Annotated in this window: 57 protein-coding genes and 1 pseudogene (1 of these 58 only partly in view); 33 read left to right on the forward strand and 25 right to left on the reverse strand. The window is 68.5% G+C overall.

Annotated elements, in window-relative coordinates:
- Both dnaJ and CA951_RS35750 read left to right on the forward strand, forming a co-directional pair.
- Positions 1–273: the end of a molecular chaperone DnaJ gene (gene dnaJ / locus CA951_RS35745; protein ID WP_087561377.1), read on the forward strand. 918 nt of this gene lie to the left of the window's left edge; the window shows 273 of its 1,191 coding nt (coding positions 919–1,191); the start codon falls outside the window, past its left edge; it ends in the stop codon at positions 271–273.
- The gene (locus tag CA951_RS35750; RefSeq protein WP_072937428.1) at positions 273–680 is read left to right on the forward strand and encodes a heat shock protein transcriptional repressor HspR; all 408 of its coding nucleotides are present in this window, start codon (positions 273–275) and stop codon (positions 678–680) included. Before dnaJ ends, CA951_RS35750 begins: the two co-directional genes overlap by 1 nt.
- A 105-nt stretch (positions 681–785) precedes the next feature.
- On the opposite strand, the gene CA951_RS43650 is transcribed toward CA951_RS35750, so the two are convergent.
- Together CA951_RS43650 and CA951_RS35755 are read right to left on the reverse strand one after the other, a co-directional pair.
- Positions 786–932 carry a hypothetical protein gene (locus CA951_RS43650; protein ID WP_167372165.1) on the reverse strand — a complete coding sequence of 49 codons (147 nt, stop codon included), beginning with the start codon at positions 930–932 and terminating at the stop codon, positions 786–788.
- Between the two features lie 47 nt (positions 933–979).
- A complete protein-coding gene (locus CA951_RS35755) occupies positions 980–1,456 on the reverse strand; it encodes a hypothetical protein (protein ID WP_087561378.1) in 477 nt (158 codons plus the stop codon).
- Positions 1,457–1,719: 263 nt separating this feature from the next.
- Here CA951_RS35755 and CA951_RS35765 point away from each other — a divergent pair, with 263 nt between their 5' ends.
- Together CA951_RS35765 and CA951_RS35770 are read left to right on the forward strand one after the other, a co-directional pair.
- A complete protein-coding gene (locus CA951_RS35765; protein ID WP_072937397.1) occupies positions 1,720–2,355 on the forward strand; it encodes a response regulator transcription factor in 636 nt (211 codons plus the stop codon).
- A 1-nt stretch (position 2,356) separates the two neighbouring features.
- Positions 2,357–3,544 carry a sensor histidine kinase gene (locus tag CA951_RS35770; protein WP_087561380.1) on the forward strand — a complete coding sequence of 396 codons (1,188 nt, stop codon included), beginning with the start codon at positions 2,357–2,359 and terminating at the stop codon, positions 3,542–3,544.
- Between the two features lie 15 nt (positions 3,545–3,559).
- On the opposite strand, the gene CA951_RS35775 is transcribed toward CA951_RS35770, so the two are convergent.
- The 4 genes from CA951_RS35775 to CA951_RS35790 are packed head-to-tail and all read right to left on the reverse strand — an operon-like array spanning position 3,560 to position 6,286.
- Complete coding sequence (locus CA951_RS35775; RefSeq protein WP_087561381.1) at positions 3,560–4,123, reverse strand: type 1 glutamine amidotransferase domain-containing protein; 564 nt, start codon at positions 4,121–4,123, stop codon at positions 3,560–3,562.
- A gap of 25 nt (positions 4,124–4,148) precedes the next feature.
- On the reverse strand, positions 4,149–5,330 hold the full coding sequence (locus CA951_RS35780) for a zinc-dependent alcohol dehydrogenase (protein ID WP_087561382.1): 1,182 nt from the start codon (positions 5,328–5,330) through the stop codon (positions 4,149–4,151).
- A complete protein-coding gene (locus CA951_RS35785) occupies positions 5,327–5,734 on the reverse strand; it encodes a ChaB family protein (RefSeq protein ID WP_087561383.1) in 408 nt (135 codons plus the stop codon). The genes CA951_RS35780 and CA951_RS35785 overlap by 4 nt, the downstream gene beginning before the upstream one ends.
- 57 nt (positions 5,735–5,791) lie before the next feature.
- A complete protein-coding gene (locus CA951_RS35790; RefSeq protein WP_087561384.1) occupies positions 5,792–6,286 on the reverse strand; it encodes a CinA family protein in 495 nt (164 codons plus the stop codon).
- A 174-nt stretch (positions 6,287–6,460) separates the two neighbouring features.
- Between CA951_RS35790 and CA951_RS35795 the strand changes: the two genes are divergently transcribed.
- Positions 6,461–8,038: an AMP-binding protein gene (locus tag CA951_RS35795; protein WP_087561385.1), complete on the forward strand. Its 1,578-nt coding sequence runs from the start codon at positions 6,461–6,463 to the stop codon at positions 8,036–8,038.
- 111 nt (positions 8,039–8,149) lie between these two features.
- Positions 8,150–9,316: an FAD-binding oxidoreductase gene (locus tag CA951_RS35800; protein WP_087561386.1), complete on the forward strand. Its 1,167-nt coding sequence runs from the start codon at positions 8,150–8,152 to the stop codon at positions 9,314–9,316.
- Positions 9,317–9,325: 9 nt separating this feature from the next.
- Here the strand turns inward: CA951_RS35800 and CA951_RS35805 are convergent, their stop codons facing one another.
- Together CA951_RS35805 and CA951_RS35810 are read right to left on the reverse strand one after the other, a co-directional pair.
- The gene (locus CA951_RS35805; RefSeq protein ID WP_087561387.1) at positions 9,326–10,078 is read right to left on the reverse strand and encodes an FAD-binding oxidoreductase; all 753 of its coding nucleotides are present in this window, start codon (positions 10,076–10,078) and stop codon (positions 9,326–9,328) included.
- 60 nt (positions 10,079–10,138) lie between these two features.
- Complete coding sequence (locus tag CA951_RS35810) at positions 10,139–11,359, reverse strand: globin domain-containing protein (protein WP_087561388.1); 1,221 nt, start codon at positions 11,357–11,359, stop codon at positions 10,139–10,141.
- Positions 11,360–11,508: 149 nt separating this feature from the next.
- Here CA951_RS35810 and CA951_RS35815 point away from each other — a divergent pair, with 149 nt between their 5' ends.
- The 6 genes from CA951_RS35815 to pyrE all read left to right on the forward strand — a co-directional run bounded on the left by CA951_RS35815 (position 11,509) and on the right by pyrE (position 18,846).
- Entirely contained in the window at positions 11,509–12,591 is a 1,083-nt protein-coding gene (locus CA951_RS35815) for an alpha/beta hydrolase family protein (protein WP_179220432.1), read from the forward strand.
- Between the two features lie 165 nt (positions 12,592–12,756).
- A complete protein-coding gene (gene clpB / locus CA951_RS35820; RefSeq protein WP_087561389.1) occupies positions 12,757–15,309 on the forward strand; it encodes an ATP-dependent chaperone ClpB in 2,553 nt (850 codons plus the stop codon).
- Positions 15,310–15,453: 144 nt separating this feature from the next.
- Positions 15,454–16,422 carry a hypothetical protein gene (locus tag CA951_RS35825; RefSeq protein ID WP_087561390.1) on the forward strand — a complete coding sequence of 323 codons (969 nt, stop codon included), beginning with the start codon at positions 15,454–15,456 and terminating at the stop codon, positions 16,420–16,422.
- Between the two features lie 111 nt (positions 16,423–16,533).
- Positions 16,534–17,433, forward strand: a complete 900-nt coding sequence (locus tag CA951_RS35830; RefSeq protein ID WP_087561391.1) for a hypothetical protein — start codon at positions 16,534–16,536, stop codon at positions 17,431–17,433.
- A gap of 67 nt (positions 17,434–17,500) precedes the next feature.
- Positions 17,501–18,295, forward strand: coding sequence for an SDR family oxidoreductase (locus CA951_RS35835; RefSeq protein ID WP_087561392.1), 795 nt, complete (start codon positions 17,501–17,503; stop codon positions 18,293–18,295).
- Between the two features lie 20 nt (positions 18,296–18,315).
- Positions 18,316–18,846, forward strand: coding sequence for an orotate phosphoribosyltransferase (gene pyrE / locus CA951_RS35840; protein WP_015889338.1), 531 nt, complete (start codon positions 18,316–18,318; stop codon positions 18,844–18,846).
- A 54-nt stretch (positions 18,847–18,900) separates the two neighbouring features.
- Here pyrE and CA951_RS35845 read toward each other — a convergent pair whose 3' ends face one another.
- The 4 genes from CA951_RS35845 to CA951_RS35860 all read right to left on the reverse strand — a co-directional run bounded on the left by CA951_RS35845 (position 18,901) and on the right by CA951_RS35860 (position 22,727).
- Complete coding sequence (locus CA951_RS35845) at positions 18,901–20,163, reverse strand: MFS transporter (RefSeq protein ID WP_087561393.1); 1,263 nt, start codon at positions 20,161–20,163, stop codon at positions 18,901–18,903.
- A 32-nt stretch (positions 20,164–20,195) separates the two neighbouring features.
- Positions 20,196–20,636, reverse strand: a complete 441-nt coding sequence (locus CA951_RS35850) for a MarR family winged helix-turn-helix transcriptional regulator (protein WP_087561394.1) — start codon at positions 20,634–20,636, stop codon at positions 20,196–20,198.
- Between the two features lie 91 nt (positions 20,637–20,727).
- Positions 20,728–21,183 (reverse strand): SRPBCC family protein, encoded by a 456-nt coding sequence (locus tag CA951_RS35855; protein ID WP_087561395.1) that lies wholly within the window; start codon positions 21,181–21,183, stop codon positions 20,728–20,730.
- Positions 21,180–22,727, reverse strand: coding sequence for an NAD(P)/FAD-dependent oxidoreductase (locus tag CA951_RS35860; protein ID WP_087561396.1), 1,548 nt, complete (start codon positions 22,725–22,727; stop codon positions 21,180–21,182). Before CA951_RS35860 ends, CA951_RS35855 begins: the two co-directional genes overlap by 4 nt.
- Positions 22,728–22,877: 150 nt before the next feature.
- On the opposite strand from CA951_RS35860, the gene CA951_RS35865 reads away from it, so the two are divergent.
- The 3 genes from CA951_RS35865 to CA951_RS35875 are packed head-to-tail and all read left to right on the forward strand — an operon-like array spanning position 22,878 to position 24,413.
- Positions 22,878–23,249, forward strand: a complete 372-nt coding sequence (locus CA951_RS35865) for a helix-turn-helix transcriptional regulator (RefSeq protein ID WP_087561397.1) — start codon at positions 22,878–22,880, stop codon at positions 23,247–23,249.
- The gene (locus tag CA951_RS35870; RefSeq protein WP_087561398.1) at positions 23,246–23,890 is read left to right on the forward strand and encodes an SRPBCC family protein; all 645 of its coding nucleotides are present in this window, start codon (positions 23,246–23,248) and stop codon (positions 23,888–23,890) included. Before CA951_RS35865 ends, CA951_RS35870 begins: the two co-directional genes overlap by 4 nt.
- A 16-nt stretch (positions 23,891–23,906) precedes the next feature.
- Positions 23,907–24,413, forward strand: coding sequence for a DUF1992 domain-containing protein (locus CA951_RS35875; protein WP_087561399.1), 507 nt, complete (start codon positions 23,907–23,909; stop codon positions 24,411–24,413).
- 4 nt (positions 24,414–24,417) lie between these two features.
- Here the strand turns inward: CA951_RS35875 and CA951_RS35880 are convergent, their stop codons facing one another.
- Positions 24,418–25,686 (reverse strand): benzoate/H(+) symporter BenE family transporter, encoded by a 1,269-nt coding sequence (locus tag CA951_RS35880; protein WP_087561400.1) that lies wholly within the window; start codon positions 25,684–25,686, stop codon positions 24,418–24,420.
- A gap of 243 nt (positions 25,687–25,929) precedes the next feature.
- Between CA951_RS35880 and CA951_RS35885 the strand changes: the two genes are divergently transcribed.
- Complete coding sequence (locus tag CA951_RS35885; RefSeq protein WP_087561401.1) at positions 25,930–26,226, forward strand: hypothetical protein; 297 nt, start codon at positions 25,930–25,932, stop codon at positions 26,224–26,226.
- 1 nt (position 26,227) lies between these two features.
- On the opposite strand, the gene CA951_RS35890 is transcribed toward CA951_RS35885, so the two are convergent.
- On the reverse strand, positions 26,228–26,869 hold the full coding sequence (locus tag CA951_RS35890; protein ID WP_087561402.1) for a ScbR family autoregulator-binding transcription factor: 642 nt from the start codon (positions 26,867–26,869) through the stop codon (positions 26,228–26,230).
- A 102-nt stretch (positions 26,870–26,971) separates the two neighbouring features.
- On the opposite strand from CA951_RS35890, the gene CA951_RS35895 reads away from it, so the two are divergent.
- Positions 26,972–27,700 carry a lysoplasmalogenase gene (locus CA951_RS35895; RefSeq protein WP_087561403.1) on the forward strand — a complete coding sequence of 243 codons (729 nt, stop codon included), beginning with the start codon at positions 26,972–26,974 and terminating at the stop codon, positions 27,698–27,700.
- On the opposite strand, the gene CA951_RS35900 is transcribed toward CA951_RS35895, so the two are convergent.
- The gene (locus tag CA951_RS35900; RefSeq protein WP_087561404.1) at positions 27,684–28,130 is read right to left on the reverse strand and encodes a hypothetical protein; all 447 of its coding nucleotides are present in this window, start codon (positions 28,128–28,130) and stop codon (positions 27,684–27,686) included. The genes CA951_RS35895 and CA951_RS35900 overlap by 17 nt on opposite strands.
- A gap of 114 nt (positions 28,131–28,244) precedes the next feature.
- Between CA951_RS35900 and CA951_RS35905 the strand changes: the two genes are divergently transcribed.
- The 4 genes from CA951_RS35905 (at position 28,245) to CA951_RS35920 (ending at position 32,123) form a co-directional block, all read left to right on the forward strand.
- A complete protein-coding gene (locus CA951_RS35905) occupies positions 28,245–28,850 on the forward strand; it encodes a hypothetical protein (protein ID WP_087561405.1) in 606 nt (201 codons plus the stop codon).
- Positions 28,851–28,854: 4 nt separating this feature from the next.
- Positions 28,855–29,547 carry a TrmH family RNA methyltransferase gene (locus CA951_RS35910; protein WP_087561406.1) on the forward strand — a complete coding sequence of 231 codons (693 nt, stop codon included), beginning with the start codon at positions 28,855–28,857 and terminating at the stop codon, positions 29,545–29,547.
- A 34-nt stretch (positions 29,548–29,581) separates the two neighbouring features.
- Positions 29,582–30,700 carry a glycoside hydrolase family 76 protein gene (locus CA951_RS35915; RefSeq protein WP_087561407.1) on the forward strand — a complete coding sequence of 373 codons (1,119 nt, stop codon included), beginning with the start codon at positions 29,582–29,584 and terminating at the stop codon, positions 30,698–30,700.
- Positions 30,701–30,767: 67 nt separating this feature from the next.
- Positions 30,768–32,123: an LLM class flavin-dependent oxidoreductase gene (locus CA951_RS35920; RefSeq protein WP_087561408.1), complete on the forward strand. Its 1,356-nt coding sequence runs from the start codon at positions 30,768–30,770 to the stop codon at positions 32,121–32,123.
- A 241-nt stretch (positions 32,124–32,364) separates the two neighbouring features.
- On the opposite strand, the gene CA951_RS35930 is transcribed toward CA951_RS35920, so the two are convergent.
- Complete coding sequence (locus CA951_RS35930) at positions 32,365–33,030, reverse strand: DedA family protein (RefSeq protein ID WP_087561410.1); 666 nt, start codon at positions 33,028–33,030, stop codon at positions 32,365–32,367.
- 25 nt (positions 33,031–33,055) lie between these two features.
- Complete coding sequence (locus tag CA951_RS35935) at positions 33,056–33,787, reverse strand: VTT domain-containing protein (protein ID WP_373414876.1); 732 nt, start codon at positions 33,785–33,787, stop codon at positions 33,056–33,058.
- Positions 33,788–34,014: 227 nt separating this feature from the next.
- On the opposite strand from CA951_RS35935, the gene fbaA reads away from it, so the two are divergent.
- Positions 34,015–35,049 carry a class II fructose-bisphosphate aldolase gene (gene fbaA, locus CA951_RS35940; RefSeq protein ID WP_087561412.1) on the forward strand — a complete coding sequence of 345 codons (1,035 nt, stop codon included), beginning with the start codon at positions 34,015–34,017 and terminating at the stop codon, positions 35,047–35,049.
- 59 nt (positions 35,050–35,108) lie between these two features.
- Here fbaA and CA951_RS35945 read toward each other — a convergent pair whose 3' ends face one another.
- A complete protein-coding gene (locus tag CA951_RS35945; protein ID WP_087561413.1) occupies positions 35,109–36,218 on the reverse strand; it encodes a transcriptional regulator in 1,110 nt (369 codons plus the stop codon).
- Positions 36,219–36,356: 138 nt separating this feature from the next.
- Here CA951_RS35945 and CA951_RS35950 point away from each other — a divergent pair, with 138 nt between their 5' ends.
- The 4 genes from CA951_RS35950 to CA951_RS35965 all read left to right on the forward strand — a co-directional run bounded on the left by CA951_RS35950 (position 36,357) and on the right by CA951_RS35965 (position 39,379).
- Positions 36,357–36,773 (forward strand): DUF3151 domain-containing protein, encoded by a 417-nt coding sequence (locus CA951_RS35950; protein WP_087561414.1) that lies wholly within the window; start codon positions 36,357–36,359, stop codon positions 36,771–36,773.
- A 64-nt stretch (positions 36,774–36,837) separates the two neighbouring features.
- Positions 36,838–37,905: an aromatic acid exporter family protein gene (locus CA951_RS35955; protein ID WP_087561415.1), complete on the forward strand. Its 1,068-nt coding sequence runs from the start codon at positions 36,838–36,840 to the stop codon at positions 37,903–37,905.
- A 72-nt stretch (positions 37,906–37,977) separates the two neighbouring features.
- Positions 37,978–38,904, forward strand: a complete 927-nt coding sequence (locus CA951_RS35960) for a cation diffusion facilitator family transporter (RefSeq protein ID WP_087561416.1) — start codon at positions 37,978–37,980, stop codon at positions 38,902–38,904.
- A gap of 67 nt (positions 38,905–38,971) precedes the next feature.
- Positions 38,972–39,379 carry a hypothetical protein gene (locus tag CA951_RS35965; protein WP_087561417.1) on the forward strand — a complete coding sequence of 136 codons (408 nt, stop codon included), beginning with the start codon at positions 38,972–38,974 and terminating at the stop codon, positions 39,377–39,379.
- 3 nt (positions 39,380–39,382) lie between these two features.
- Here CA951_RS35965 and CA951_RS35970 read toward each other — a convergent pair whose 3' ends face one another.
- Entirely contained in the window at positions 39,383–39,844 is a 462-nt protein-coding gene (locus CA951_RS35970; RefSeq protein ID WP_087561418.1) for a pyridoxamine 5'-phosphate oxidase family protein, read from the reverse strand.
- A 63-nt stretch (positions 39,845–39,907) separates the two neighbouring features.
- On the opposite strand from CA951_RS35970, the gene CA951_RS35975 reads away from it, so the two are divergent.
- Positions 39,908–40,864: a YafY family protein gene (locus CA951_RS35975; RefSeq protein WP_087561419.1), complete on the forward strand. Its 957-nt coding sequence runs from the start codon at positions 39,908–39,910 to the stop codon at positions 40,862–40,864.
- A gap of 3 nt (positions 40,865–40,867) precedes the next feature.
- Here the strand turns inward: CA951_RS35975 and CA951_RS35980 are convergent.
- A pseudogene (locus CA951_RS35980) lies at positions 40,868–42,035 on the reverse strand (acetyl-CoA C-acyltransferase).
- A gap of 160 nt (positions 42,036–42,195) precedes the next feature.
- On the opposite strand from CA951_RS35980, the gene CA951_RS35985 reads away from it, so the two are divergent.
- Genes CA951_RS35985 through CA951_RS36000 form a run of 4 tightly spaced genes read left to right on the forward strand, consistent with a single transcriptional unit; the run spans position 42,196 to position 44,386 of the window.
- Positions 42,196–42,795 carry a sulfite oxidase-like oxidoreductase gene (locus tag CA951_RS35985; protein WP_087561420.1) on the forward strand — a complete coding sequence of 200 codons (600 nt, stop codon included), beginning with the start codon at positions 42,196–42,198 and terminating at the stop codon, positions 42,793–42,795.
- A complete protein-coding gene (locus tag CA951_RS35990; RefSeq protein ID WP_087561421.1) occupies positions 42,785–43,558 on the forward strand; it encodes a ferredoxin reductase in 774 nt (257 codons plus the stop codon). The genes CA951_RS35985 and CA951_RS35990 overlap by 11 nt, the downstream gene beginning before the upstream one ends.
- A gap of 19 nt (positions 43,559–43,577) precedes the next feature.
- A complete protein-coding gene (locus CA951_RS35995) occupies positions 43,578–43,850 on the forward strand; it encodes a DUF6510 family protein (RefSeq protein WP_087561422.1) in 273 nt (90 codons plus the stop codon).
- Between the two features lie 41 nt (positions 43,851–43,891).
- On the forward strand, positions 43,892–44,386 hold the full coding sequence (locus CA951_RS36000; protein ID WP_087561423.1) for a helix-turn-helix domain-containing protein: 495 nt from the start codon (positions 43,892–43,894) through the stop codon (positions 44,384–44,386).
- Positions 44,387–44,425: 39 nt separating this feature from the next.
- On the opposite strand, the gene CA951_RS36005 is transcribed toward CA951_RS36000, so the two are convergent.
- Entirely contained in the window at positions 44,426–45,199 is a 774-nt protein-coding gene (locus CA951_RS36005; protein ID WP_087561424.1) for a site-2 protease family protein, read from the reverse strand.
- Positions 45,196–45,849: a hypothetical protein gene (locus tag CA951_RS36010; RefSeq protein WP_256974223.1), complete on the reverse strand. Its 654-nt coding sequence runs from the start codon at positions 45,847–45,849 to the stop codon at positions 45,196–45,198. Before CA951_RS36010 ends, CA951_RS36005 begins: the two co-directional genes overlap by 4 nt.
- A gap of 218 nt (positions 45,850–46,067) precedes the next feature.
- Between CA951_RS36010 and CA951_RS36015 the strand changes: the two genes are divergently transcribed.
- On the forward strand, positions 46,068–47,357 hold the full coding sequence (locus tag CA951_RS36015; RefSeq protein ID WP_087561426.1) for an adenylosuccinate synthase: 1,290 nt from the start codon (positions 46,068–46,070) through the stop codon (positions 47,355–47,357).
- A 458-nt stretch (positions 47,358–47,815) separates the two neighbouring features.
- Here the strand turns inward: CA951_RS36015 and CA951_RS36025 are convergent, their stop codons facing one another.
- On the reverse strand, positions 47,816–48,352 hold the full coding sequence (locus CA951_RS36025; protein WP_087561428.1) for a methylated-DNA--[protein]-cysteine S-methyltransferase: 537 nt from the start codon (positions 48,350–48,352) through the stop codon (positions 47,816–47,818).
- A 64-nt stretch (positions 48,353–48,416) separates the two neighbouring features.
- The gene (locus tag CA951_RS36030) at positions 48,417–48,629 is read right to left on the reverse strand and encodes a hypothetical protein (protein ID WP_087561429.1); all 213 of its coding nucleotides are present in this window, start codon (positions 48,627–48,629) and stop codon (positions 48,417–48,419) included.
- Between the two features lie 62 nt (positions 48,630–48,691).
- On the opposite strand from CA951_RS36030, the gene CA951_RS36035 reads away from it, so the two are divergent.
- Positions 48,692–50,176, forward strand: a complete 1,485-nt coding sequence (locus tag CA951_RS36035; RefSeq protein ID WP_087561430.1) for a PLP-dependent aminotransferase family protein — start codon at positions 48,692–48,694, stop codon at positions 50,174–50,176.
- A 50-nt stretch (positions 50,177–50,226) separates the two neighbouring features.
- Here CA951_RS36035 and CA951_RS36040 read toward each other — a convergent pair.
- On the reverse strand, positions 50,227–50,696 hold a 470-nt coding region (locus CA951_RS36040), incomplete at its 5' end, for a CoA transferase (protein ID WP_143543152.1).

The raw sequence follows: 50,696 nt of genomic DNA on the forward strand, positions 1-50,696 counted from the left end.
GGTGAGCTCGTGCTCGGAACCACCGTCTCCGTCCCCACCCTGGAGGGCCGGGTCGGTGTGAAGATTCCGGCGGGCACGGCCGACGGCCGGATCCTGCGCGTACGCGGTCGGGGAGTCCCCAAGCGTGCCGGTGGCGCCGGTGACCTGCTGGTCACGGTCAAGGTCGCGGTTCCGCAGAAGCTCGACGACCCGGCCACCGAAGCACTGAAGACCTATCTGGAAGCAGAGAAGGCCAGCGGATTCGATCCGAGGGCCGGGTGGGCTGGTGCCTGATGAGCGACACGACCGGGGATCCACGCGAAACCGCCGTTGATCCGGATGCCCAGATATTCGTGATCTCGGTGGCCGCGGAACTCGCGGGCATGCACGCCCAGACGTTGCGCAACTACGACCGGCTCGGACTGGTCACCCCGCACCGCACGTCCGGTGGTGGGCGACGCTACTCGCCGCGGGATGTGGCTTTGCTCCGCGAGGTGCAGCGCCTCTCCCAGGACGAGGGTGTCAATCTGGCCGGGATCAAGCGGATCATCGAACTCACCAACCAGGTGGAGGCTCTGCAGCACCGGGTTCGCGAGCTGGCGGAGGAGATCTCGAAGGTCCACGCCGGTTACCGGCGCGACCTGGTGCCGATCCCGCGGAGCAACGCACTCGTTGTGTGGAAGCCACGGCACCAGCGCTGACCGGGCGTTCCGCCGTGTGAACCGGGACCGGTGTCGCACTGATCCTGTCGGAGTGGATCAGTGCGACACCGCATTCCCCGCCCTCCAGCCCCCCAGCCCCCCGGCTTATCGGTCGCGGCTGCCCCAGCGGGGCCCGCGGCGGGTGTGTGAGCGTGGAATGTCCATCTGCTCGAGTCGTGCCTTGATCTCCTCGGTGCTCCACAGTGCCTTGGAGACGGTGGGGGTGGGGGTGGGGGTGACGTGCATGATCATGGTCTCGGTCTTTCGGGGAGTGTTCGGTGGATGGTTGTGGTCGTCGATCAGGGCTGGCCGTACAGGTGGTAGCCGGCGTTCATGTTCGGGTAGCCCGAGTCGATCCAGCTGCTGATGCCGTAGCCGTGGCCGAAGTTGCCGTCGATGCGGGTCCCGTCCACGTCGGTCGTGTTGTTGTAGTTGTCGGCGCGGAACACGGCCTGGGCACCACCGGGCAGTGAGTAGGTGGTGTCCACCTCGACGCCGTTCGGGTCGTTGGAATACGCCTTCACGATCTGGCTGCTGTGCGGGGCGAGGTAGTCCGACGGCGCCTGAATCCACTGCCCGTACGGGTTCGACGATCCTGCGAGGACCATCGGCAGGTCGGTGTCGTTGCTGATCGTCATCGCGATCGTCGGTCCCGACGTCGGCATCGTGCCCGCGGTGGCGACTCCGGCGGCCGCGACGGCGAATCCGGTGACGGCCAGGGCGGTGGCGGGCAGTGCGATGAAGAGGGCGATTCGGCGGCGGGCGTTGGTGCGCATGATGGCTTCTCCTGAGTTGTGACTCTTCGGGGGAACGTCTGGGGCCGTGGGGTTTTCGTTTTCCGATCACCCCGTTTTCCGGTGTGCACCAACTATGTCGCGAATCCGCGCCGCAGTCTGTCCACCGACAGGACCGAGGGCGGGATGAATCCGGTGTCCCCCGATCGGGGGACACCGGCGCCGCGAAGTGCTCCGCGCGGGCCCCGTCTCGTGAGAAAGTGAGCAATGGACTTCGCCGGAGCCGACACGGATCGGACCGCGCCGTGACCGCCGTGCGGGTCGTGGTGGGCGACGACCACCCGATCTTCCGGGACGGTGTCGTCCGTGCCCTCCTCGCGAGCGGCGACATCGAGGTGGTCGGCGAGGCGGACGACGGTGCGGCGGCGCTCGCCCTGATCCGCGAACTGGCCCCCGACGTCGCGCTCCTCGACTACCGGATGCCGGAACTGGACGGTTCGCAGGTGGCGGCGGCCGTGCGTCGTGCCGAACTCGCCACCCGGGTGTTGCTGTTGTCGGCGCACGACGAGTCCGCGATCGTCTACCACGCATTGCAGGAGGGGGCGGCGGGGTTCCTGCCGAAGGAGTCGACGCGGGCGGAGATCGTGAAGGCCGTCCTCGACTGCGCTCAGGGACGCGACGTCCTGCCCGCCTCCCTCGCCGTCGGGCTGGCCGGCGAGGTGCGGCGCCGCAGCGAACCGGTCGGGCCGGTGCTGAGCGGCCGGGAGAAGGAAGTGCTGGCGCTCATCGCACGCGGCCAGAGCATCCCCACGATCGCCGGGGAGTTGTACCTGGCGCCGTCGACGGTCAAGACCCACGTCCAGCGTCTCTACGAGAAGCTCGGGGTGAGCGACCGCGCGGCCGCCGTGGCCGAGGCGATGCGACGCGGTCTGCTGGAGTGACGTGCGCGAGACGTCGCAGAGTCGCGTAGTCCGCCGCTACACCACCGAGGCGGTCCGGGTGACCGCCATTCTCCGGTTACCGCTGATCGGGCTGATGGCGCTGCTCGGGCCGGTGATCAGCGTGACGCACTGGCAGCCCGACGTGTTCGCCGGGCTGCTGATCGGATATGCGCTGCTCTCGGCAGGCTGGCTGATCTTCGTCCTCGTCCGGGACGTCGGTCCGTGGGCGGGCTGGGTGTCCACCGCCGCGGACATCTCCGCGGTGGTGGCGTTGTGCATTGCGTCGGGCGGCGCGACGTCGGTGCTGCTGCCGGTGTTCTTCCTGCTGCCGATCTCGGTGGCGTTCCAGTACCGGCCGCGGCTGACGGCGATCGTCGGGGTCTGTACCGCCGTCGGGTATCAGGTGGTGTGGATCGTCTACTCGAAACGCGACGACCTCGTGGGTTTCCCCGACGAGGTGTACCTCTACTTCGGTTTCCTGTTGTGGCTCGCGGCCGCGACAACGGCGTTGTCGTACGTGCTGGTGCGGCGTTCCGCGACGGTCATCTCGCTGATGGACGTGCGCAGGCAGCTGATCGCGGAATCGATGGGCGCCGAGGAACGCGAGCGACGGCAACTCGCCGAGCACCTCCACGACGGGCCCCTGCAGAATGTCCTCGCAGCCCGGCTGGATGTGGAGGAGGCGCTGGAGCGGCACCCGGACGCGCAGCTCGACGCCGCCGAAACCGCTCTCCGCGAGACCGCGGCGCAACTGCGCTCCACCGTCACCACCCTGCATCCGCAGGTACTCGCGCAGCTGGGACTCACCGCGGCGCTACGCGAACTCGCGGACCTGTTCTCCCGGCGCGGGGAGATCGGGATGTCGGTGAGACTCGACGACGTCGGTCACCCCGACTGCCAGGAGCTGCTCTACCGGGTGGCGCGGGAACTGCTCACCAACGTCACCAAGCACGCGGGCGCCACGACGGTCGAACTCGCGCTCACCCGCGCCGATGGGCGGACCACGCTGACGGTCGCCGACGACGGCACCGGATTCGATCCCGCCGTCGTCCCGGAACGGGTGGCGCAGGGTCACATCGGACTGGCGTCGCACATCGTGCGGGTCGAGAGCCTCGGCGGCACCTTCGACGTAACGTCCTCGCCCGGATCGGGCACCCGGGTGGTGGTGACGGTCCCGGATTCCGGCTAACCAGACCCGTCGGGTTCACTGCGGGTGGCGGCCCTCGGCGAATTCCTCGACGATCTTCGCGCAGAACGCGGGGAGGTCGTCCGGATTGCGGCTGGATACCAATCCGTTGTCGACCACCACTTCCTCGTCGACGACGGTCCCGCCGGCGTTGCGGATGTCGGTGCGCACGCTCGGATACGACGTGAGAGTGCGGCCGCGGACGACATCGGCCTCGACGAGCGTCCACGGTCCGTGGCAGATCACGCCCACCGGTTTGCCCGAAGTGACGAAGTCGCGGACGAATCCGACGGCCGCCTCGTCCATCCGCAGGTGGTCGGGGTTGGTGGTGCCGCCCGGCAGGATCAGTGCGTCGAAGTCGGCGGCGGACACGTCGCCGACGACGGCGTCGACGGCATAGGTGCCTGCCTCGTTCACATCCGAGTTCATCGCCTGGATCTTGCCTGGGGACAGCGAGATCAGCTGCACCTGCGCGCCGGCCTTCTCGACGGCGGTGCGGGGTTCGACGAGTTCGACTTCTTCGACGCCGTCGGTGGCGAGGATCGCGACCTTCCGGCCGCGCAGTGTGTCTGCCGATGTCATGGGCATTCCTTTCGACGGGAAGGGGTTACGGCTTCAGGAGGACCTTCACCGCGCCGTCCTGCTTCTTCTGGAAGATCTCGTACGCGTGCGGTGCCTGGTCCAGGGGCAGTTCGTGAGTGGCGAACGTGTCCACTCCCAGGGGGTCGGCGTCGGTGAGCAGCGGCAGGATGTCCGGGGCCCACCGCTTGACGTTGGCCTGACCCATGTGCAGCTGAATCTGCTTGTCGAACAGCGTGAGCATCGGGATCGGGTCGGCCATCCCGCCGTACACCCCGCTGAGCGAGATGGTGCCGCCGCGCCGCACGATGTCGATGGCCGAGTACAGGGCGTGCAGGCGGTCGATTCCCGCCGTCGACATCAACCGGGCAGCGATGGCGTCGGGAAGGAACGACGTGACCTGCTGCAGGAGTTTCGCGGTGGGGGAGCCGTGCGCCTCCATGCCGACGGCGTCGATGACGGAATCGGGACCGCGGCCGTGGGTCATGTCCCGGATGATGCCGCCGAGTTCGTCCCCGGCGTCGTTCAGGTCGACCGTCTCGATCTGCCGCGCCTTCGCGCGGGCGAGACGCTCGGGCACGAGATCCACGCCGATGACACGAAAACCCTTGTGCGCGGCTATGCGTGCGGCCATGTCGCCGATCGGCCCCAGTCCGAGAACGACGACAGAGCCACCGTCGGGTACGTTCGCGTATTCGACGGCCTGCCATGCCGTCGGCAGCACGTCGGACAGGTACACGAACCGTGAGTCCGGTGGGCCCTCCGGGACCTTGATGTGGGTGTTCTTCACATGCGGCACGCGGAGATACTGGGCCTGCCCGCCGGGCACGCTCCCGTACAGCTTCGAGTACCCGAACAGTGCCGCGCCCATGCCCTCGTCCCGGGTCTGCGTGACTTCGCACTGGGTGAACAGTTTCCGGTCGCACATGTGGCAACTGCCGCAGGAAATCTGGAACGGGATGACCACCCGGTCACCGACCTTCACGTCGGTCACCTCGGACCCCACCTCGCGGACGATGCCCATCGGCTCGTGGCCGAGGATGTCGCCCTCGTTCATGAACGCGCCCAGCACCTCGTACAGGTGCAGATCGGAACCACAGATGTTGGTGGTGGTGACCTCGATGATTGCGTCCGTCGGCTGTTCGATCACCGGGTCGGGCACGGTGTCGACGCTGACCTTCCGCCTGCCCTGCCAGGTAACGGCTCTCATCGTGCCCTCCGATTCGCCTTTTCGATGGCCTCGACGAGTTCGTCCTTGGTCATGGTCGACCGGCCGTGAATGTCGAGTCTCTGCGCGATATGCATCAGGTGCTCTTTGCTCGCGTTGGCGTCGACGCCCTCCGCGGTCTCGCCGGACGGGTTCGGGCCGCCGCTCTCGGCGCGTTCGTCGGAGGGGCCCTTTTCGGCCTTGGCCTCCCAGTGGTCGCCGACCTTCTCGTAGCTGTGTTTGAGGGCGTCGAACGCGACGCGATGCGCTCGTTCCTCGTCCCCGTACTGGTCGATCGCGGAGTCGTACACCTTGGCGAACGTGCGCTGCGCCTTCTCGGGCGACTTCTTCAAGGTCTCGGGGAGTTCACTCTTCTTCGGCTTGCCGCTCTCGGTGGTCTTCGGCACGAAATCCTCCTCGGGTGTGGCGGTGCCCTCGCGGACGATTACCCGACTCCCGGAGATTTACGCGACGGGCGGAGGTACGTGGCCGGGCACCGAGGCCAGTGCCTGCTCGAGCAGGGCCAGTGCGTGTTCGGTCGTGGCGGTCACGACGTCCTGCGGTTCGCCGTCGAAGCGGCGCATCTCGGTGTCGACGCGACCGTGGGCGAAGAGCCCGAACCAGACGGTGCCCGGGGGTTGCCCGTCCTGGGGGTTGGGGCCGCCCGCCCCGGTCACCGCGACGGCGATGTCGGCTCCGAGCAGTTCCGCGACCGCCCCCGCCATCGCGCGGGCACTGGCCTCGCTGACGACGGGGCCGTCCGGCACCTTCAGCACCCGGTGTTTGACCTCGCTGGAATAGGCGACCACGCTGCCCCGGTACCAGTCGGAGGACGCGGGCGCGGCGCCGAGAAGGCACGAGATCTGCCCGCCGGTGAGGGATTCCGCCGTCGCGAGGAAGACGTGCGCGCTCCGGGCCGCCGTCGAGATCCGTTCGGCAACTCGATCCTGCAGAGTCATGGACCTCACGTTATCGGACGTGACCCGGCCGGGAGCGGGGATCGCCTCCCGCAACAGGAGTGGAACAGGTTTCAGTTTTTCCGGTTTCCGGTTAGGGTGTCGGTGACCCAGGACACAGAAAATCCAGGCCGCCGCACGACGCACCCCGGCCTCGCGGGAGTAGAAGGATCACAGATGACCGACGAGTTCGCAGATCTGCATCGACCCGCCTTCGCTGCAGACCTCCTCATCACTGCACTGGACCGCAATTCCGACAAGCCGGCGCTCTACCTCGGCGACGTCGTTCTCACCGGCGGTGAGATGCGTGATCAGATCAGTTGCTTTGCGCAGGCACTGGCTTCGCTCGGGATCGGCAAGGGGACGAGCACCGCCATGCTGTCCAAGAACCGGCCCGAAGTGCTCATCAGCATGGGCGCCACCATGATCTCCGGATGCCGCGCCAGCGCGCTGAATCCGATGGGCTCGCTCGACGACCACCTCTATATCGTCGGCGACGCCGAGATCCGGACCCTGATCTTCGATCCCACCGCGTTCGAGGGGCGCGCCGCCGAACTGGTGGCGCAGTCGCCGTCGGTCGAGAACGTGTTGTCGTTGGGGCCGTCCGAGGTGGGCACCGACATCCTGGCCCTCGCCGAGACGTTCACCCCCCAACGCCTGCGGGCGGCAGACGTGGCCGCCGACGACAACAGCAGCATGGTCTACACCGGCGGCACCACCGGCAAGCCGAAGGGCGTCGTCGGCTCCTACCAGTCCGGCGCGACACTCAACCAGATCCAGATGGCCGAATGGCAGTGGCCCGACGAACCGCGTTTCCTCATCTGCACGCCGCTGTCGCACGCCGGCGCCGCCTTCTTCATCCCCACCCTGCTGCGCGGCGGCGCGCTGATCGTGCTGCCCGCGTTCGAACCCGGCGCCGTCCTCGAGGCGATCGAGAAGCACAAGATCTCCGCGACGATGCTCGTCCCCACCATGATCTACCTGCTGATGGACCATCCCGACCTGCCGAAGCGGGACGTGTCCAGCCTGCAGACGCTGTTCTACGGCGCGTCGGCGATGTCGCCGGCCCGGCTGAAGGAGGGCATCGAGAAGTTCGGTCAGATCTTCTTCCAGTTCTACGGGCAGACCGAATGCGGAATGACGATCGCGGTGCTGCGGAAGGAGGAGCATCTGCCGGACGATCCCAGCCGCCTCGCGACGTGCGGACGCCCCGTGCCCTGGCTGAAGGTGGCACTGCTCGACGACCACCTGAACGAGGTCCCGCAGGGTGAACTGGGGGAGATCTGCGTCCGTGGCCCCCTCGTCATGAAGGGGTACTGGAACAAGCCCGCCGAGACCGCCGAGGCGTTCCGTGGTGGGTGGCTGCACACCGGTGACGTCGCGCGCAGGGACAAGGACGGTTTCATGACGATCGTCGACCGCAAGAAGGACATGATCGTCACCGGTGGATTCAACGTGTTCCCCCGCGAGATCGAGGACGTCATCTCGGCGCACCCCGCCGTCGGCTCGGTCGCGGTGGTCGGCGTCCCGGACGAGAAGTGGGGCGAGGCCGTCAAGGCGTGCGTGGTGCTGCGGGCGGGACAGACGGTCGAGGCCGCCGAACTCGTCGAACGGGTGCGGGCCGCGAAGGGGTCGGTGCACGCCCCCAAGTCGATCGATTTCGTCGACACCCTGCCCCTGACCCCGCTGGGCAAACTGGACAAGAAGGCGCTGCGCTCCCGGTACTGGGAAAGTGCAGACCGAGCGGTCGGATAGCACGGCTGGGGCGAGAAACAAGGGACCTGGTCTGCGGCGTGGCGCTCACGCCTATAGTCTGCCCAAGTACTTCGCGGCGGGGCCGCGTTCAGTCGGTGACGAGGATGCGCGGTGGATTCACAGGCAATATCGCTGGTCCGGTCGAGTTTCAAGGCTATCGCGGCAGTGCCGGACGGGCCTCAGACTCTGTCGCGGTCCTTCTATGCCCTGCTGTTCGCCCGGTATCCCGAAGCTCGCGACTTCTTTCCCGCGGCCATGGACGAGCAACGTGACCGGCTGATCGCCGCCGTCCAGTACGTGATCGAGCGGCTCGAGGAGGAGTCCGGGCAGATCCTCGCCTACCTCGCCCAACTCGGCCGGGATCACCGCAAGTACGGGATCGAGGACGCGCACTACGTCGCCGTCGGCAACTCCCTGATCGCCGCAGTCGAGCAGTTCCCCTCGACCGAGCCGTGGACCGACGAACTCGAGCAGGCGTGGCGTGACGTCCTCGCGGTCGTCGCCGCCACCATGATGGACGCGGCCAACGCCGAGAGCGGCCCGCCGGCGTGGGGCGCGACCGTGATCGAGCACCTGCAGGTCCGCAAGGACGTCTCGATCATCCGACTGCAACTCGACGAGCCGATGACGTATACCGCAGGCCAGTTCGTGAGCGTGCAGGTGCCGTCCCGGCCCCGGATGTGGCGGTACCTGTCGCCGGCGAACCCCGCCAACGACCAGGGCATCATCGAGTTCCACGTCCGCCGGGTGTCGGGCGGCTGGGTGAGCCCCGCCATCGTCACCCAGACACTCGTGGGCGAGCGGTGGGTGGTCGGATCCCCGCTCGGCGACCTCGGGATCCGCTACGAAAACGGTCGCGACATTCTCATGATCGGATCGGGGACCGGCATCGCCCCGCTGCGCGCACAGATCCTTCAGATGTCGCAGCGCGGCCAGGACCGGCGCGTCCACCTCTTCTTCGCCGGCCGGTACCCCTGCGACCTCTACGACCTGGGCACCCTGTGGGCGCTCGCGGAACAGAATCCGTGGCTGACCGTCGTCCCGGTCACCGAGGAGGACGAGGATCCCTGGTGGTACACGGGCCCCAGCAGTGCCGGGATACCCGGTATGCACCGCAGGCTGACCGGCAAGGTCGGGCAGGTCGTCGCCGACTTCGGGACGTGGGCCGAGCGCGACATCCAGCTCGTCGGCTCCGAGGCCATGATCAACACCACCAAGTTCCGGCTGCACGCCGCAGGGACGCCGCCGGAGAACATCCGGCACGATCCGTCCTACTGACCGGCCCGCTCAGTACGGGTCGAACTGAATGTTCTCGGTGGGGGTCCCGGTGTCACGGAGGCGGTCGAGGGTGGCGCGGACCATCGCCGCCGAACCGCACACCAGCACCTGGTGCTCGGTGAACGCGCCGTAGGACGTGACGACGTCGGGCAGCGAGCCCTCGATGAGGTCGTCCTCGGTGAACCCCACATCCACTCTGGTGCGCTCGTACCACTCGTCGGTCCAGTCCGGATTCGCGACGTTCTCCACCACCGGAATGACGGTGAGCCACGGCAGATTCTGCAGCAGCAGGTACAGCATGTCGGACGCGTAGAGATCGCGCGGCGTGCGATCGCCCGTGAACAGGAACACCCGCGGTGGATTCGGCCTGCGGGACAGGTCCAGCAGGATCGACCGGAACGGGGCCAGGCCGGTGCCGCCGGCAATCATGATGACGTCCGGTCCGTCCTCGTCGACGGACATAGTGCCGCGCGGTTCGAGGATCTGCCACTGGTCACCCGGTGAGGTCCCCGTGACGATGTCGCCGCTGACCCAGCCGCCCGGCACCGTGCGGACGTGGAATTCGAGTTTGCCGTCCAGCGACGGCGGAAGGGCGGGGGAGAGCCTGCGCAGCAGCCGCGGATTCTGGGGCACGCTCACGTCCACGTACTGCCCCGGCTCGAACGGGACGTAGTCCCCGACGAGGCGGACGACGGCGAGGTCGTGCCGCAGTCGGTGATGTTCGACGACGGTGCTGGTCCAGGTGGTCTGCGTGGCTTGCATGGCGTGATGCTCTCCCGACGGTCGAACCGGATGGCGGATGGGCAGGGACTGGCTGCGCGACTAGATCAGGGGGTCGTGGCGGATCAGCTCGGGCGGGGTGCCGCCGCCCTGCAGTGCGTACGCGGTGGTCTTGATCATCGCCGGTGAACCGGAGATCTGGATCTGCCGGTCCGCCCACGACCCGAACCGCGCGACCACCCGGCCCAGCTGGCCCTGGAGTCGCTGATGCAACCCCGGCGGCGCCTCGGGGGCGGGAATCGTGTGCCACCACGGGTCCTCGTCCTCCTCGGAGACGGGAACCACGGTCAGCCACGGATTGCTCAGCGACAGGTGCCACAGGGTCTCGATGTCGTACAGGTCGCACGGGTACTTGCCGCCCACGAACATGTGGACGCGCGGGTTGTTCGACCGCATCGCCATTTCCATCACCTGGGCGCGCAGCGGTGCGATGCCCGTCCCCGAACCGATCATCAGGACGTCCCGACCGCTCTCGCGGTCCACCTCCAGCCCGCCGAGCGGCGAGCTGAGCAGCCAGCGGTCGCCGACCTGCGTCTCGTTCACAATCGCCGGACTGACCCACCCGCCCGACACCCGGCGCACGTGGAACTCGAGCTGTCCGTACGGGTTGGCGGGGATGGCCGCCGACAGGTACCGCCACATCCGGGGGCGCTGCGGGATCTGGACGCTGAGGTACTGGCCCGCGCCGTAGGGGATGGGGGTGTCCGTCTCGAGCCGGACGATCGCGAGATCGTCGAGGCGGCGTTCGTGATCGACGACGGTGGCGCCCCAGGCGGCGGGCAGGTCGTCGTTGTCCGCGGCGTCGGCCATCGTGTGCAGGAGGAGGTCGAGCAGGTCCGTCCAGGCCGCGGTCAGCGACGGCGTCCAGATGGCCTGGGTGAAGGAGCTCTGCACGGCGACCAGCAGCGCATGGCCCGACGCGAAGTAGTGCCTGCCCTCGACGCCGTACTTGCGGTGGTCGCGGCCGAGCTGGCTCAGGAAACCGAGGACCCGGTCGGTGTCCTCGAGGTTGTCGATGACGTACTGCAGCGCCTGGAACAGGCGATGACTCTGTTGATCCAGCGCCGCCGGGAAGAGCGCGCGGAATTCGGGGTGTTCGGCGAACAGGGTGGCGTAGAACGTGGTGGTGAGCCGATTGTGGCCGTGTTCGGTGGACACGATCGACGAAAAGCTGGCGCGCAGACGCGAAATCACGAGTGGGTCGAGGCAATCTCGTGTCAAGCCGTCCCCTGCCTCCGTGCCTGCTGATTCGAACACCCGCATTCTAGCCGTCCTCCGCGCGGGACCCCGGGTTACGGCGCCGGCCGGTTCGGCCTCCGACCCCGGTATTTCGGCGGGTCGCTATTGAGCCGTGACCACCGGCAGGGCACGATGTGCATCGAGAATCGGACCGGGTTACCGAGGGGGGCTCCATGCGAGTTGGTGTTGCGCGGGATCGGGGTCGGTTCCGCGAGGGGATACGCAGCACCGACTCGGTTCGACGCGTGGGCACCGTCGTGCTGGCGGTCGGCGCCCTGATGGCGTCGAGCGTGGGAACGATCGCCTCCGCGGAACCCCGGGCGACGGTCGAGTCGCTCACGGCCGACGAGGCGCCCGACGGTTCGCGGCTGGTCGAGGTCACCCCCGTCGGCGAATCGCAGATGAACTTCACCGTCCACTCGACCGCCATGGACAAGGACGTCACCGTCCGGGTCATCCGGGCCGCGTCCGGGAAACGTCCCACCGTGTACATGCTCGGCGGCGTCGAGGGGAACTCCGAACAGTTCGGCTGGGAGCAGAAGGCGGACGTCGAGAAGTTCTTCTCCGACAAGGACGTGAACGTGGTCATCCCGTTCGGTGGCCAGTCCAGTTACTACGCCGACTGGCAGCGCGACGATCCCGAACTGGGGCGGAACAAGTGGCAGACGTTCCTGACGAAGGAACTGCCGCCCATCGTCGACTCGGCGCTCGACACGACCGGCAAGAACGCGATCGCCGGGCTGTCCATGTCGGCCACCAGCGTGCTCAACCTCGCGATCTCCAAGCCCGGGCTGTATCAGAGCGTCGGCGCGTACAGCGGGTGCGCGATGACGAGCGACCCGGTGGCCCGCCGATTCGTCGAGATCACGGTCGCGGACTTCGGCGGCAACCCGGAGAACATGTGGGGTGCGGCCAACGATCCGCTGTGGGCCGCGAACGATCCGTACGTCAACGCCGAGAAACTTCGGGGGACCACCCTGTACATCTCCAACGGCAGCGGACTGCCGGGACCGTACGACACCCTGGACGCCAAGACCGTCGGCGGCGACCGCCGCGCCCTCGCGACGCAGGTGGTGGTCGGCGGTGTCATCGAGGCCGTGACCAACGACTGCACGATGCGGCTCGCGGAGAAACTCCGGGCCCTCGACATTCCCGCCACCGTTGATCTCCGGCCGGTGGGCACGCATTCGTGGGGGTATTGGCGTGACGACCTCACCACGTCCTGGCCGATGATGGGTGCCGCGATCGGGGCGTGATTTTCCGCCCCGCGGAGTCTCGGGGGCGAGATGATGGGGGTAGCCAAAAAAACCAAAGTTGAGCGGAACAGACTCAACTCTTTGTGCGTTAAGAAGATGACAGCGTCGCCACGTGCCACCCGGCCCCGGCGGCGAACCGCTCTACAACGCCAGAAGAGGTGACCAGTGGACTCGTTCAATCCGACCACCAAGACCCAGGCCGCGATGACCGCTGCGCTCCAGTCGGCGTCGTCGGCCGGTAATCCCGACATCAGGCCCGCGCATCTGCTCGTGGCCCTGCTCGACCAGACCGACGGCATCGCCGCCCCGCTGCTCAAGGCCGTCGGGGTCGACCCCACCGCGGTCCACCGCGAAGCGCAGAATCTCGTCGACCGGCTCCCCAAGACGACGGGCGCCACCACCACACCGCAGCTCGGTCGCGAGGCCCTCGCCGCACTCACCGCAGCACAGCACCTCGCCACCGAACTCGACGACGAGTACGTGTCCACGGAACACCTGATGGTCGGACTCGCATCGGGTGAGTCGGACGTGGCCGGGCTGCTCGGCAGGCACGGCGCCACCCCCGACGCGCTGCGCGACGCGTTCACCACCGTCCGCGGCAGCGCGCGCGTCACCAGCCCGGATCCCGAGGGGACGTACCAGGCGCTCGAGAAGTACTCCACCGACCTCACGGCCCTCGCCCGCAACGGCAAGCTGGACCCGGTGATCGGCCGCGACAACGAGATCCGCCGCGTCGTGCAGGTCCTCAGCCGCCGCACCAAGAACAACCCGGTACTGATCGGTGAGCCCGGCGTCGGCAAGACCGCCATCGTCGAGGGGCTGGCCCAGCGCATCGTGCAGGGCGACGTCCCCGAATCGCTGCGCGGCAAGTCGGTGATCTCCCTCGACCTCGGCTCGATGGTCGCCGGAGCCAAGTATCGCGGCGAATTCGAGGAGCGGCTCAAGGCCGTCCTCGACGACATCAAGAACTCGGCCGGTCAGGTCATCACGTTCATCGACGAACTCCACACCATCGTCGGTGCGGGTGCCACCGGTGAGTCGGCGATGGACGCCGGCAACATGATCAAGCCGATGCTCGCCCGCGGTGAGCTGCGGCTGGTCGGCGCGACCACCCTCGAGGAGTACCGCAAGTACATCGAGAAGGACGCCGCCCTCGAACGCCGCTTCCAGCAGGTGCTCGTCGGCGAACCGTCCGTCGAGGACACCGTCGGCATCCTGCGCGGGCTCAAGGAGCGGTACGAGGTGCACCACGGTGTGCGCATCACCGACTCCGCGCTCGTCGCTGCCGCCACGCTCAGCGACCGCTACATCACGTCCCGGTTCCTGCCGGACAAGGCGATCGACCTCGTGGACGAGGCCGCGTCCCGGCTGCGGATGGAGATCGACTCGCGACCCGAGGAGATCGACACCGTCGAACGCATCGTCCGCCGCCTCGAGATCGAGGAGATGGCGCTGCAGAAGGAATCCGACGCGGCGTCGAAGGACCGGCTCGAGAAGCTGCGTCAGGAACTGGCCGACGAACGGGAGAAGCTCAATCAGCTGACCACCCGCTGGCAGAACGAGAAGCAGGCCATCGACTCCGTGCGCGGAGTCAAGGTGCAGCTCGAGACGCTGCGCGGTGAGGAGGAACGCGCCGAACGCGACGGCGACCTCGGCCGGGCCGCGGAACTGCGCTACGGGCGGATCCCGCAGCTCGAGAAGGAACTCGAGCAGGCCGCCCGCGAGTCCGGTGCCGCCGCCGACGGCGACGTCATGCTCAAGGAGGAAGTGGGGCCCGACGACGTCGCCGACGTGGTCGCGGCATGGACCGGCATCCCCGCCGGCCGCATGATGGAGGGCGAGACCGCCAAACTGCTGCGGATGGAATCCGAACTGGGTAAGCGGGTCGTCGGACAGGAAGAGGCCGTCGTCGCCGTGTCGGACGCCGTCCGCCGCGCCCGCGCCGGCGTCGCCGACCCCAACCGGCCCACCGGATCGTTCCTGTTCCTCGGACCGACCGGCGTCGGTAAGACGGAGCTCGCGAAGTCCCTCGCGGACTTCCTGTTCGACGACGAGCGCGCCATGGTCCGCATCGACATGTCCGAGTACAGCGAGAAGCATTCGGTGGCCCGGCTCGTCGGCGCGCCGCCCGGCTACGTCGGGTACGAGGCGGGCGGGCAGCTCACCGAGGCCGTGCGACGGCGCCCGTACACGGTGGTGCTGTTCGACGAGGTGGAGAAGGCGCACCCGGATGTCTTCGACATCCTGCTCGCCGTCCTCGACGAAGGCCGGCTGACGGACGGTCAGGGGCGGACGGTCGACTTCCGCAACACCATCCTGATCCTCACGTCCAACCTCGGTGCGGGCGGATCGCGGGAGCAGGTGATGGATGCGGTGCGGCACGCGTTCAAGCCGGAGTTCATCAACCGGCTCGACGACGTCGTGATCTTCGACCCGCTCACCGAGGAGCAGCTCGAGTCCATCGTCGACATCCAGCTCGACCAGCTGTCCCGGCGGCTCGCGGCGCGCCGGCTGACGCTGGACGTGTCCGACTCGGCCCGCTTCTGGCTGGCCGTCCGCGGCTACGACCCCATGTACGGGGCCAGGCCGCTCCGCAGGCTGATCCAGCAGGCGATCGGCGACCAGCTCGCGAAGCTGCTGCTGGCCGGCGACGTCAAGGACGGCGACACCGTCCCCGTGAAGGTGTCCGAGACCGGGGACGCGCTCGTCCTCGGCTGATCCCCCACGTGAGTGGCACGGAGTGCTCCCGCACGCCGTGCCACTCACCTGTGTTTTCACAGGGGCGTCTTAAGTTTCGCCGTTACCCTGGACCGTCCATAAGCGCAGGACACCGGCCACACGAACCCGAGGAAGGGGCCGATCATGACGAACCCCGACGATCCGCGCACCCCGCAGGAGCGCGCGTACGACGGCACGGAGTCGTGGACGACCGACGGTACGGCGTCGCGGGCGACCGACGATTCGGCGTCGCGGGCTCGTGACGAGGACTCGACGCAGGCGTGGTCGCGGCAGGACCAGCCGACCGAGCACCTCGGCGCGTCGGATCAGGGCCACCGCACCCAGTACCTGGGGTCCGCCGGTGGGCCGACGGAGCAGTTCTACACGTCCGACCCGACCGCGGCGTACGGGCGGAACCAGCCCAATCCGACGCAGGCGTACCCGACCTACGACCCGCGGTTCGACCAGCAGGCTCCGCCGCCGAACGCCACGCAGGCGTATCCGCCCTACGAGGCACAGCAGTACCAGGGCGGGTATCCGACGGGGCAGTATCCGAACGCCCAGTACCCGGGATCGCAGCACCAGCCGCCGGTCGCGGAGGCCACCGAGGAGAAGAAGCCTCGCCGGATCGGCACGTGGATCGCGGCCGCGGCCGCCGCGCTGCTGCTGATCGCGGTCATCGGCTTCGGCGTCGCCCTGTTCACGACGGCGCCGAACAACTCGTCGAGCACCACCGCGGCGGGCCCCACCACGTCCCGCCCGCCGGCCACCACCGCGCCGCCGAAGACGACCACGCCGCCGCCGTCGAGCACCAGCGAGTCCCCGCTCGATCAACTCCCCGGCGGAATCGGGCAGGCCATCGGGGCCGCGGGTGCCGCGTTCGGAACGATCAGCACCAACGACGGTTCCACGCTCACCCTCGACGCCCTCGGTGGTTCGAAGCTGACGGTCCAGACCAACGCGCAGACCAACGTGATCGCACTCGACGGCACCACGGTCGCCGATCTGAAACCCGGATTCACCGTCATGGTGCAGGGGACGAAGGTCGAGAACGGCACGATGATGGCCGAGACGATCATCAGCACCGAGCTGCCCAAGCTCGGTGGTAACTGAGCCATCCGTGCCGGCGGGCACGGCCGTCGGGCCGGTTCGGGCAAAACCGACACGGGGTGTCCCGGCACCGCCTACCCTCGTTACGCCCTCGACTCGCTAGGCTGATCATCGATGACCGGAATGTGGTTCGTACTGGCGTTGATCGCACTCGCAGGCGCGTGCGCGTTGCTCTATTTCGATCGCTCGCGTCGTGATCAGACGGGTCGTGTGCGGCAGATCTGGGCCAAGGCCCAGGGCTACACGTACGACAACGTCGAAGAGCGGCTACCCGCCCAGTTCCACCGGGCCGCGCTGGCCAAGCAGGAGTACCTCAGCGCCATCGACGTGGTGAAGGGCGAACGCCGCGGTGAGTCGTTCATCCTGTTCGACCTCGAGGAGACGGCGACCATCGTCGCGGTCCGCCGCCGGGTCGGTTCGGACGTCGACATCGACCTCCGCCTCAAGTCGACCCCGCCGCCGAAGGACTCGGACCTCGACCTCCTCGGCGCCATCGGACCGCGCGTCGTGTTCGCCACCGACCTCGAGATCGCCCGCAGGGTCTGCGATCAGCGGATGGTCGCGTTCACCGAGTCGGTGCCGCCGCACGTGAACATGCTGTGGAGCGAGGGCGAGTGGACCCTCGGTTCGCTGCCCATCGGCAGCAGCGGGCGGGAGTGGGATTCGGCCATCGAGGCCGTCGCCCGGCTGTCCGGCATCCTGCACGTCCTGCCCCCGGTCACCGAGCCGAGCGGACTCGACCGTGGCCATCACGACCCGAGCAGGCCGCGACTGCGTGACGGCGCCCCCGCCGAATCGCGCCCCGCACCGGAGAAACGCCCCGCACCGCAGGGGCGTCCGGCACCGCAAGCGCGCCCCGCGCCGCAGGGACGTCCCACCCAGCAGGGACGTCCCGCACCGCAAGCGCGTCCGACATCCCAGGGACGTCCGACCCCGGAAACGCGCCCGGCCACACCGCCGCGTCCCGCACCGCAGGACCGTCCCGCACCGCCGCCGGGCGCTCCGCGCTCGTGAGTGCCTGACGAGTCCCTGGACTCGTTAACCGCGCACAGGCGCGCAGCGCCTTGCTACCGTCACCGGTATGTCGACGCCCCCCAGCTCAGCCCGACCCGTTGCCCTCGTCACCGGCCCGACGTCGGGGCTCGGTGCCGGTTTCGCGAGAAAGTTCGCGTCCCTCGGTTACGACCTCGTGCTCGTCGCGCGTGACGACACCCGCCTGCACGCCCTCGCCGACGAGATGAAGGCGTTGTTCGACACCGAGTCCGAGATCCTGCAGGCCGATCTGGCGACGGCGTCCGGGCGCGAGGAGGTGGCGCAACGCCTCGGGAAGGGCGTCGAGGTACTGGTCAACAACGCCGGATTCGGCACGTCGGGCGAATTCTGGACCGCGACGCCGGAGCTGTTGCAGTCCCAGCTGGACGTGAACGTCACCGCCGTCATGCAGCTGACCCGCGCGGCGTTGCCCGGCATGATCGCGGCGGCGAACGGCACCGTCATCAACGTGGCGAGCGTCGCGGGACTGCTGTCCGGGCGGGGGTCGACGTATTCGGCGAGCAAGGCGTACGTGATCTCGTTCTCCGAGGGTTTGGCGAACGGTCTGGGCGGCACGGGTGTGCGGATCCAGGCGCTGTGCCCGGGGTTCATCCGCACCGAGTTCCACGAGCGGGCGGGCATCGAGATGAGTTCGATTCCGAATGCGATGTGGCTGAGCGTCGACCAGGTCGTCGCGTCGTCGCTCGCCGATCTCGAGAGCGGCAAGGTCCTGAGCATCCCCGGCCTCCAGTACAAGGTGCTGACGACCGCCGGGCGTCTCGTCCCGAAGAGTCTGGTCCGGCGGCTGACCAACGTGTTCGGCCGGGGGCGTGCCCGTACGTAGAGGTGGGTAGGGTTTCGGGCATGAGTGATCGCGAGGATCTGGCCGCGTTGGTGCGTGAGCTGGCTGTTGTGCACGGCAAGGTGACGTTGTCTTCGGGCAAGGAAGCCGACTACTACGTGGACCTTCGCCGCGCCACGCTGCATCACGAGGCGGGCCCGCTGATCGGGAAGTTGCTGCGTGAATTGGTGGCGGACTGGGACTTCGACGCCGTCGGCGGGCTGACGATGGGCGCCGACCCGGTGGCGATGGCCGTCATGCACGCGCCGGGCAGGCCGATCGACTCGTTCGTGGTGCGCAAGGCCGCGAAGGCGCACGGGATGCAGCGGCAGATCGAGGGACCGGACGTCGTGGGCAAGCGTGTCCTCGTCGTCGAGGACACCACCACCACGGGCAACTCACCGCTCACCGCGGTGAAGGCGCTGCGCGACGTCGGGGCGATCGTCGTGGGTGTCGCGACCGTCGTCGACCGGGCGACCGGGGCGGGCGACGTGATCGCTGCCGAGGGTCTCGAGTACCGTTCGCTCCTCGGTCTTCCCGACCTGAACCTCTGACACAGGTGAGTGGCGAAGCGTGCCGGGGCACGCTTTGCCACTCACGTCAGGGGGTCAGTCGGCGTCGCCGGCCGTGACGGCCAGTGCCTCGTCGACGCTGTGCGGTTCGGGATCGTGCTCGTCGACGTGGGCGAGGACCTTTCGGCCGGTCGCGAGGACGAGGATCGCGGCGGCGGTGCACACGGCGCCGACCCAGAACGGCATGTGGATGTTGCTCTCACCGAGCTTGCCCGCGACCCACGGTGCCGCGGCGCCGCCCACGAAGCGGACGAAACTGTAGGCCGCGGATGCCGTCGACCGCTCGACGGGGGCGGAGATCATCACGGTCTCGGTGATGAGGGTGTTGTTGACACCGAGGAACAGCCCGGCGAGGACGACGCAGACGATGAGCACGGTCTTGTTGTCGGTGAACGCGGCCATCATGGCGAGGTCGAGGGCGAACAGCGCGAGGGCCACCATCATCATCGGCAGCGTGCCGAAGCGCCGCTGCAGGCGCGGGGCGAGGAACACCGACGCGACGGCCAGTGCGAGACCCCAGCCGAAGAAGATGAATCCGATCGAATACGTGCCCATGTCCAGCGGGAACGGCGTGTACGCGAGCAGTGTGAAGAAGCCGTAGTTGTAGAGCAGCGCGGTGATCGCGACGGTGAGCAGGCCGCGGTGGCGCAGGGCGAGGAACGGTGCGGCGATCGACGTGCGGTGCTCCGGTTTGGGGGCGGACGGCAGCATCACGACGATCAGGATGAACGCGACGGCCATCAGGGCTGCGACGCCGAAGAACGGTGCGCGCCAGCTGATGTTGCCGAGGACACCGCCGACCAGCGGGCCGACGGCGATGCCGATGCCCAGTGCGGCCTCGTAGAGGATGATGGCCCGCGCGACGCCGCCGCTGGCCGCGCCGACGATGGCGGCGAGTGCGGTCGCGATGAACAGGGCGTTGCCCAGTCCCCAGCCGGCGCGGAAGCCGACGATCTGGGCGATGGTGCCGGAGCTGCCGGCCAGCGCCGCGAATACGACGATGACGGCGAGACCGGTCAGAAGCGTCTTCTTGGCGCCGATCCGGCTCGACACCACACCGGTGATGAGCATCGCGACACCGGTGACCAGCATGTAACTGGTGAACAGCAGCGACACCTGCGACGGGGTCGCGTCGAGTTGTTCGCCGATCGGCTTGAGGATCGGGTCGACGAGCCCGATGCCCATGAACGCGATGACGCTGGCAAAGGCGACGGCCCACACCGATTTCGGCTGGTGGAGGAGGCTCGGTGGCGCCTCGCTGCTGTTCGTGACGGTTGCGGTCGTGGTGCTCACGGCCACCTCCTTCGATGTGTTTCGGGGTGGATGGGTCGTCAGGCGCGGGCCGACGACTTGACGATCGAACGCAGTTCCGACAGACCTTGCGTCAGTCGTTCGAGCTGCTCGGATTCGAGGTCCGCGAAGTGCGGGGCGAGGGCGCCCGCGATCTCGTTGCGGGCCACGGTCAGCCAGTCGCGTCCGGGATCGGTGATGGACACCCGGACTGCCCGGGCGTCATCCGGATCGGGCCGGCGGGCCACGTATCCGCGATCGGCGAGCTTCTGGAGCAGGGCGGTCGCGGACGGTTGCGAGCAGCGGTCGATGCGGGCGAACTCGCTGATGCGGAGCTCGCCGTGGTCATCGAGCAGGGCGAGGGCACGTACCCACGGCCGGGGATGGTCCTCGGATCCGAAGGAACTCGCGAGCCTGGTGAATCGGTGAGAATTCGTGACCAGGTCGACGAGCAGGCTCTGCAGCCGCGTGTCGCCGTCCATGCAAAACATGTTACATAGGCTAACTATCTATGTACACAGGCGCCGGCTGTTCCACCTGTCACACGAGGGTGAACAGCGGCCGCGAAGTGAGTCAGGCCGACCGGCGCGCCACTTCCTCCACCTGACGCCGCAGCGTGGCGTCGGTGTGGCGGATCGCCTGCGCGACGAAGGGCTCGATGATCCTGCCGAGCGCCTTGCCCGCGAGTCCACCGGGCAGGTCGTAGCGGAAATCGACCGTCAGGCGGGTCTCGGTCTCGCCGACGGCCTCGAACTGCCACCGCGAGTGCGTGTACAGGCCGTCGATCGATTCGAGCTCGATCAGCGAATTCCGTTCCCACCCGGTGACCTTCACGACCGAACCGAGAGTCTTGGGGCCGATCTTCATCGCGGCGTCGTAGACGGCTCCGAGCCCGCGGTCCTGTTCGCCGATCGGGTCGAACTTCGTGATCCCGAACATCCAGGACGGGACGTGGCGATAGTCGTCGACGTAGTCGAACGCGCCCGCGACGGGTGCGCCGGCGACAGCAGTGTGATGGATCTCGATCATCGTGACTTTCCTGACGGGTGAGGGGAGGGGGACGGCTGTGTCCGGTACGGCCGGACGGCGTAGTTCTCGAGGTCGAAACGGGCGAGGCGGCGGCGCAGGGACCGGGTGGACCACGGCCACGCGGCGAAGTTCCTGCCGTCGGCGTCGAGGTAGTAGCTGCTGCACCCGCCGTTGTTGAACACGGTCGGCTCCAGGCCCTTCTGCACCGCGTCGTTGAACCGGCGGAACGGCTGGTCGCGCACCTCGAGCACTTCGATGCCCTGCCGCTCCGCCTTGGTGATTCCGTCGATTATGTAGTCGAGCTGGGTCTCGGCCAGTCCGAGGAACGAGTTGTACACCAGGATGTTCGGGCCGAGCATGATGTACGCGTTCGGTGCGCCGGGTGTCGTGGTGGCCAGATACGCCTCGGGACTCTTCGACCACTTCTCCGACAGCAGTGCCCCGTCGCGTCCGCGGATCCGGCTCGCGATCGGCGGATGGCTCACGTCGAAACCGGTGCCGAAGATGATGACGTCGACCTCGCGGCGGGTGCCGTCGGCGCCGACGACGACGCGTCCATCGACCTCGGTGAGGGCGTGCGGGATCAACTCGACGTTGCTCTTCGTCAGTGCCGGGAGATATGTGTTGGACAGCAGGAGACGTTTGCATCCGAGTGTGAAGTTCGGGGTCAGTGCCGCGCGAAGTGCCGGGTCCGGCACCTGCCGGGCGAGCCAGCGGGTGCCGAGGGGGTTGAGGAGCCGGGCGGTGCGTTCGCGGCGCATCGCCCAGGAGAGCGTCCGGAGAACGACGTCGAGGATCTGCCGCAGCGCGCGCTGCACGGCGGGGACCCGCGAGAACACCGACTGCGCGAGTCGGGGGAACGGGAAGTCCAGGCGGGGCACCACCCAGGCCGGGGTGCGCTGGAACACGTACAGCGCCTCGACGTCCGGCTGGATCTCGGGGATGAACTGCACCGCGGACGCGCCCGTGCCGACGACCGCGACCTTCTTTCCGGTGAGGTCGACGTCGTGGTTCCAGCGGGCCGAGTGGAAGATGTCGCCGCCGAAACCGTCGATGCCGGGTACCGCGGGAGTGCTGGGTTCGGTGATGGGGCCCGCCGCGAAGATCACGTGCTGGGCGACGATCGTGCCCCGACCGGTGTCGAGGATCCAGCGTCGGCGCTCGTCGGACCACACGGCCTCGTGGAGTTCGGTCTGCATCGAGATCCTGGACTGCACGTCGTACTTGGCGACGGTGTCCTCGATGTAGGACAGCAGTTCCGGCTGGAGTGCGAAGTTGCTGCGCCATCCCGGGTTGGGGTTGAACGAGAACGAGTACACAGGTGCGGGAATGTCGACACCGCACCCGGGGTAGGTGTTCTCGCGCCACACGCCGCCGACGCGATCGGACTTCTCCAGGACGGCGAAGTCCGTGATGCCCGCGCGTTCGAGTTTGACCGCGGCGGCGATTCCTGACAGGCCGGCGCCGACCACGACGACGCGCAGGTGCCGCTCGTCTCCGCTGCTCTCGCGCGCTGCGGCGTGCTCGGGGGTGGTCGCTGTCATGGTCGCTTCCCTGGGTGGATACGGAACCTTCGCCGTCAGTCCATTTAACTGAGACGTGGTGTCACAGTAAAAGGAGTGTGGGCGGCTTGGCAAGTGATCGGCAATCATTTGCGTCTTGACTTATATAAGCGAAGGCTGAAATATAGGGGCATGCACGCCTTCGACGTACTCGGCGATCCGGTCCGACGCCGGATCCTCGAGCTGATCGCGGACGACGAGAAGACGTCCGGTGCGGTCAGCGACGTCATCCGTGCCGAGTTCGGCATCTCGCAACCCGCCGTGTCTCAGCATCTGAAGGTCTTGCGGGAGAACGGTTTCGCCACCGTCCGGAGCGACGGTGCGCGAAGGCTGTATGCGGTGGAGACCGAACCGCTCCGCGACATCGACGCGTGGCTCGGCCAGTTCCGGCGTTTCTGGACGCCGCGGCTCGACGCACTGGCCACGGAGATCGCGCGGGGGCGCCGCGAAAAACGACTGTCCGGCGAGGACAAAACAGACCCGAAACAAGGGAGCGATCGATGATCGAAGTGACGGAACAGATCAACGCGGTGCGCCGCTCGGTGGGCAGTCGGACGCTCGAGGCGGGCGAGGCCCGCACCGTGACGATCGGACGCATCTACGACGCCACGGTGGAGGAGGTGTGGGAGGCCTGCACTACCGCCGAGCGAATCCCACGGTGGTTCATGCCGGTGACGGGCGACCTGCGCCTGCACGGTCGCTATCAGCTCGAAGGCAACGCCGGCGGCGAGATCCTCACGTGTGATCCGCCCAACGGATTCACCGCGACCTGGGAGTACGGCGGCGACGTCAGCTGGATCGACGTGTCCTTCACCGCGGACCCGGCCGGGGGCACCCGCTTCGAGCTTCTGCACACGGCGCACGTCGACGACAAGTTCTGGGACGAATACGGGCCCGGCGCGACCGGCGTCGGCTGGGAACTGGGGGTTCTGGGGCTGTTCCTGTATCTGGGGACGGGGAAGTCGATGGACCCGAAGGAGAGCGAGGCCTGGTCGGCGAGCGAGGAGGGCAAGGAGTTCATCACGGCGAGCAGCGAGCAGTGGCGGGCCGCGAGCATCGTGTTCGGGACTCCGGAAGCCGCGGCGACCGCGGCAGGCGATCGCACGACCGCGTTCTACACGGGAGCCGACGCCCCGGCAGGCTGAACCGGGTCCTGGAACAATGGCGTGCGTGACCGAGCGCAAACCTCCCGGGGTGAGCTTCGAGAGCTGGATCGACAAGCAGATCCGGCTCGCTCAGGAGCGCGGCGACTTCGACGATCTCCCCGGTGCGGGCAAACCGATTCCGGCGGGCGACGTCGACGACGAACTGTGGTGGGTGAAGAACTACCTCCGGCGCGAGAATCTGCCCACCGACTCGTTGCTCCCCACGCCGCTGCAGTTGCGCAAGGAGATCGAGCGGCTGCCCGACACGATCCGTGGAATGCCGTCCGAGCAGGCGGTGCGGGATGTGGTGGCGCAGCTCAACCTGCAGATCGTCGAATGGCTGCGGGCGCCGTCCGGTCCGAGGATCCCGGTGAGCCCGGTCGACGCGGACGAGGTCGTCGCGACCTGGCGGCAGCAGAAGCAGTACGTGCAGAAGCCGCAGCAGGCAGCGCCCCCGAAATCGCAACCGGAGCCGGTACCGGACCCGCCCCCGGCAGGCAGGTGGTGGCGGCGGGGGCGGTGACCGATCATCCCTTCCGGAAATCACCCGGTTCCATCACCCGGGACACGAGCAGTCCGGCGATCAGTCCCCAGAAGGCCGCGCCGATGTTGAGGAACTGCACGTTCGAGACGGTCACGAGAAACGTCACGAGCGCGCCGAGCGTGTATCGGGAGCCGAACGCCGCGACGAACGACCCCTGCAGCGCTCGGAGCATCGCGAGGCCGCCGAGCGTGGCGACGAACGCGGCCGGGGTGGCCAGCATCAGCTGAACGAACAGCGGGGCGAAGAGGCCGACGACCACGGCGAGCAGTCCGCAGACGACGGCCGCCGTGTACTGGCGGGTGCGCTGCCCGGACGCCACCAGCAGGGCGTTGGTCGGCCCGGTCAGGCACGTCGACACGGCTCCGACGGCGGCGGTGGCGAGGGACCAGACCCCGCACAGGACGGTGCCGACGTTCATCGGCGGCCTGTGGCCCGCGGACGTCAGCACGGCCGCACCCTGACCGTTCTGCACGACGATGACCGTGATCGCCAGCGGGACGACCAGTTCGGCGATCGCCTGCCAGGTGAACTGCGGAGCCTGGAACATCGGCGCCGCGATCCATGGTGTGCCGGTGCCGGTGGGCTGGAAGCGGCCCGTGACCGCGACCGCGGCCGCCCCGACGAGCAGTGCGCCGAGAATCGGGGGCATCCACCGGCCGAGCGCGGCGCGGGACGCGAGGAGGACGAAGGCGACGACCATCGGAACGGCCACGGCCGCATCGGCTCCCACGGCGTGGACGAGGTCGGTGCCGAATTTCAGGAAGACGCCGGCGACCATGGCCATGACGATCGGCATCGGAAGCATCGCCATCACCTGGCGCACCCGCCCGGTCAGGCCGAGGGCGAGGACCAGGAGTCCGGTCACGAGGAACGCCCCGAGCACCTCCGGCCACGACAGGTGGGTGAGCGAGCCGCCGACGATGATCGTGCCGGGGATCGTCCAGAAGAACGCGAGCGGCTGACGGTACAGCCAGCTGGCGAGGACGGTGAGGATGCCGTTGAGGAAGAAGACGCCGAAGATCCACGACGCCATCTGCCCGGGCGACAGTCCGCCCGCGGAACCGGCGGCCAGGATCACGGCCACGGGACCGGTCGCGGAGAAGATCAGTCCGATCAGCCCATTGGCGGCGTAGGCGCCGCCGAGGTCGCGGAGTAGGCGGCGGGGGCCGGCGGGCGGCCACGGCGGTCGTTCGAAGCGAGGGGGGCGCGTCTGCGCGTCTTCGCTGCGGGTCGGTTCCTCGGTCGTCGTCATGAGGCCTTCCTGCTCGGGCGATGCTCACGATGTACGCATAGCGGACAGAATCTCCGCTCTGCGTACACCTGGTGTGGTCCGGATCATAACCGCCCGCGCCCCGGGGTGCCGGGCCGGGCCGTCCAACCCTGGGTGGAATGCATTCCATCCCTGGGGGCGGCGACACCCGGCCGCCGCCGCGACAGACTCGTAAGCGTCGACCCGACACCATCCGCACCGACCGATCATGCGAAGAAGGGCCACATGGTGGAACTCAGCCGAAATCCCCGAGAGCGAAGGGCCGTGTACGCGCGGCGCACCACGATGGCACTGGAGGGCGAACCACGATCAGCTGTCGAACGAACGTCGACGTTCCTGGCCTACGGCCTGCTGGCATTGTTCGGCGGCCTCGGCATCTTCGGAACCATCTGCTCCGTCGACGCGATTCCGGACGGCGCCCGCATCGCCGTCGTCCAGCCGGCGCCGACGCAGTCACATCCGCTCGACCTGCCGCAACCGGCGCCGGACGGTCCCGAGGAACCCGCCCACACCGGCGTCTGAGTCAGGACGCGACGTCGTCGCGCAGTGCCACGAGTTCGAGCAGGCGCGGCAGCATGTCCGGCGACGCGATCGACGGCAGCAGCAGCCCCCACATGTCGGCCAGCCGCTCGTACAGGTCCGCGCGCCCGGTCAGCGCCTCGGACACCAACTGCATGCCCGTGAACGAACTGACCAGGAAACGGGCCAGCGCGGCGGGATCGACGGTCGCGCGCAGTTCACCCGCCTCCCGTGCCTTGCCCGCGAGTGCGACGAGGGTGTCGGTCCAGTCGATGTAGGGATCGGTGGCCGGGCCGCGGGACGTCCCGAGTTCCAGGGTCAGCCGCACTCCCGCCCGCACGATCGGCTCGGTCAGCAGCTGGCGGGCCATCTCCTTGGCGCACAACAGGATCGCCTCCATCGGCGACCGGGCCGTCGCGAGCACGCGCTGCGCCGCCAGCATCGCCATCGCGTGCTGTTCCTTGATCACCGCCCAGGCCAGCGCCTCCTTGGACTCGAAGTGAAAGTACAAGGCGCCCTTCGTCACGTCGGCGTAGGAGAGGATGCCGCTGAGGCTCGCGCCGCCGTACCCGAGCTTCTCGAAGCTCAGTGCAGCACCCTCTAACACTTGATGGCGGGTGGCCGCCGCGCGCGCCTGTTTTGCCATCAGCTGTGCCTCACAATCGCGGATTCTCCGTCGCATCCACTCTCCAGTCAACCACTGTTCGGACCGGTAACCTCGGCTCATCCGAAAGCGTGGGAGGAAGACGTGAAGTCGAAGAACAACTGGGGTGTCGAGCACGCGGTATTCGCCGGTGCGACGCTGGCCACCGTGGTCGGAGCCGTCACCGGTCGGGAACGGTTGCAGCGCGTGGCGAAGCCACTGATCGCGCCCGCGCTCGCCGTTCGGGTGCTGCGGCGGCGCGCGGGCACCGACCCCGCCGACGTCGCGCTTCTCCTCGCCGGTCTCACTGCCGCGACCGTGGGGGACGTCTTCATGATCGACCCCGACGACGACGCCCGTCTCGTGCGCGGCGCGTCCTCGTTCGCCGTCATGCAGGTCGGCTACTCGGCGCTGCTGCTGCGCCGGGGCGCCCGGCCTACGGTGCCCGCGTTGCTGCCCCGGCTCGCGGGGTGGGCGGGCGCGGCGGCGCTTCTCCACGGGCGCGCGAAGGAGGTCGCCGCACCGTTGACCGCGTACGGCGCGCTGCTCGGCACCACGTCGACCCTCTCGGCCGACCCGTCCCTCGCGCCCGGCGCCGACGTTTACGCGAATGTGGCCGTGCCGGGAACCGACCGGCGCAGCTGGCTCGGCGTGGGCGGGATGCTGTTCACCGCCTCCGACGGCCTGATCGTGGTGCGGCGCTTGTTCATCCGGGGAGAACAGGGGAGAGCCGCGGCCGAAGGAGCGATCCTCGCCAGTTACGCGGCGGCCCAGCTGCTGCTCGTCGAGGGGATGCTCGCGCTCGGGCGCCGCCGGATCACGGGCAGAGCATGATGTGGTCCCGGTCCTCCGGGTCCACAAGGATGGTGATCGTCTCGCCCGGTACGAATCGTGTCGCGTTCTCCCGCCGCACCTCGTAGACGACCCGTCCGGCGTAGCTCTCCGATCCGGGCACGGTCAGCCGGAGGTCCAGTTCGGTGAGTTCGCCGTCGTCCGGGGTGCGGCGGAGCGGGGTGACGTGCTCGATGCGGGCCCAGCCCTCGAGTCCGTGGCGTTCGAGTTTGCGGTCGGCGCGGCTGGGCCGACCGGCCGCCATCATCCCGAAGCCCAGCGCCGAGCCGAAGGCCGCGACCAATCCCATGATCTGGTACGGAATGGTGGCCGGCGGGGTGTGCTGGATCAACCATCCCAGCCAGACGGCGAGGACGACGACGTAGCCGACCGTGACGAAGCAGACCGTCCGCACGATGCGCTGATGATTCATCGAATGCCTCCACCTCCAGGTTAACCCGTCCCGGCCTCGCCGAAGCGGCCCCGCCGCCGCACTGCCGTTAGAGTGCAGTGTCGGCAGCAGGTAAGTATGTATGGAGGTGGCCGTATGGCGTGGCGTCGGGTGTCGTTGGTGTGTCTGAGCATTGGCTCGGCCATGATGCTCGCAGGGTGTGGTGGGTCCTCGGACGCGGTGGCTCCGCCGACGTCGACGACGACGGCCGCGGCCCCTGTGACCACCACCACGACGACGGTTCCGCCGACCACCACGACCACGACCGTTGCGCCGCCGCCGCCGACGACGACGACCGAAGCGCCGACCACGACGCTCGTCGACGTCCCGTACGAGCACAACGAGTCGTACTTCTTCACGTCCCCGGACGGCGGGTTCCAGTGCGGCATCATCAAGCTGCCGAACCGCACCGAGGCCGGCTGCCAGGGGTCGACGAGCCCGGTGCCGCCGCGCCCCGACGACTGCATGGTCGACTGGGGTCACGGCATCCGCGTCGAGAACGACGGCGAGGCGTCGTTCATGTGCGCCGGCGGCCTCGTGTACACCTCGGGCGGCGCCGAACCGGACGCGGCACTGCCCGCCGGGTCGAAACTGACGAAGCTCGGCTACACCTGCGGCACCACCGCCACGGCCGTCACGTGCACCAACGACGAGACGTCGCACGGGTTCACCGTCGCCCCCGATTCGAACAAGACGTTCTGACGTCGTGAGCGGAGTCGAGACGGGCCCGGTGGAGGTCGAGGTCGCCGAGACGGGTCCCACCGAATGGGGCGAGAACCCGAACGGCGTCGGCCCGTGGACCGAGGAGCACGACACCCCGCCCCCCACCGACCCGCGGTACGACCCCGAACTGCTGGCCGGCGGGGATCGCCGCAACGTGGTCGACGCCTACCGGTACTGGACGCGGGAAGCGATCGTCGCGGACATCGACAGCCGGCGCCACCCGCTCCACGTGGCCATCGAGAACTTCGGGCACGACGCGAACATCGGGACGGTGGTGCGCACCGCCAACGCGTTCGCCGCCGCGGCAGTCCACATCGTGGGACGTCGACGCTGGAACCGGCGCGGCGCCATGGTCACCGACCGGTACCAGCACGTCCTCCACCACCCGGACGTCGAGGGCCTCGTCGACTTCGCACGTGAGCGAGGTCTCACCATCGTGGCCGTCGACAACACACCCGGGTCGGTGCCGCTCGAGACGGCGAACCTGCCCCGCGACTGCGTGCTCCTGTTCGGCCAGGAGGGGCCGGGAGTCACCGACCAGGCGAAAGAGGTTGCGGCGATGACGGTGTCGATCGCACAGTTCGGTTCCACCCGCAGCATCAACGCGGGGGTCGCCGCGGGAATCGCGATGCACGCGTGGGTTCGACAGCACGCGGACCTGGGCCGTGCGTGGTAGCGGAACCCTCGGCGAATAGGCAAGATCAACTCTTATGCAGGACTCGTGGTCGGCGCGCGCGGACGCCGCTGAAGAAGCGGTGGTGAGCAGGCACCTTCGCCGGCTGTGGGCGCTCCCGGGCACCACCCTGGGCGTCGTCGCCTGGCCGGCGGTGCGGCGCGAGCGGCTGTTCCTCAGCTGGCACTACTGGTGGCAGGCCCACCTGCTCGACTGCGCCGTCGACGCCCTCGAACGCGACCCCACGCCGCGCCGTCGTCGCCGCATCGTGAAACTTGCGCGCAGCCACCGTATGCGGAACATCTCGGGCTGGACCAACAACTATTACGACGACATGGCCTGGCTGGGAATCGCCCTCGAGCGTGCCCAGCGAATGCACTTCATAGACAACAGAAGTGCGGTGCAGGCGCTCGAATCCCAGTTGTTCGACGCCTGGGCGCCCGAGGCGGGGGGCGGCATCCCGTGGCGGAAAGGCTCGAATTTCTACAACGCGCCCGCCAACGGCCCGGCCGGGATCATGCTGGCCCGCACCGGAAAGTTGTGGCGCGCCCAGGCGATAGCCGACTGGATCGACGACACGCTGCGGGACGCGCACACGAACCTGATCGCCGACGGCATCCACCCGGGCGGCGAGATCGAACGCAGCATCTACTCCTACTGTCAGGGCGTCGTTCTCGGACTCGAAACCGAACTCGCCGTGCGCCTCGGTTCCCCCCGGCACCGCAACCGGACGCACCGGCTGGTCGACGCCATCGACGAGCACCTCGCACCCCACGGCGTCATCGACGGCGGCGGTGGGGGAGACGGCGGCCTGTTCAACGGAATCCTCGCGCGGTACCTGGCGCTGACCGCGGTGATGCTGCCGTGGGAGTCGCCCGCCGACATCCGGGCCCGGGAGATCGCCGCCCAACTCGTGCTGACCTCCGCGGAATCGGCGTGGGAGAACCGCCTGCAGATCGAGGGGCAGCCGCTGTTCGGCCACGACTGGACCCGGCAGGCGCAACTGCCGGGACTGGGTGGGGGAATCGCCACGTTCACCGGGGGCACCGTGCGCTCGTCCGGGATCCCGGAACGCGACATGTCCGTCCAGCTCGGTGGCTGGATGCTGATGGAGGCCGCGCACATGGTGTCCGCGGCGGGGTACCCGCGACGCTAGGCGACGGTTCGAATCACGCGAAAATTAACCGTATCGCCCCGGATTCGGCGCTGTTAGACAGTTCGTTATGTCAGATCAACAGCGGCAGCTGAGTCTCAACGCGTTCATCTACCCGGCCGGGCACCACGAGTCGGCGTGGCGTCACCCGCTCACGACGCCCGAGCGGCTGTACGACGTCTCCTACTTCCAGGAGATCGCGCAGACAGCGGAAGCCGCGAAGCTGGACGCGATCTTCTTCGCCGACGGCCCCGCCCTGCGCAGCGACGTCGAGCACGGCGCCGCCGGAGCACTCGAGCCCATCACGCTGCTGACGGCCATCGCGACGGCCACCGAACGGATCGGGCTGATCGCGACCGCGTCCACGACGTACTTCGAGCCCTACAACCTCGCGCGGCTGTTCGCGTCCCTCGACCACATCTCCCGCGGCCGGGCCGGCTGGAACATCGTGACCACCGGCACCGACGTGGCGGCCGCCAACTTCGGACTGCCCAGCCACCCGGACCACGCCGACCGCTACGCGCGGGCGCGGGAGTTCGTCGACGCGACCGTCAAGCTGTGGGACAGCTGGGAGGACGACGCCATCCTGATCGACAAGGCCGCGGGCATCTACGCGGACCCGTCGAAGATCCACGAGATCAACTACGTCGGACGCCACCTGCGGGTGCGGGGACCGTTCAACGCGCCGCGCTCCCCGCAGGGACACCCGGTGCTGGTGCAGGCGGGTGCGTCCAACGAGGGCCGCGCGTTCGCAGGCCAGTACGCCGAGGCCATCTTCACCGCGCACCAGCGGCTGTCGGACGGGCAGGCGTTCTACGCGGACGTCAAGCAGCGTGCGGTGCAGTTCGGCCGCAACCCGGAGCACGTGAAGATCCTTCCCGGCATCAGCCCGTTCCTCGGCGACACCGAGGCCGAGGCGCGGGACCTGGAGCGAGAATTCAACGAACTGACCTCGCCCGAGTACGGGATCGCCCAGCTCGAGGCTCTCACCGGCTCGAGCGTGCGGCACCTCGATCTCGACGCCCCCGTGCCCGCCGGACTGTTCGGGGACGCCGGCGACGTCACGGACAACAAGCAGAGCCGTCTGCAGGTGATCGCCGGCATCGTCGAGCGGGAGAACCCGACGCTGCGCGGACTGCTGCACCGTCTCGCCGGTGCGCGTGGGCACAGGGTCGTCGTCGGGACGCCGGTGCAGGTGGCCGACACCATCGAGGAATGGTTCACGCAGGGCGCCGCGGACGGGTTCAACGTCATGCCGCCGTACTACCCGGGCGGTCTCGAGGTGTTCGCGCAGAAGGTGGTCCCGATCCTGCAGGAGCGCGGACTGTTCCGCACCGAGTACTCGGGCACCACGCTGCGCGACCACTTCGGGTTGCCGCGCCCCGAGAGCCAGTACGCGGACGCGCCGGGCACCGTCGCGCTGTAGTCACACGGGCCGGGGCTCAGGCCTCGGCCCGGTCGCGGCCATCGACACGATGGTGACGGTCGTGGATGCGTCGACGTTCCTCGCCGAACTGGCCAGGGGCGAGCGCCGCGGGGCACACCCCGGAGTCGCAGGCCGGACCGAATCTCGTGACCGAACCCGCCCAACTGTGGGCGCGATCAGGACCGGCGGCGTGGACTCTCTTCGACGGCCCGTTGCCCGCGTGGGACGCGGTGCACCGGCACTAGTCCAGCACTTCCTCGACTTCCACTTCTTCGGGCGGACGCGCCATCTCCTGCCGGTAGTGCCACACCCCGAGCACGGTGCCGATCACCAGCAGCGCGACCATCCCGGCGAGCACCGCGGGCATCAGCCACGACACCCGGTCGAGGAACGAGCCGAAGTAGAAACCGATGAGCAGCAGGACAGGCGCCCAGAAGATGGCGCCGATGGTGCTGGCGATCGTGTACTTGGTGTGATTCATCTTGGCGGCACCGGCGACCAGCGGGCACAGGGTGCGGATCCACGGAATCCAGCGGGCGACGAGTACCGCCCAGAATCCGTGCTTCTCCAGCAGAAGGTTGACCTTGTGGAGGTTGGTGTAGTTGAGATACTTCCCGCCCTTGCGGGCGAGGATGTGGTTGCCGGTGCGGTGACCGATGACGTACCCCACCTGGTTTCCGCAGATGGCAGCGATCATCGCGCCGACCGACAACGCCCACACGTGACCGGTGCCCGACGCATGGTTGGCCAGCACGATGCCCGCGGTGATCAGCATCGAGTCGCCGGGCAGGAACAGGCCCAGGATCACCGCGCACTCGATGAACACGAACGCGAGCACGACGACCCAGACCAGCGCTGGGCCGGCCGAGACGAGAGGCCCGAAGCTGCCTGCTGCCGTGGTGACCATCGTCAGTGCGCTACCCCGATCGGATTCAGGAGGTGGGATCGGTGGGGGTGGTGACCGGTTGCGGGTCCTCGGCCGCGGCGCCCGCGCCCTGGCGGGACTTCACGATGCGCTTGCCTACCTCCACGATGATCGGCAGCACGGACACGAAGACGATCAGCAGGAAGATGACGTCGACGTTGTCGCGGATGAACTCGATCTGCCCGAGAAGGTAGCCGAGCAGCGTGACGCCGGCGCCCCACAGGATGCCGCCCACGATGTTGTACGTCAGGAACAGGGGGTACTTCATCCGCGACGCACCCGCGACGACCGGCGCGAACGTGCGCACGATCGGAACGAACCGGGCCAGGATGATGGTGATGGGGCCGTGCTTCTCGAAGAAGGCGTGCGACTCGTCGATGTACTTCTTCTTGAAGAACCGCGCGTCGTCACTCTTGAACAGGGCGGTCCCGCCCTTGCTGCCGATGAAGAAGCCGACCTGGTCGCCGAGGATCGCGGCGATCGGGATCAGAACCAGAAGCACCCACAGGGGGGCGAACGGTTCGATCTCCGTCGACTTCGACGCCGCGATGAGTCCCGCGGTGAAGAGGAGCGAGTCGCCGGGGAGCAGGGGGAACAGCAAACCCGACTCGATGAAGACGACCAGGAGAAGTCCGACGAGCACCCACGTGCCGAAGGAGTTGAGGAGGTTCACCGGGTCGAGGAATCCCGGCAACAACGCGAGGTTGGTCACGGAATCCGATGCTGCCTGCACAATCACGGCCCTCAGCGTACCGGCGTTCTGGCCGACTGTCGGAATAGTGCAGGTCATGGAGTTTCGGCCCGGTCGGGGACCGGCTCAAACCCCGGTCGTCGACCGGACCGAACGAGGTGCCACGACAGCCACCGGGCGACGTACGCTAACGGTATTGCCATACTGCTAGGACCACATCGCGCGCTGCGCTGATCGCGCGTGCCGAAATCGACTCTTTATGGAGGACTGCCGCCGTGCCTATCGCGACTCCCGAGGTCTACGCCGAGATGCTTGGTCGGGCCAAGGAGCACTCCTTTGCCTTCCCCGCCATCAACTGCACTTCTTCCGAAACCATCAACGCCGCCATCAAGGGCTTCGCGGACGCCGGCAGTGACGGCATCATCCAGTTTTCGACCGGTGGCGCCGAGTTCGGTTCGGGCCTGGGCGTCAAGGACATGGTGACCGGTGCGGTCGCACTCGCCGAGTTCGCTCACGTGATCGCCGCGAAGTACGACGTCACGATCGCCCTGCACACCGACCACTGCCCCAAGGACAAGCTGGACACGTTCGTCCGCCCGCTGCTCGAGATCTCGCGCCAGCGCGTCGAGGCCGGCCGCAACCCGCTGTTCCAGTCCCACATGTGGGACGGTTCGGCCGTCCCGATCGACGAGAATCTGGAGATCGCCCAGGAACTCCTCGCGAAGGCGAAAGCAGCCAACATCATCCTCGAGGTCGAGATCGGCGTCGTCGGTGGTGAAGAGGACGGCGTGGAAGCCGAGATCAACGACAAGCTCTACACCTCGCCCGAGGACTTCGAGAAGACCGTCGACGCGCTCGGCACCGGCGAGAACGGCAAGTACCTGCTGGCCGCCACGTTCGGCAACGTGCACGGCGTCTACAAGCCGGGCAACGTGAAGTTGCGTCCCGAGGTGCTCGAGACCGGCCAGAAGGTCGCCGCCGCCAAGCTCGGCCTGTCCGACGGCTCGCAGCCGTTCGACTTCGTTTTCCACGGCGGGTCGGGTTCGCTGAAGTCGGAGATCGAGGACGCGCTGAACTACGGCGTCGTCAAGATGAACGTCGACACCGACACCCAGTACGCGTTCACCCGTCCGATCGCCGGCCACATGTTCACCAACTATGACGGCGTGCTGAAGGTCGACGGCGAGGTCGGTAACAAGAAGTTCTACGACCCCCGCAGCTACCTCAAGAAGGCTGAGGCCGGCATGACGGCCCGCGTCGTCGAGGCCTGCAACGACCTCAAGTCCGCGGGACGTTCCGTCTCCGGATAGGCCCTTCGGGCTCGTGCGCCTTTCTGGTAGCTGTAGCTACCGGAAAGGCGCACAGTCGTTTATCGGGGGTCGCAGATCTTCCAGGTGCCGTCGACCTTCTCGAGGTTGAACGTGCGCCACGACTGCTCGGCCGGGTTGGCGGCCGTGTGGGCCTTCACCTGGGCGATGGCCGTGTCGCCGGTGATCTGCACCGCGTCGACGCCGCCGACCACGGGAATGTTCTGTTGCGTCACGGCGACCTGGTGGACCTCGGCGAAGTCCTGATCGGAAATGCCCTGGTAGTACTCGGCGAGGCTGCCGCACGTGCTGGTGCGCAGCGTCGCCAGGTCACCCTGGGTGAGAGCGGCGACGAACGTGTCGATCGTTCCCTGCACCTGAGCTTCGGGTGCATTCTCGGCCTGGTTGTTGTTGTAGACCACGATCCCGGCGACCGCGATGGCGGCGACGACGATCACGCCGGCGGCGATCGCGGTGAACAGCCACGCCTTCCCGTGCTTCTTCGAGGGCTTCTCGGCTGCAGCGACGCGCTGCGGCGCGCTCTGCTGCGGCGGCAGCACCCGCTGCGGTGCGGCCTTCGGCGGTGCGGGCGCCGGCCGCGGGGGAGTGGGCGGCGGGGGAACGGGCCGACCGTTCTGCGGCTGCTGAGGCCGGTTCGCCTGGGGTGCCGGCCGGGGTGGCGGCGGTGTCGACGGGACGCCGGGTCTCGTCACCGGGATAGCGACCGTCTCGTCGCCGGACGGCGCCTTCGCCTGGCTCTGCTGGTTCTGCGTGTTCGGGGTGCGGCGCATCTGCACCGTCGCGGCCTCGGGTGCGGCCCGTCCACCCGTCTGCGTGGGGATCGCGGTGGTGGCCGCCTCGGATGCCTTCTCCTCCGGCTTCGCTCCGGGAGCCGCGCCGGCTCGAGGTGCTTCCGCCCGCGGGCGGGGCGCCGGGGGCTTGGGCAGCTCGGACTGCGGCTCGACGGGCTTCTCCGCCGCCTTCTCCGGGGCCTTCTTCTGCGGGGGCTTCGGCTCGGGCGAGGACTTTGCCTCCGGCGCGGGCTGGGAGGACTTCGCAGGCTTCGCCGTCGCGGAGGTGCCCTTGCCTGCGGTGGTGTCGGCCGCAGCCGGGCCGGACGGTGCGTCCGTGGCCGGCTTCTGAGTCGGATCGTCTTTCTTCGGGTCCTGCACGCGCTGCCCCTCGGTCTGCAGAGAAATGAACGTTGGAGGCAGCCTAACGACATCGCGAGTCATCGGAGACCACGAGAGGGCGCGTCGCGGACGCGGGCCGACGCACTGACGGCTCCGCGGCGGGGGCACAATAGGCGCATGACGTCTTTCGGTGACCTTCTCGGACCACAGCCCACGCTGCTTCCCGGGGACGACGAGGCCGAGTCGGCCCTGTTGAACCACGAGGATCCGGCTTCCGTGGCAGCCGCCCATCCCACCGCATCCATCGCATGGGCCTACCTGGCCGAGGCCGCCCTCGACGCAGACCAGACCATCACGGCCTACGCCTACGCGCGCACCGGGTACCACCGTGGCCTGGACCAGTTGCGTCGCAACGGCTGGAAGGGTTTCGGCCCGGTTCCTTACGCCCACGAACCCAACCGCGGTTTCCTCCGCTGCGTCGCCGTCCTGGCGAAGGCGGCGAAGGCGATCGGCGAAACGGACGAGTACGCGCGGTGCCTCGACCTGCTCGAGGACTGCGATCCCCGAGCCGCCGAAGCGCTTGGCGTCAGTTAACGCCCTCGGTACAGCGAAAGTCCGTGGCCGGGACGGGCTGAGGACCTCGGTTCACCGGTTGCGGGTGTCGGCGCTGCCCATCCTGCAGTGCGCGATCGCGGCCGGTGCCGCGTGGTGGGTGGCGACGGTGGTGATCGGTCATCCGACGCCGTTCTTCGCTCCCATCGCCGCGGTGGTGTCGCTGGGCTTGTCGCTCGGCGCCCGCCTGCGTCGTTCTGTCGAGTTGGTGGCCGGTGTCACGATCGGGATCGGGGTCGGCGACCTCATCGTCTCCGTCATCGGAAGTGGCGCCTGGCAGATCACTCTCGTTGTCATACTGGCGATGTCCGCGGCGGTGCTGCTGAACAGCGGCCCGATCTTCTCGATGCAGGCGGGCAACTCCGCGGTGCTCGTGGCGACGCTGCTGCCTCCCGGCGGTGCCGCCGGGATCAACCGCATGGTGGACGCCCTGACCGGTGGTCTGGTGGGGATCGCCGTTGTCGCGCTGATTCCCACGCATCCGGTGGGTCGGGCGCGCAAGTACGCCGCGAACGTTCTCGGGACGGCGTCCGAGGTGATGCAGTTGGTGGCCGACGGGTTGGTGGCCAATGACGACAAGCCGATCGAGGAGGCGCTGCGGAAGGCGCGGGCGACGCAGGCGTCCATCGACACGCTGCGGACCCACCTCGCGGGTGGCCGCGAGATCAGCCGCATCTCGCCGCTGTACTGGAACACCCGGGGCAGGCTCGAGCGGCTGACCGCGGCCGCGGACCCACTCGACAACGCGCTGCGCAACATCCGGGTTCTCGCGCGGCGGTCGCTCACGCTGGTGCGGGACGACGAGATCCTCAACCCGCGGCTCGTCGACCAGGTGGAGAAGCTCGCCCACGCGTTGGAAACCCTTCGGCAGATGGCGCTCGCGGACCCCGGTCAGCAACCCGACCAGGCCGAGGCGGCGCGGGTGCTGCGGTCGGTGGCGTCCGGCCTGAAACCGGAACTGGTGGAGAACGCGGGCCTGTCGGCGACCGTCGTCTTCGCGCAGATCCGGTCTCTGACCGTCGACCTTCTGCAGGTCGCAGGGCTGAAACGCATCTCGGCCATCGCGACGCTGCCGCCGACGGTGGAGAAGCCGGCGTATCGTCCCGAACTCTGACCGCCCGAGCACGCTGTTGAACATATGCGCATGTACGCATATGATCGGCACAACTCGGGAGGAGGCTCACCTATGGGAGTCGGTCACGGACATTCGCACGGCCACACACCAGGTGCCGGTGAGGTAGGCCCGTCCCGGGGGCGGATCCGCCGCATGGTGATCGCTCTCGTCATCCTCCTCGCGTTCCTGGTCCTCGAGGTCGTCGTCGGCCTGACCGTCAACTCGCTGTCGCTGCTCGCCGACGCCGGACACATGCTGACCGACGTCGTCGGAATGTCGATGGGACTCGTCGCACTCCTCCTCGCCCGCAAGGGCAGTGCCACCGCAGCCCGGACCTTCGGCTGGCACCGCGCCGAAGTGCTCACGGCCATGGCCAACGCCGCGATGCTGCTCGCCGTCGCGATCTGGGTGTTCTACGAGGCCATCTCCCGGATCGGCGACGTCCCCGAACTTCCCGGCATGGCGCTGATCCTCACCGCATCCGTCGGTCTCGCCGCGAACCTCGTGGTGATGCTGATGCTCCGCGCCGATTCCAAGGACAGCCTGGCCGTCCGCGGCGCCTACCTCGAAGTGCTCGCGGACGCCGTCGGCAGTGTCGGCGTGCTCATCGCCGGCGCCGTCGTGCTGGTGTTCGACTGGACCTACGCCGACATCATCGTCGGTGTCCTCATCTCGCTGTGGGTGGTGCCGCGGGCGATGAAACTGGCCGCCGCGTCGCTGCGCATCCTCACCCAGGCCTCGCCCGAGGACGTCGACGTCGAATCGGTGCAGGCCGACCTCGAGGCGCTGCCCGGGGTCACCGGCGTGCACGACCTGCACGTGTGGACGCTCACCACGGGAATGGATGTGGCCACCGTCCACCTCACCACCGAGGCCGACTCGTCCACGGTCCTCGAAGCGGCGCGGACCGTCCTGGAGCGTCACCACCTCTCGCACGCGACCGTGCAGGTTGAGTCCACCGCCAACGGGCGCCACTGCGCCGAGAACGTCACCTGGTAGACCCTGTCTGTTTCGTCCGGAATCGCGGCGGGAAATCGTTGTCGGACGACTCACGGAAGGGAACACCATGTCCACTCTCGCAGCGTTCGCACGACCCGCCGCCGTTGCCGCACTCGGTGCGGCCGCCCTCTTCGCAGCACCCGCCGCCGCCTCCGCCGCGCCGTTCATGCCCGATCCGCTGGCGAACTGTACGCCGGCCGCGACTTTGGGTGTCGAGAAGGAAGGCAACCAGGTCGAGTGGGAGTTCGAGGGACCCGAGAAGGCTACGACCGACGCTCAGGTGACGTACCTCAACATTGGTGGCCAGGCGCCGACGATCGGCACGTCGGGCCCGTTGGCGAATGGTGAGGGTGTGGAACGGGATCTGCCCGGCTTGACCGCCCATCTGATCCCCGGCGGCAGCTACGACGCCGATGGTGCAGGTACGGCGTCGCAGCCCTGTGCGCTCGGCTTCGGATTCGCCGTCACGCAATGACCGTCACTTGGTGAACCGGGTGACGCCCGCGCCCGGGCGCCACAGATCGACGTACAGGTGCTCGCCGTCGACGGTGGTGTGCACCACCTCGTCGAGGTCGAGTTCGAAGACGTCCGCCTCGGGGATCTCGTCGGGGTAGCGGTCGACGATCGTCTGCTTTCGTTCCCCGAGGATCTCCCGGGCGCGGCCGCTGATCTTGGCGTCGCCGCCCTCCATCGTGTGGTGACCGGGGTTGCTGTGGAGGGAGTATCGCGGATCGCGTTGCAGATCCTGCACTTTGCGTGCGCCGACCATCGATCCGAGCAGCAACGCGCCGTCGTGGAACTCGACCTCGGTGCCGCTCACCCGTGGGGAACCGTCCTTGCGGAGCGTCGCCAGCACGTGGTGCTTGTGCGCCTCGAAGCGCGCGGCGACGGCCTTGGCGAGGTCGGGTGCTTCTGTCTCGAACTGTGCCCAGTTGGTCATGCCGGCCAGTGTGCGCGCATATCCCTGACATCTACTGTCAGGGATTCTGTCTAGACTCGGAGGATGCGTTCGAGTCGGCTCGTCGAGGTGATGCTCCGTCTGGAGGGCAGTCGCGGGGCCACCGCACAGCAACTCGCGGACGAACTGGGCGTCTCGGTTCGCACCGTGTATCGCGACGTCACGGCGTTGTCGGCGGCGGGGGTCCCGTTGTGGACGGAGAGCGGACCCGGGGGCGGGATCCGGTTGCTCGACGGCTGGCAGTCGAAACTCGGCGGCATGACGGGGGCGGAGACGTCCGCGTTGATGTTGCTCGGGGTCCCGTCGATCGCCGAGGATCTCGGTCTTCGCGACGTCACCGCGGCGGCGCAGTCGAAGTTGCTGGGGGCGTTGCCGGTTCCGCTGCGGGCCGGGGCGCAGCTGTGGCGGGACCGGCTGTACGTTGACGCGCCCGGCTGGTTCGACGGGCCACAAGACAACGGCGACCTCCCGGTGGTCGCGTCCGCGGTGCTCGAGGGGCGGCGTCTGGGTATTCGTTACCGCAAGGGGAACCGTTCGGCGGCAAGAACACTCGACCCCCTGGGATTGGTGGCAAAGGCCGGCGTCTGGTATCTCGTTGCGCAGCATCACGGACGGACGCTGTCGTACCGGGTGTCGCGGATCAGTGATGCTACCGTGCTGAAGCAGCCGGCGGTGCGGCCCCGCGATTTCGATCTCGGTGCGTGGTGGACGGACTCGGTGGCCGAATTCGACCGTGCCCTCCTGCGATTCCGGTGCCGGGTGCGGCTCTCGCCCGCGGCGTGGCGCCGGCTGCCCCGGGTGGTCGGGGTGGAGGCCGCTCGCGTCGAACCCGGCCCGCCCGACGACGACGGCTGGGTCACCGTCGACCTGCTGCTCGAAGCCGAGGACGTGGCCCTCGACCATCTGACCGCTCTCGGCGGGGGCGCCGAAGTGCTCCAGCCGCAGTCGCTGCGGGACTCGCTGCGTGCGGTGGGAGAGGCGATCACCCGCCGGAACGGCTGAGGGTCACCCGAGTCGTTCGAGGACGGTGGCGTTGGCGAGTCCGCCCGCCTCGCACATGGTCTGCAGTCTGAACCGGGCCCCGCGCTGCTCCATCGCGTTCACCAGCGTGGTCATGAGCCGGGCGCCACTGGCCCCCAGCGGATGTCCGAGCGCGATCGCACCGCCGTGCACGTTGACCCGGTCCAGGTCGGCTCCGGTCTCCGCCGCCCAGGCCAGAACCACCGGCGCGAAGGCCTCGTTGACCTCGAACAGGTCGATGTCGGAGATGTCGAGGCCGCTGCGCTGCAGCACCTTACACGTCGCGGGAATGACGGCGGTGAGCATCATCAGCGGGTCGTCGCCGACGACGGCGAAGCTGTGGAGCCGGGCCAGGGGCCGCAGTCCGAGGCGTCCCGCGATCTCGCTCGTGGTGATCATGAGCGCCGCACTGCCGTCCGACAGGGGACTGCTGTTGCCCGCGGTGATCGACCAGTCGACCTGCGGGAACCGCTCCCCGTAGATTTCGCTGCGGAAGGCGGGTCGTAGGCCGGCGAGCGCGGCCGCCGTCGTGTCCGGCCGGATGGCCTCGTCGACCCAGCTCCGGGAGGGCGGCGAGTTCCTTCGTGAAGTTCCCGGCACTCGTTGCCGCCGCGGCCTTGTGGTGGCTGCGCAGCGCGAAGTCGTCCAGTTGGGTACGGGAGAGTCCCCACCGGGCGGCGATGAGTTCGACGCTGATGCCCTGTGGGACGAGGCCGTCGGGGTAGCGGCGCTCGAAGCCGACGCCCATCGTCTCGCGTCCGATGCTGCTGGACCCCATGGGGACTCGGCTCATCGACTCGACACCGGCGGCGACGACGATGTCGTAGGCGCCGGACAGCACGCCCTGCGCGGCGAAGTGGACGGCCTGCTGGCTGCTGCCGCACTGCCGGTCGACGGTCGTGCCGGGAACGGACTCGGGGAACCCGGCGGCGAGAAGTGCACTGCGGGTGATGTTCTGGCTCTGGTCGCCGACCTGGGTGACGGTGCCGCCGATGACGTCGTCGATCAGTGCGGGGTCGATACCCGTGCGCTCGACGAGGGTCGACAGGCTGTGGGCGAGGAGGTCGACGGGATGCACCCCGTGCAGGGCGCCGGAGGGCTTGCCCTTGCCGATCGGCGTGCGGACGGCCTCGACGATGACGGCGTCTCTCATGACTGTTCCTTTCGCTGCCGTGAGTACTTGTCAACCGCGGGCGGTTAACAAGTACTCACGGGTCGGAGACCTGGCTATGGTTATGGCAAGTCAGGTGTGATGAACGCCTCGGATCGACGGTTTGTGCTGCGTATATCCCGCGGCGGTCCTAACGTGAGGCATGGCTGTTCTGACCCCCGGCTTCCACGGCAGACCGCGCAGCGAGCACGCCCTCCCGCCCGGTCAGTACGAGGTCACCGATTTTCCGGTCCTCTCCGCAGGGCCGACGCCCCGCGTCCCGACCGACACGTGGACCCTGACCGTCACCGACGAGACCGGCGGGCGCCGCGAGTGGTCGTGGGCCGAATTCATGGCGCTGCCGCAGGAGCGCTCGACGGTCGACCTGCACTGCGTCACGCGATGGTCGAAGTTCGGCACCTCCTGGAAGGGCGTCTCCCTCGACACCCTGTTCGCGGATGTCGAGACGTCCGCGGGATTCGTCCTCGTCGGGTGCGACGGCGGCTACACCACCAACCTCCCCGTCGCCGACCTTCTCGGCGGCAAGGCGTGGATCGTGCACACCTACGAGGGTTCGCCGCTCGCGCCGGTGCACGGGGGTCCGGCCCGCCTGCTCGTGCCGCACCTCTACCTGTGGAAGTCCGCGAAGTGGGTTCGGTCCATCCAGCTCGTCCCCCAGGACCTTCCCGGCTTCTGGGAACAACTCGGGTATCACGATCGCGGCGACCCGTGGCGGGAGCAGAGGTATCAGGGTGACCAGTGAACTCGTGGGCCGCGCCGTGCTCGGCTGGCGGGTGGCCGAACTCGTCGAGTCGTGGCCCGAGACGGCGAGTGCGCGTGCCCTGGTCCTCGAGGTACCCGACTGGCCGGGGCATCGCGCCGGGCAGCACGTCGATCTCCGTCTGACCGGACCCGACGGGTACACCACCGAACGGAGCTACTCGCTGGCGTCGCCGCCCGCGCGCTCGTCCGGCGGGTGGCGCCTGCAGTTGGTCGTCCAGCGGGTGCAGGACGGTGAGGTGTCTCCGTATCTGACCGACGTGTTCGCCGCGGGCAATCTGATCGAGGTGCGCGGACCGATCGGTGGCTGGTTCGTGTGGTCGCCGCGCGAGGGCGGCGGCGCGCCTGTGCTTCTCGTCGCGGGTGGGTCGGGCATCGTGCCGCTGATGTCGATGATCCGGGAGCGCCGGTTCCGCCGCGATCGCACACCGTTCCGGCTCGTGTACTCGCTGCGGACGCAGGCCGACGAGTTGTTCGCGGACGAGCTGAACAGACCGGGGACCGGCGACGGGGGAGTCGAGACGTTCGTCCTCCGCACCCGTGAGGACTCGCCGCGGTCCGGGCGTCCGGCCGGTCGGATCAGCGCTGCCGATCTCGCGGCGTGGGGATGGCCCGCGGACTTCGCGCCGCGCTGCTTCGTGTGCGGGCCTACCGGTTTCGTCGAGGAGGTGGCTCGTCTGCTGCTCTCGCTCGGGCACTCGCCGGACGACATCAAGACCGAGCGGTTCGGTCCCTCCGGGCCGTGACCGGAGGAAGGGGCTTTCGATGAGTACGTTGCAGGGCAACGATTTCGAGGACGGAAACGTTCTCGGTGGGCCGTTCGCGGAGATCTTCGTCCACGATCTCACCGCGGCGACCGGCCGGTGCCGATTCTGCGGTCTCGACGGACCGATGGCCGCCGTCCACGTCTATTCGCGTGCGCCCGGCGTCGTCGCGCGATGCCCGGGGTGTCAGGAAGTGCTACTGCGGCTCGTGTCGACTCCGCGCGGCCTCGAACTCGACGCCAGCGGTCTCGCGCACTTGTCCTGGAGGCTGTAGCCGCTGACTATGGAATCTGCAAGTCAGCTAGGCTGAGGTGCATGGATGCGGCACGGTTGGACGGCTTTCTCGCAGATCGCGACACCTGGCGGGCCACGCACTGCTCGATCGGCAAGGCGATGGACGTGATCGGCACGCGCTCGGCCGTCCTGATCCTGCGCGAGGCCTACTACGGCACCACGCGATTCGACGACTTCGCGAAACGGGTCGGCATCACCGAGGCCGTGGCGGCGTCCCGGCTGCGTGAACTGACCGCCGAGGGCCTGTTCGAGCGGCAGCCCTACAAGGAGCCCGGGCAGCGCACCCGCTACGAATACGTGCTCACCGCGAAGGGCCGCGACCTCCTGCCTGCCGTGCTCGCGCTGATGCAGTGGGGCGACAAATACCTTCAGGGCGAGTGCGGACCGCCGATCGGGCTGCGGGACGACGCCACCGGCGAACCCGTCCGCGTCGAGGTCCGCAGTCCGGGCCGGGAGGTGCCGCTGGCGGAACTGCGGCTGACCCCCAACTTTGCGGAGGGCGACGCCCGCCCGTGAGTACTTCTTAACCGCCGGCGGTTGATAAGTACTCACGGATCAGAGCCAGAAGCGCATCAGATAGTTGCCGTACTGCGCGTAGGTCTCCGGCACCCCGGACAGTTCGAACAGTCGGTAGATGAAGTCGAAGAACACCACGTTGATCGACGGCACGAACAGCAGCGCCACGAGGATCAGCAGTCCGTACGGTTTGAACTGGTCGACGGACCTGCGGGTGCGGGGCGGCAGGAACGGCTCGAGTGCGGCGTACCCGTCGAGTCCGGGAACCGGCAGGAGGTTGAGGACGGTCGCCATCACCTGCAGGAATGCGAGAAAGCTCAGGCCCGTCCAGAACACCAGGTGGTCGCCGCCGAGCCCGAACCAGCGGATCGCAGCGAGGAGGACGATCGCCGACACCAGGTTCACGGCGGGTCCGGCGAGTGACACCCGCGCCTGCACCTTCGGCGGGAACAGTCCGGTGCGCAGGTACACGGCGCCGCCGGGCAATCCGATCCCGCCGAGCGCGATGAACAGCACCGGCAGGCCGATCGACAGCAGCGGGTGGCTGTACTTCAACGGGTTGAGCGTCAGGTAGCCGCGCACCTCGACGTCGGTGTCGCCGTGCCGCCACGCCGTGAACGCGTGCGCGAACTCGTGCACGCAGAGCGTCACCACCCATCCCGCGACCACCAGCAGGAACACCCCGACATGCCCGAGGACCGATTCCCGCTCGGCACGCCAGGCGAGGACACCGCCGGCGACGGCGACCGCGACGACGAGCAGGAAGACCGGACTGGGACGGACCGCGGTGGTCCGCGCCCTGGGCAGGTTCATCGGACCAGCAGCCACTCTTGGTCGTGGCGGTAGAACGTCGAGCGCTTGACGTCGCGCGGGTTCGGCACGCCGTCCCGGGTGAGGGCCGCGGCGGGCGACCCCAACTGCACGGCGCGACCCTCGACCCAGCGGCGCGGCAGCCAGCGCCGGCGAGGTTCGACCGACGCCCGCAGACCGGGCATCCGCGGCGTCGGGGTGATGTTCATGTTCGTCGTCGTCCCCGAGAACAACCGGGTGTCGTCGACGTACGCCTCGCCGACGAGCGGGGCGCCGTCCGGGCCCGTGACGGTGGCGCATCCGACGAGCGCTATCCCCGCGTCGTCGCGGATGAGGGGGACCGGTTTGGCCGTGCCCTTCAGCGCCGTGCGGGCGCCACGAGCGCCGGCGGACAGGTGGTAGGCCTCCGTCGCGTCCGAACGGTGCTCCGCGACGTAGGCGAGTTCGATGTGCAGCCGTTCGGTGCGCATCAGCCGGGTCAGGGTGGCCGCGAGGGCGGCGTCGCTGCCGACCACGATCAGTCGCGGATCCGCGACCACATGCAGTTTGGAGAAGACCTCGTCGAAGTCGTCCTTGTCCGGAACCGTGGGTGCGCTCGAGGCGGAAATGGAGCCCAGAGGTAGGGGAAGCGGCGCGTCGCCGCAAATGAGCACTACGGGGGTCAACGCCACTCCTCGCCCGGATGTCCCGCCGCGATTTCCGCAGCTTCCCTTTCCGATCATCCTAGTGGCACGCCCGAGTTGGCCTCCCCAGCCGTACTGTGGGGTCTGTTCTCCGTGCCCTCGGCTAGACTGTTCCCCCGGCCACTGCCTACGAACGGCAGGACCACGCAGTCGGATACGACTGTACGTCGACCGTAGGAGACAACGTCATGCCGGCAATCGTCCTGATCGGCGCCCAGTGGGGCGACGAGGGCAAGGGCAAAGCGACCGATCTACTGGGCGGACGCCTGCAGTGGGTGGTGCGCTACCAGGGCGGTAACAACGCCGGACACACAGTGGTACTTCCGAACGGCGACAAGTTCGCACTGCATCTCATCCCGTCCGGAATCCTCACTCCGGGAGTCACGAACGTCATCGGAAACGGTGTCGTGGTGGACCCGGGAGTGCTGCTCACCGAACTCGCCGGACTCGAACAGCGGAGCGTGGACACCAGCCGCCTGCTGCTCTCGGCCGATGCGCACCTGATCATGCCGTACCACGTTGCCATCGACAAGGTCACCGAACGCTTCCTCGGGGCCAAGAAGATCGGCACCACCGGCCGCGGCATCGGGCCCTGCTACCAGGACAAACTCGCGCGAGTCGGCGTCCGCGTGCAGGACGTGCTGGACGAGAAGATCCTCACCCAGAAGGTCGAGGCGGCACTCGAGTTCAAGAACCAGGTGCTCGTCAAGATCTACAACCGCAAGGCCCTCGACCCGCAGCAGGTCGTCGACGAGGTGCTCGAGCAGGCCAACGGTTTCAAGCACCGCATCGCGGACACGCGCCTGCAACTCAACGAGGCGCTCGAACGCGGCGAGACGGTGCTGCTGGAGGGTTCGCAGGGCACGCTCCTCGACGTCGACCACGGCACCTACCCGTACGTGACGTCGTCCAACCCGACGTCCGGTGGCGCAGCGGTCGGTTCGGGCATCGGCCCCACCAAGATCACGACGGTGCTGGGCATCCTCAAGGCGTACACCACCCGCGTCGGTTCGGGCCCGTTCCCGACCGAACTGTTCGACCAGAACGGCGAATACCTCGCCAAGACCGGCGGCGAGGTGGGTGTCACCACCGGCCGTGCCCGGCGCACCGGATGGTTCGACGCCGTGATCGCCCGCTACGCAACGCGTGTCAACGGCATCACCGACTACTTCCTCACCAAGCTCGACGTGCTCAGCAGCCTCGACACCATCCCGATCTGTGTCGGCTACGACGTCGACGGTGTGCGGCACGACGAGATGCCCATGTCGCAGACCGACGTTCACCATGCGAAGCCGATCTACGAAGAAATGCCCGGCTGGTGGGAAGACATCTCCCACGCCCGGACGTTCGAGGAGCTTCCGAAGAACGCGCAGAACTACGTCCTGCGTCTCGAGGAACTGTCGGGTGCGTACATCTCCTGCATCGGCGTCGGCCCCGGCCGCGACGAGACCATCGTCCGCCGCGACGTGGTGCGGTAGTCCGACTTTCGCGCGCCGAATGTGGCATCGGCCGAGTTGAATTCAACCGGTGCGGCATTCGGCGATCCGCGATACATTCGAGCCGATGATCAGGACTGTGGAAGCGAGCACCCGGACACCTCCCGGTCGGTGGTACGACAGCTTTCACGCAGCGGCCACCGTCCTCGAGGCGTTCGGTTCCGGGCACGACCCTACGGATTCCGGCCGGTGCGTGGCGGTGGTGTCGACGGATCTCGGTGTCTGGGTATTCGAGGGTGATCCGAGGTCGACGGTGGATGCGTTCATCCACGCCGTGGAGCGGGCGATCGTCGCCGGCGGGCAGGCGTTCGTGCTGGGTTGTGCCGTTGTGAGCGGGACGGATCAGCGGGTCGTGCGGACCCTTCGGGTTCCCGACGGCGACAGGATGGTCGCGGCCGCCGCGATGGCGCGCGAACTCGTCGTCGATACGCAGGAGCCAATCAGAACAGCACCGGGTCGTCGAACCCGGGAGTGTGCTCGAGGGCCAGCAATTCGCGCTTGGTGAGGGTGCCGCCACCTGCGGAGAAGCCACCCACCTGCCCACCCGCGGCGAGGACGCGATGGCACGGGATCACGACCGGCAGCGGGTTGCGGCCCAGCGCCTGACCGACGGCCTGCGCGGCGCCCGGTTTGCCGAGTTCCGCCGCGATGTCGCCGTAGGTGAGGGTGGTGCCCGGGTCGATCGCGCGGGTGATGTCGTATACGCGGCAGTCGAATTCGGGGACCCCCTCGAAGTCGAGGTCGATCCACCGCAGATCGTCGAGTGCGCCGCCCAGATGTTCGCGTATTCCGTCGATGGCCTGCTGGACCGGTGTGGGTGGCTGGTGCTCCACCGCGTCCGGGAAACAGTGTTCGACCCGCTGCCGGGTGGACTCGGGTGAACCCTCGGGCAACTGCACACCCACGATCCCCGCGGCCCGCCACGCGATGGCGCACGTGCCGAGGGCGGTGTCGAACAGGGCGATTCCTGTGGTCACCAGCCCAGTATGCCTCCGACCTCCGACACCTACCGTCCGTGAACCGTGGCCGGCGGAGGTTCGATCAACTGCAGGGGCCGCCGGGGCGCCGAGGTCCCGGATCATGCCAGTCCGGATCTTCTGGACTGCTCGGCGGGTCGGGAAAGATGCCGCCGAGAGGGGCGCCGATCCGGAACTGCTCCAGGCGAAATATGCCCTCACCTTCCTCTTTCGGGCCGAAGTGCGCGACCGCCGCGGCCAGGAGAGCCATGCACAGGAGCGTGATCAGTGTCGTCATGGATCCGAGCTTCGTGAGAACTGGCTTGGAGTTGAATAGCCAAGAGGGTGATACTGGACTGCATGATGACTCGTGTACTCGGAGCTCGCTCCCTGGCCAGGGACCTCGGCAACTGGCAGGACGACAGCGGCCGCCGTTCGGCGGCGCGGCCGGCCTACCGGGCACTGGCCGAGAGCATCCGCCTGCTCGTGCACGACGGTCGCATCCCGCTGGGTGTCGCGTTGCCGAGCGAACGCGAACTGGCGTCGGTGCTGGAGTTGAGCCGGACCACGATCACGTCGTCGTATTCGGTGCTCCGGGACGAGGGGTATCTCATCAGCAGGCAGGGGTCGCGCAGCACGGTCGCGTTGCCGCTCGGGGCGCGGCAGAACGGGCTGATGTTCCGGGCGCACCAGCCCGGATCCGACGGTGCGGTGGTCGACCTCAGTTACGCCGCGATGGCCGCGCCCGCCGAAGCGGTCGAACAGGCCTACGCCTATGCGCTGCAATCACTTCCGCAGTTCCTTCCGACTCACGGGATGGAGCCGGTGGGGATCGGCGCGTTGCGGGAGGTGATCGCGGCCCGCTACCGGGCGCGGGGGCTGGAGACCTCGCCCGAGCAGATCATGGTCACGTCCGGGGCCCAGCACGCGCTGCGGCTGCTCCTGAACGTGCTGACGGCGCCGGGGGAGCGGGTGCTGGTCGATCACCCCACCTACCCCAACGCGCTGGAGGCGATCCGCAGGGTCGGCGCGCGTCCGGTCCCCGTGCCCGTCCGGCCGGAGGGCGGTGCGTCGGGGGCGTGGGATCTCGACGGAATCCGCAGCGCGGCCCGGCAGACCGCGGCCCGGATGGCGTACCTGATTCCGGACTTCCACAACCCCACCGGGCTGTGCCTGGACGCGTCCGGGCGAGCCGAGCTGGCGCGGATCGCGCGTGACACCCGCATGACGCTGGTGGTGGACGAGACGATGGTCGACCTGTGGCTCGACGAGCCGTCACCCGGTCCGGTCGCGGCGTACGCCAAGGGCGCGGCGAAATCGGAGGTCGTGACGATCGGGTCGGCGGCCAAGTCGTTCTGGGGTGGGCTGCGCGTCGGCTGGATTCGCGCGGATCCGGCGCTGATCACCCGGCTCGCCGGGGCACGGGCAGCGGTCGACCTGGGGACACCGGTGATGGACCAGCTCGCGGCGGCGCATCTGCTCACTGACGACGAGCTCGTTCTCGCGCGTCGCCGTGCGGAGCTGCGGGAGCAGCGGGGCGCGATGCTCGACGCGCTGGCCGACCGCCTCCCGGACTGGGTCCCGACCATCGGTTCGGGAGGGATGTCGCTGTGGCTGCGCATGCCTGCGCCGGTCTCGACGGCGCTGGCCGCGACGGCCCCCAACTTCGGCGTGCTGCTGGCCGCGGGACCGCGGTTCGGGGTGGAGGGTGCGTTCGAACGGTTCGTCCGGCTCCCGTACGCGCGGACGTCCGACGAGTTGCGCCGCGGCGTCGACGGCATCGCGGCGGCGTACGAGACGCTGGCCGTCGACCGTGAGCTCGCGGAACCGTCCCTCGTCGTCTGAGCACGTGAGTGGCAAAGTGTGCGCGGGCACGCGTTGCCACTCACCTGCGGTCAGGTCCAGACGGTGTCGATGTCGACGCCCTCGCGGGCCGGCGGGGTGGGAGCGCCGGCGGGGGTGCGGGAGAACCGGGGCGCCGGGGCGTGCTGGGTGACGCCGTCGAGGTCGATCAGCGACCCGCGGGCGGCGATGTGCTCGTTGGACGGCGCCTCCGCGAACGTCAGCACCGGCGACACGCAGGCGTCGGTGCCGAGGAAGATGGCGGCCCACTCGTCGCGGGTCTTCGACAGGAACTTCTCGGCGAAGACCTTCTTCATCTGCGGCCACGCCGACACGTCCATCTGCTGCGNCAGTTCGGCGGGGTCGAGTTCGAGGCCCTGCAGCAGCAGGGCGTAGAACTGCGGCTCGATCGAGCCCACGGCCATGTACTTGCCGTCGGACGTCTCGTAGGTGGCGTAGAACGGCGCACCGGTGGCAAGCAGGNTCACGCCCCGCTCGTCGGACCAGACGCCGCGCCCGCGGA

The sequence above is a fragment of the Rhodococcus sp. NCIMB 12038 genome, from assembly GCF_002165735.1.
Classification (GTDB): Bacteria; Actinomycetota; Actinomycetes; order Mycobacteriales; family Mycobacteriaceae; genus Rhodococcus_F.

Excerpts from the sequence above, each read along its gene's own strand:
- CA951_RS35750 (WP_072937428.1), top strand. The coding sequence starts at position 273 with ATGAGCGACACGACCGGGGATCCACGCGAAACCGCCGTTGATCCGGAT.
- CA951_RS43650 (WP_167372165.1), bottom strand. The coding sequence starts at position 932 with ATGATCATGCACGTCACCCCCACCCCCACCCCCACCGTCTCCAAGGCA.
- CA951_RS35755 (WP_087561378.1), bottom strand. The coding sequence starts at position 1,456 with ATGCGCACCAACGCCCGCCGCCGAATCGCCCTCTTCATCGCACTGCCC.
- CA951_RS35775 (WP_087561381.1), bottom strand. The coding sequence starts at position 4,123 with ATGACATCGGCAGACACACTGCGCGGCCGGAAGGTCGCGATCCTCGCC.
- CA951_RS35780 (WP_087561382.1), bottom strand. The coding sequence starts at position 5,330 with ATGAGAGCCGTTACCTGGCAGGGCAGGCGGAAGGTCAGCGTCGACACC.
- CA951_RS35790 (WP_087561384.1), bottom strand. The coding sequence starts at position 6,286 with ATGACTCTGCAGGATCGAGTTGCCGAACGGATCTCGACGGCGGCCCGG.
- CA951_RS35795 (WP_087561385.1), top strand. The coding sequence starts at position 6,461 with ATGACCGACGAGTTCGCAGATCTGCATCGACCCGCCTTCGCTGCAGAC.
- CA951_RS35805 (WP_087561387.1), bottom strand. The coding sequence starts at position 10,078 with ATGCAAGCCACGCAGACCACCTGGACCAGCACCGTCGTCGAACATCAC.
- CA951_RS35810 (WP_087561388.1), bottom strand. The coding sequence starts at position 11,359 with ATGCGGGTGTTCGAATCAGCAGGCACGGAGGCAGGGGACGGCTTGACA.
- CA951_RS35815 (WP_179220432.1), top strand. The coding sequence starts at position 11,509 with ATGCGAGTTGGTGTTGCGCGGGATCGGGGTCGGTTCCGCGAGGGGATA.
- CA951_RS35825 (WP_087561390.1), top strand. The coding sequence starts at position 15,454 with ATGACGAACCCCGACGATCCGCGCACCCCGCAGGAGCGCGCGTACGAC.
- CA951_RS35830 (WP_087561391.1), top strand. The coding sequence starts at position 16,534 with ATGACCGGAATGTGGTTCGTACTGGCGTTGATCGCACTCGCAGGCGCG.
- CA951_RS35835 (WP_087561392.1), top strand. The coding sequence starts at position 17,501 with ATGTCGACGCCCCCCAGCTCAGCCCGACCCGTTGCCCTCGTCACCGGC.
- pyrE (WP_015889338.1), top strand. The coding sequence starts at position 18,316 with ATGAGTGATCGCGAGGATCTGGCCGCGTTGGTGCGTGAGCTGGCTGTT.
- CA951_RS35850 (WP_087561394.1), bottom strand. The coding sequence starts at position 20,636 with ATGGACGGCGACACGCGGCTGCAGAGCCTGCTCGTCGACCTGGTCACG.
- CA951_RS35855 (WP_087561395.1), bottom strand. The coding sequence starts at position 21,183 with ATGATCGAGATCCATCACACTGCTGTCGCCGGCGCACCCGTCGCGGGC.
- CA951_RS35860 (WP_087561396.1), bottom strand. The coding sequence starts at position 22,727 with ATGACAGCGACCACCCCCGAGCACGCCGCAGCGCGCGAGAGCAGCGGA.
- CA951_RS35865 (WP_087561397.1), top strand. The coding sequence starts at position 22,878 with ATGCACGCCTTCGACGTACTCGGCGATCCGGTCCGACGCCGGATCCTC.
- CA951_RS35870 (WP_087561398.1), top strand. The coding sequence starts at position 23,246 with ATGATCGAAGTGACGGAACAGATCAACGCGGTGCGCCGCTCGGTGGGC.
- CA951_RS35875 (WP_087561399.1), top strand. The coding sequence starts at position 23,907 with ATGGCGTGCGTGACCGAGCGCAAACCTCCCGGGGTGAGCTTCGAGAGC.
- CA951_RS35880 (WP_087561400.1), bottom strand. The coding sequence starts at position 25,686 with ATGACGACGACCGAGGAACCGACCCGCAGCGAAGACGCGCAGACGCGC.
- CA951_RS35885 (WP_087561401.1), top strand. The coding sequence starts at position 25,930 with ATGGTGGAACTCAGCCGAAATCCCCGAGAGCGAAGGGCCGTGTACGCG.
- CA951_RS35890 (WP_087561402.1), bottom strand. The coding sequence starts at position 26,869 with ATGGCAAAACAGGCGCGCGCGGCGGCCACCCGCCATCAAGTGTTAGAG.
- CA951_RS35900 (WP_087561404.1), bottom strand. The coding sequence starts at position 28,130 with ATGAATCATCAGCGCATCGTGCGGACGGTCTGCTTCGTCACGGTCGGC.
- CA951_RS35905 (WP_087561405.1), top strand. The coding sequence starts at position 28,245 with ATGGCGTGGCGTCGGGTGTCGTTGGTGTGTCTGAGCATTGGCTCGGCC.
- CA951_RS35915 (WP_087561407.1), top strand. The coding sequence starts at position 29,582 with ATGCAGGACTCGTGGTCGGCGCGCGCGGACGCCGCTGAAGAAGCGGTG.
- CA951_RS35920 (WP_087561408.1), top strand. The coding sequence starts at position 30,768 with ATGTCAGATCAACAGCGGCAGCTGAGTCTCAACGCGTTCATCTACCCG.
- CA951_RS35930 (WP_087561410.1), bottom strand. The coding sequence starts at position 33,030 with ATGGTCACCACGGCAGCAGGCAGCTTCGGGCCTCTCGTCTCGGCCGGC.
- CA951_RS35950 (WP_087561414.1), top strand. The coding sequence starts at position 36,357 with ATGACGTCTTTCGGTGACCTTCTCGGACCACAGCCCACGCTGCTTCCC.
- CA951_RS35960 (WP_087561416.1), top strand. The coding sequence starts at position 37,978 with ATGGGAGTCGGTCACGGACATTCGCACGGCCACACACCAGGTGCCGGT.
- CA951_RS35965 (WP_087561417.1), top strand. The coding sequence starts at position 38,972 with ATGTCCACTCTCGCAGCGTTCGCACGACCCGCCGCCGTTGCCGCACTC.
- CA951_RS35970 (WP_087561418.1), bottom strand. The coding sequence starts at position 39,844 with ATGACCAACTGGGCACAGTTCGAGACAGAAGCACCCGACCTCGCCAAG.
- CA951_RS35975 (WP_087561419.1), top strand. The coding sequence starts at position 39,908 with ATGCGTTCGAGTCGGCTCGTCGAGGTGATGCTCCGTCTGGAGGGCAGT.
- CA951_RS35985 (WP_087561420.1), top strand. The coding sequence starts at position 42,196 with ATGGCTGTTCTGACCCCCGGCTTCCACGGCAGACCGCGCAGCGAGCAC.
- CA951_RS35995 (WP_087561422.1), top strand. The coding sequence starts at position 43,578 with ATGAGTACGTTGCAGGGCAACGATTTCGAGGACGGAAACGTTCTCGGT.
- CA951_RS36000 (WP_087561423.1), top strand. The coding sequence starts at position 43,892 with ATGGATGCGGCACGGTTGGACGGCTTTCTCGCAGATCGCGACACCTGG.
- CA951_RS36005 (WP_087561424.1), bottom strand. The coding sequence starts at position 45,199 with ATGAACCTGCCCAGGGCGCGGACCACCGCGGTCCGTCCCAGTCCGGTC.
- CA951_RS36015 (WP_087561426.1), top strand. The coding sequence starts at position 46,068 with ATGCCGGCAATCGTCCTGATCGGCGCCCAGTGGGGCGACGAGGGCAAG.
- CA951_RS36030 (WP_087561429.1), bottom strand. The coding sequence starts at position 48,629 with ATGACGACACTGATCACGCTCCTGTGCATGGCTCTCCTGGCCGCGGCG.
- CA951_RS36035 (WP_087561430.1), top strand. The coding sequence starts at position 48,692 with ATGATGACTCGTGTACTCGGAGCTCGCTCCCTGGCCAGGGACCTCGGC.